The 56,476-nt window shown below is 71.7% G+C and carries 54 protein-coding genes and 1 pseudogene; 35 read left to right on the plus strand and 20 right to left on the minus strand.

Annotated features, from left to right (window positions below; all coding sequences use genetic code 11):
- Positions 1–244 precede the first annotated feature (244 nt).
- From ASG76_RS02320 to ASG76_RS02340, 5 genes are all read left to right on the plus strand, one after another.
- The gene (locus ASG76_RS02320; protein ID WP_056599525.1) at positions 245–1,468 is read left to right on the plus strand and encodes a histidine kinase; all 1,224 of its coding nucleotides are present in this window, start codon (positions 245–247) and stop codon (positions 1,466–1,468) included.
- Between the two features lie 102 nt (positions 1,469–1,570).
- Positions 1,571–2,053 carry a (2Fe-2S)-binding protein gene (locus ASG76_RS02325; RefSeq protein ID WP_056599528.1) on the plus strand — a complete coding sequence of 161 codons (483 nt, stop codon included), beginning with the start codon at positions 1,571–1,573 and terminating at the stop codon, positions 2,051–2,053.
- On the plus strand, positions 2,050–4,518 hold the full coding sequence (locus tag ASG76_RS02330) for a xanthine dehydrogenase family protein molybdopterin-binding subunit (protein WP_056599531.1): 2,469 nt from the start codon (positions 2,050–2,052) through the stop codon (positions 4,516–4,518). The genes ASG76_RS02325 and ASG76_RS02330 overlap by 4 nt, the downstream gene beginning before the upstream one ends.
- Complete coding sequence (locus ASG76_RS02335; RefSeq protein WP_056599534.1) at positions 4,515–5,360, plus strand: FAD binding domain-containing protein; 846 nt, start codon at positions 4,515–4,517, stop codon at positions 5,358–5,360. Before ASG76_RS02330 ends, ASG76_RS02335 begins: the two co-directional genes overlap by 4 nt.
- A gap of 4 nt (positions 5,361–5,364) precedes the next feature.
- Entirely contained in the window at positions 5,365–6,051 is a 687-nt protein-coding gene (locus ASG76_RS02340) for an SRPBCC family protein (RefSeq protein ID WP_056599536.1), read from the plus strand.
- Positions 6,052–6,055: 4 nt separating this feature from the next.
- On the opposite strand, the gene ASG76_RS02345 is transcribed toward ASG76_RS02340, so the two are convergent.
- Positions 6,056–6,664 carry an alpha-ketoglutarate-dependent dioxygenase AlkB gene (locus ASG76_RS02345; RefSeq protein ID WP_056599539.1) on the minus strand — a complete coding sequence of 203 codons (609 nt, stop codon included), beginning with the start codon at positions 6,662–6,664 and terminating at the stop codon, positions 6,056–6,058.
- Positions 6,665–6,795: 131 nt separating this feature from the next.
- Between ASG76_RS02345 and ASG76_RS02350 the strand changes: the two genes are divergently transcribed.
- The gene (locus ASG76_RS02350) at positions 6,796–7,518 is read left to right on the plus strand and encodes a GntR family transcriptional regulator (RefSeq protein WP_056599542.1); all 723 of its coding nucleotides are present in this window, start codon (positions 6,796–6,798) and stop codon (positions 7,516–7,518) included.
- A gap of 7 nt (positions 7,519–7,525) precedes the next feature.
- On the opposite strand, the gene ASG76_RS02355 is transcribed toward ASG76_RS02350, so the two are convergent.
- Both ASG76_RS02355 and ASG76_RS02360 read right to left on the minus strand, forming a co-directional pair.
- Entirely contained in the window at positions 7,526–8,110 is a 585-nt protein-coding gene (locus ASG76_RS02355) for a hypothetical protein (protein ID WP_056599546.1), read from the minus strand.
- Positions 8,107–8,985 (minus strand): oxygenase MpaB family protein, encoded by an 879-nt coding sequence (locus tag ASG76_RS02360; RefSeq protein ID WP_200948037.1) that lies wholly within the window; start codon positions 8,983–8,985, stop codon positions 8,107–8,109. Before ASG76_RS02360 ends, ASG76_RS02355 begins: the two co-directional genes overlap by 4 nt.
- Positions 8,986–9,064: 79 nt before the next feature.
- Between ASG76_RS02360 and ASG76_RS02365 the strand changes: the two genes are divergently transcribed.
- Positions 9,065–9,526, plus strand: coding sequence for a MerR family transcriptional regulator (locus ASG76_RS02365; RefSeq protein WP_056599553.1), 462 nt, complete (start codon positions 9,065–9,067; stop codon positions 9,524–9,526).
- Between the two features lie 61 nt (positions 9,527–9,587).
- Positions 9,588–10,628 carry an NAD(P)-dependent alcohol dehydrogenase gene (locus ASG76_RS02370; protein WP_056599558.1) on the plus strand — a complete coding sequence of 347 codons (1,041 nt, stop codon included), beginning with the start codon at positions 9,588–9,590 and terminating at the stop codon, positions 10,626–10,628.
- Between the two features lie 52 nt (positions 10,629–10,680).
- Here ASG76_RS02370 and ASG76_RS02375 read toward each other — a convergent pair whose 3' ends face one another.
- From ASG76_RS02375 to ASG76_RS02385, 3 genes are read right to left on the minus strand one after another with little or no spacing between them, the layout of a single operon-like run.
- Entirely contained in the window at positions 10,681–12,330 is a 1,650-nt protein-coding gene (locus ASG76_RS02375) for a DNA repair helicase XPB (protein ID WP_056599561.1), read from the minus strand.
- Positions 12,327–12,851, minus strand: coding sequence for a CGNR zinc finger domain-containing protein (locus ASG76_RS02380; protein WP_056599564.1), 525 nt, complete (start codon positions 12,849–12,851; stop codon positions 12,327–12,329). Before ASG76_RS02380 ends, ASG76_RS02375 begins: the two co-directional genes overlap by 4 nt.
- Positions 12,852–12,885: 34 nt before the next feature.
- On the minus strand, positions 12,886–15,153 hold the full coding sequence (locus ASG76_RS02385) for a helicase C-terminal domain-containing protein (RefSeq protein ID WP_056599567.1): 2,268 nt from the start codon (positions 15,151–15,153) through the stop codon (positions 12,886–12,888).
- A gap of 69 nt (positions 15,154–15,222) precedes the next feature.
- Here ASG76_RS02385 and ASG76_RS02390 point away from each other — a divergent pair, with 69 nt between their 5' ends.
- From ASG76_RS02390 to ASG76_RS02415, 6 genes are all read left to right on the plus strand, one after another.
- Complete coding sequence (locus ASG76_RS02390) at positions 15,223–16,038, plus strand: PP2C family protein-serine/threonine phosphatase (RefSeq protein WP_056599570.1); 816 nt, start codon at positions 15,223–15,225, stop codon at positions 16,036–16,038.
- Positions 16,035–17,141 carry an FHA domain-containing protein gene (locus ASG76_RS02395; protein WP_056599574.1) on the plus strand — a complete coding sequence of 369 codons (1,107 nt, stop codon included), beginning with the start codon at positions 16,035–16,037 and terminating at the stop codon, positions 17,139–17,141. Before ASG76_RS02390 ends, ASG76_RS02395 begins: the two co-directional genes overlap by 4 nt.
- Before the next feature lie 7 nt (positions 17,142–17,148).
- A complete protein-coding gene (locus ASG76_RS19715; protein ID WP_056599577.1) occupies positions 17,149–18,261 on the plus strand; it encodes an RDD family protein in 1,113 nt (370 codons plus the stop codon).
- 34 nt (positions 18,262–18,295) lie between these two features.
- Complete coding sequence (locus tag ASG76_RS02405; RefSeq protein WP_235529377.1) at positions 18,296–20,131, plus strand: helix-turn-helix domain-containing protein; 1,836 nt, start codon at positions 18,296–18,298, stop codon at positions 20,129–20,131.
- A 96-nt stretch (positions 20,132–20,227) separates the two neighbouring features.
- Positions 20,228–20,998, plus strand: a complete 771-nt coding sequence (locus ASG76_RS02410; protein ID WP_200948038.1) for a 3-hydroxybutyrate dehydrogenase — start codon at positions 20,228–20,230, stop codon at positions 20,996–20,998.
- Positions 20,999–21,063: 65 nt separating this feature from the next.
- Positions 21,064–22,434 carry an MFS transporter gene (locus ASG76_RS02415; RefSeq protein ID WP_056599586.1) on the plus strand — a complete coding sequence of 457 codons (1,371 nt, stop codon included), beginning with the start codon at positions 21,064–21,066 and terminating at the stop codon, positions 22,432–22,434.
- A 67-nt stretch (positions 22,435–22,501) separates the two neighbouring features.
- On the opposite strand, the gene ASG76_RS02420 is transcribed toward ASG76_RS02415, so the two are convergent.
- Positions 22,502–24,613, minus strand: a complete 2,112-nt coding sequence (locus tag ASG76_RS02420; protein WP_056599588.1) for a S8 family serine peptidase — start codon at positions 24,611–24,613, stop codon at positions 22,502–22,504.
- Between the two features lie 185 nt (positions 24,614–24,798).
- Here ASG76_RS02420 and ASG76_RS02425 point away from each other — a divergent pair, with 185 nt between their 5' ends.
- The gene (locus ASG76_RS02425; RefSeq protein WP_056599591.1) at positions 24,799–25,191 is read left to right on the plus strand and encodes a cold-shock protein; all 393 of its coding nucleotides are present in this window, start codon (positions 24,799–24,801) and stop codon (positions 25,189–25,191) included.
- A gap of 6 nt (positions 25,192–25,197) precedes the next feature.
- Here the strand turns inward: ASG76_RS02425 and ASG76_RS02430 are convergent, their stop codons facing one another.
- Positions 25,198–26,622, minus strand: a complete 1,425-nt coding sequence (locus ASG76_RS02430; RefSeq protein WP_235529378.1) for an MFS transporter — start codon at positions 26,620–26,622, stop codon at positions 25,198–25,200.
- Between the two features lie 98 nt (positions 26,623–26,720).
- Here ASG76_RS02430 and ASG76_RS02435 point away from each other — a divergent pair, with 98 nt between their 5' ends.
- Complete coding sequence (locus ASG76_RS02435; RefSeq protein ID WP_056599594.1) at positions 26,721–27,515, plus strand: DUF3027 domain-containing protein; 795 nt, start codon at positions 26,721–26,723, stop codon at positions 27,513–27,515.
- Between the two features lie 4 nt (positions 27,516–27,519).
- On the opposite strand, the gene ASG76_RS02440 is transcribed toward ASG76_RS02435, so the two are convergent.
- Together ASG76_RS02440 and ASG76_RS02445 are read right to left on the minus strand one after the other, a co-directional pair.
- Positions 27,520–28,167, minus strand: a complete 648-nt coding sequence (locus tag ASG76_RS02440; RefSeq protein ID WP_056599597.1) for a class I SAM-dependent methyltransferase — start codon at positions 28,165–28,167, stop codon at positions 27,520–27,522.
- Positions 28,164–28,451: a DUF2530 domain-containing protein gene (locus ASG76_RS02445; RefSeq protein WP_235529379.1), complete on the minus strand. Its 288-nt coding sequence runs from the start codon at positions 28,449–28,451 to the stop codon at positions 28,164–28,166. Before ASG76_RS02445 ends, ASG76_RS02440 begins: the two co-directional genes overlap by 4 nt.
- A gap of 69 nt (positions 28,452–28,520) precedes the next feature.
- On the opposite strand from ASG76_RS02445, the gene ASG76_RS02450 reads away from it, so the two are divergent.
- The 7 genes and pseudogenes from ASG76_RS02450 to tuf all read left to right on the plus strand — a co-directional run bounded on the left by ASG76_RS02450 (position 28,521) and on the right by tuf (position 36,434).
- On the plus strand, positions 28,521–29,999 hold the full coding sequence (locus tag ASG76_RS02450) for an NCS2 family permease (RefSeq protein ID WP_056599600.1): 1,479 nt from the start codon (positions 28,521–28,523) through the stop codon (positions 29,997–29,999).
- Between the two features lie 185 nt (positions 30,000–30,184).
- Complete coding sequence (locus tag ASG76_RS02455; RefSeq protein ID WP_056599604.1) at positions 30,185–30,628, plus strand: MarR family winged helix-turn-helix transcriptional regulator; 444 nt, start codon at positions 30,185–30,187, stop codon at positions 30,626–30,628.
- Positions 30,629–30,684: 56 nt separating this feature from the next.
- Positions 30,685–31,938 (plus strand): annotated as a pseudogene (locus tag ASG76_RS02460) (MFS transporter); the annotation flags it as partial.
- Positions 31,939–32,127: 189 nt separating this feature from the next.
- A complete protein-coding gene (rpsL, locus tag ASG76_RS02465) occupies positions 32,128–32,499 on the plus strand; it encodes a 30S ribosomal protein S12 (protein WP_056599611.1) in 372 nt (123 codons plus the stop codon).
- Complete coding sequence (gene rpsG / locus ASG76_RS02470) at positions 32,499–32,969, plus strand: 30S ribosomal protein S7 (protein ID WP_056599614.1); 471 nt, start codon at positions 32,499–32,501, stop codon at positions 32,967–32,969. The genes rpsL and rpsG overlap by 1 nt, the downstream gene beginning before the upstream one ends.
- Before the next feature lie 85 nt (positions 32,970–33,054).
- Positions 33,055–35,166 (plus strand): elongation factor G, encoded by a 2,112-nt coding sequence (fusA, locus tag ASG76_RS02475; RefSeq protein WP_082587208.1) that lies wholly within the window; start codon positions 33,055–33,057, stop codon positions 35,164–35,166.
- Between the two features lie 74 nt (positions 35,167–35,240).
- Positions 35,241–36,434: an elongation factor Tu gene (gene tuf, locus ASG76_RS02480; RefSeq protein WP_056599617.1), complete on the plus strand. Its 1,194-nt coding sequence runs from the start codon at positions 35,241–35,243 to the stop codon at positions 36,432–36,434.
- 79 nt (positions 36,435–36,513) lie between these two features.
- Here the strand turns inward: tuf and ASG76_RS02485 are convergent, their stop codons facing one another.
- Positions 36,514–36,942, minus strand: a complete 429-nt coding sequence (locus ASG76_RS02485; protein WP_056599620.1) for a hypothetical protein — start codon at positions 36,940–36,942, stop codon at positions 36,514–36,516.
- Between the two features lie 48 nt (positions 36,943–36,990).
- Between ASG76_RS02485 and ASG76_RS02490 the strand changes: the two genes are divergently transcribed.
- On the plus strand, positions 36,991–37,569 hold the full coding sequence (locus tag ASG76_RS02490; RefSeq protein WP_056599624.1) for a mismatch-specific DNA-glycosylase: 579 nt from the start codon (positions 36,991–36,993) through the stop codon (positions 37,567–37,569).
- A gap of 7 nt (positions 37,570–37,576) precedes the next feature.
- Here ASG76_RS02490 and ASG76_RS02495 read toward each other — a convergent pair whose 3' ends face one another.
- From ASG76_RS02495 to ASG76_RS02535, 9 genes are read right to left on the minus strand one after another with little or no spacing between them, the layout of a single operon-like run.
- Entirely contained in the window at positions 37,577–38,935 is a 1,359-nt protein-coding gene (locus tag ASG76_RS02495; protein ID WP_056599627.1) for a transaminase, read from the minus strand.
- A complete protein-coding gene (locus ASG76_RS02500; protein WP_056599630.1) occupies positions 38,932–40,392 on the minus strand; it encodes an NAD-dependent succinate-semialdehyde dehydrogenase in 1,461 nt (486 codons plus the stop codon). Before ASG76_RS02500 ends, ASG76_RS02495 begins: the two co-directional genes overlap by 4 nt.
- Positions 40,392–41,756 carry a 4-aminobutyrate--2-oxoglutarate transaminase gene (gene gabT, locus ASG76_RS02505; RefSeq protein ID WP_056599633.1) on the minus strand — a complete coding sequence of 455 codons (1,365 nt, stop codon included), beginning with the start codon at positions 41,754–41,756 and terminating at the stop codon, positions 40,392–40,394. The genes ASG76_RS02500 and gabT overlap by 1 nt, the downstream gene beginning before the upstream one ends.
- Positions 41,756–43,048 (minus strand): saccharopine dehydrogenase family protein, encoded by a 1,293-nt coding sequence (locus tag ASG76_RS02510; protein WP_235529380.1) that lies wholly within the window; start codon positions 43,046–43,048, stop codon positions 41,756–41,758. Before ASG76_RS02510 ends, gabT begins: the two co-directional genes overlap by 1 nt.
- Positions 43,049–43,054: 6 nt before the next feature.
- Positions 43,055–43,924, minus strand: a complete 870-nt coding sequence (locus ASG76_RS02515; protein WP_056599801.1) for an ABC transporter permease — start codon at positions 43,922–43,924, stop codon at positions 43,055–43,057.
- Between the two features lie 10 nt (positions 43,925–43,934).
- The gene (locus tag ASG76_RS02520) at positions 43,935–44,855 is read right to left on the minus strand and encodes an ABC transporter permease (RefSeq protein WP_082587209.1); all 921 of its coding nucleotides are present in this window, start codon (positions 44,853–44,855) and stop codon (positions 43,935–43,937) included.
- The gene (locus ASG76_RS02525; protein ID WP_056599636.1) at positions 44,852–45,952 is read right to left on the minus strand and encodes an ABC transporter ATP-binding protein; all 1,101 of its coding nucleotides are present in this window, start codon (positions 45,950–45,952) and stop codon (positions 44,852–44,854) included. The genes ASG76_RS02520 and ASG76_RS02525 overlap by 4 nt, the downstream gene beginning before the upstream one ends.
- 1 nt (position 45,953) lies before the next feature.
- Entirely contained in the window at positions 45,954–47,204 is a 1,251-nt protein-coding gene (locus tag ASG76_RS02530; RefSeq protein WP_056599639.1) for an ABC transporter substrate-binding protein, read from the minus strand.
- 56 nt (positions 47,205–47,260) lie between these two features.
- A complete protein-coding gene (locus ASG76_RS02535; RefSeq protein WP_056599642.1) occupies positions 47,261–48,706 on the minus strand; it encodes a gamma-aminobutyraldehyde dehydrogenase in 1,446 nt (481 codons plus the stop codon).
- A 182-nt stretch (positions 48,707–48,888) separates the two neighbouring features.
- On the opposite strand from ASG76_RS02535, the gene ASG76_RS02540 reads away from it, so the two are divergent.
- From ASG76_RS02540 to rpsC, 11 genes are all read left to right on the plus strand, one after another.
- The gene (locus ASG76_RS02540; RefSeq protein ID WP_056599645.1) at positions 48,889–49,347 is read left to right on the plus strand and encodes an Lrp/AsnC family transcriptional regulator; all 459 of its coding nucleotides are present in this window, start codon (positions 48,889–48,891) and stop codon (positions 49,345–49,347) included.
- Entirely contained in the window at positions 49,344–50,732 is a 1,389-nt protein-coding gene (locus ASG76_RS02545) for an aspartate aminotransferase family protein (protein ID WP_056599648.1), read from the plus strand. Before ASG76_RS02540 ends, ASG76_RS02545 begins: the two co-directional genes overlap by 4 nt.
- Before the next feature lie 63 nt (positions 50,733–50,795).
- Positions 50,796–51,521 carry a tRNA (guanine(46)-N(7))-methyltransferase TrmB gene (gene trmB / locus ASG76_RS02550; RefSeq protein WP_235529381.1) on the plus strand — a complete coding sequence of 242 codons (726 nt, stop codon included), beginning with the start codon at positions 50,796–50,798 and terminating at the stop codon, positions 51,519–51,521.
- A 376-nt stretch (positions 51,522–51,897) separates the two neighbouring features.
- Positions 51,898–52,206: a 30S ribosomal protein S10 gene (rpsJ, locus tag ASG76_RS02555; protein ID WP_008360994.1), complete on the plus strand. Its 309-nt coding sequence runs from the start codon at positions 51,898–51,900 to the stop codon at positions 52,204–52,206.
- A 7-nt stretch (positions 52,207–52,213) separates the two neighbouring features.
- Positions 52,214–52,879 (plus strand): 50S ribosomal protein L3, encoded by a 666-nt coding sequence (gene rplC, locus ASG76_RS02560; RefSeq protein WP_056599654.1) that lies wholly within the window; start codon positions 52,214–52,216, stop codon positions 52,877–52,879.
- Between the two features lie 2 nt (positions 52,880–52,881).
- Entirely contained in the window at positions 52,882–53,760 is an 879-nt protein-coding gene (rplD, locus tag ASG76_RS02565) for a 50S ribosomal protein L4 (protein WP_056599658.1), read from the plus strand.
- Entirely contained in the window at positions 53,757–54,062 is a 306-nt protein-coding gene (gene rplW, locus ASG76_RS02570; RefSeq protein WP_056599661.1) for a 50S ribosomal protein L23, read from the plus strand. The genes rplD and rplW overlap by 4 nt, the downstream gene beginning before the upstream one ends.
- Before the next feature lie 24 nt (positions 54,063–54,086).
- The gene (gene rplB / locus ASG76_RS02575) at positions 54,087–54,923 is read left to right on the plus strand and encodes a 50S ribosomal protein L2 (RefSeq protein ID WP_056599665.1); all 837 of its coding nucleotides are present in this window, start codon (positions 54,087–54,089) and stop codon (positions 54,921–54,923) included.
- 5 nt (positions 54,924–54,928) lie between these two features.
- Positions 54,929–55,210, plus strand: coding sequence for a 30S ribosomal protein S19 (gene rpsS, locus ASG76_RS02580; protein WP_056599671.1), 282 nt, complete (start codon positions 54,929–54,931; stop codon positions 55,208–55,210).
- A complete protein-coding gene (rplV, locus tag ASG76_RS02585) occupies positions 55,207–55,656 on the plus strand; it encodes a 50S ribosomal protein L22 (protein ID WP_056599674.1) in 450 nt (149 codons plus the stop codon). Before rpsS ends, rplV begins: the two co-directional genes overlap by 4 nt.
- Entirely contained in the window at positions 55,656–56,474 is an 819-nt protein-coding gene (gene rpsC / locus ASG76_RS02590; RefSeq protein WP_056599677.1) for a 30S ribosomal protein S3, read from the plus strand. The genes rplV and rpsC overlap by 1 nt, the downstream gene beginning before the upstream one ends.
- Positions 56,475–56,476 lie beyond the last annotated feature (2 nt).

The raw sequence follows: 56,476 nt of genomic DNA on the forward strand, positions 1-56,476 counted from the left end.
ATGCCGCCCAAGCCACCCCAAGAGTCACCGAAGTCCTGAGACACCAACTGTTACCGATGTCCTGATGCAGAACTGTCACCGATGTCCTGAGACATCACACAGTCGCCGCCCAGCGAGCCGGCAGGGAGACCGGAGACTCGGTCAAGGACCGCGCCGCACATCGAGCGCGTGACACTTTCCCTGTTGCGAGCGTCACACGCGGGCTAGGTTTGCCGCACCCCAGCAGACCTCCGTCGGAGCCGCCATGACCAGCGATGACCTGCACGCCCGTCGTGTGAGCGCGGTGCGCGCCTGGACGCGCTTCGTCTCCGCCGGCGAGGAGGAGGGGGAGGCCGTGCGCCCCGAGATCCTGCGCAGCTGGCAGCTCTCGGGCGTCGTCTCGCCGACGGTGACCGAGGCGCCCCTGGCCGACGAGGGCGACACGGCCGACTTCTGGAACACCTCGCCGCTGCACACCGCAGTGCAGCGCGTGCAGGACGAGCTGCGCCGCACCGCCGAGGACGGCGACCTCGTCATCGCGGTCACCGACGAGCAGACCCGCATCCTGTGGACCTACGGCGGCCGGGTGATGCGTCGCAAGGCCGAGACGGTCAACTTCGTGCCCGGCGGGCGCTGGGACGAGGCCAGTGTCGGCACCAACGCGCTCGCGATCGCCGGACGCACCGGTGCGCCGTCGATGGTCTTCAGTGCCGAGCACTACGCCGAGGTCGTGCACAACTGGGTCTGCTGGGCAGCCCCGGTCTTCGACCCGGTGACGGGCCGTCCGCTGGGCGTCATCGACCTGTCGACCACCTGGGACCGCACCCACCCCATCGGCCTGGCCACCGCGCGCGTGATGGCGCGGCTCATCGAGGGCGCGCTGCCGCGCGATCGTCGTACGACGCCCCAGGGAGCCGTCGGCCCGTCCGAGCCCGGGCTGACGCTGACGCTGCTCGGCACCGCGGAGGTGTGGCTGGACGGTCAGCGGCTGCTGCTCAACCGGCGCCAGACCGAGATCCTGGCGCTGCTCGCGCTGCACCCGGCGGGGTTGTCGGTCGAGCACCTCCACTCCCTGCTCTACGGCGACTCCGCCGTGACGACCTCGACCCTCAAGGCCGAGGTGTCGCACCTGCGGGCGGCGCTGTCCGGGCAGCTGTCCTCGCGCCCCTACCGCCTCACCATGCCGGTCGCCACCGACGTGGAGGAGGTGCAGCGGCTGCTGCGCCGCGGCGACGTGCGCGCGGCTGTGCGCGCCTACGGCGGTGACCTGCTCCCGGGCACCGAGTCGCCGGAGCTCGTGCAGATGGGCGACTACCTCGCCGTGAGCGTGCGCGAGGCCCTCCTCGCCCACCCCGATCCCGACGCGGTGCTGCGCTACAGCGAGCTGGCTCCCTACGACACCGCGGTCGTCGAGGCCTGCCTCGACGCCCTGCCCGTCCACCACCCGGTCGCGGCCCTGCTCAAGGGCAAGCTCGCCGCCGCACGCTGACCAGACCGCTCAGCCCGTCCCCAACCATCAGCCAACCAGCGCGACCTAGGTTCGGCCCCAGCGTGACCCGCCTCACACTGGACCTCACCTGGGAGTGGCTAGATGACCAAGATCGAACTCACCGTCGACGGGGCCGCGGTCTCCGACGACGTCGAGCCCCGCATGCTGCTCGTGCAGTACCTGCGCGAGAAGCTCGGCAAGACCGGCACGGTGATCGGGTGCGACACCTCCAACTGCGGGGCGTGCACCGTGCACCTCGACGGCACGAGCGTGAAGTCGTGCAACGTGCTGGCGGTGCAGGCCAACGGCCGGACCGTGACGACGATCGAGGGCCTGGCCGACACCGCCGAGGGTGACCTGCACCCGGTGCAGGAGGCCTTCCGCGAGTGCCACGGCCTCCAGTGCGGCTTCTGCACGCCCGGCATGATCATGCAGGCCGTCGACCTGCTGGGGGAGAACCCCCACCCCACCGAGGAGGAGGTGCGGCTCGGCATGGAGGGCAACCTCTGCCGCTGCACCGGCTACCACAACATCGTCCAGAGCGTCCTCCACGCCGCCGGCCAGACCGAGGGAGCGACCGCATGACCGCCACCCAGGACCGCCCGGCCGCCGAGATCGGCAAGGACCGGCGCCGCAAGGAGGACCAGCGCCTGATCACCGGCCGCACCCGCTGGACCGACAACATCACCCTCCCGGGGATGCTCCACCTCGCGATGGTGCGCAGCCCCTTCGCCCACGCCAACATCACCTCGGTCGACACCGAGGCGGCCAAGGCCTCGCCCAACGTCGTCGCGGTGCTGAGCGGCAAGGACTTCGGCGAGGAGCTCGGCGCGTGCATCAACGCATGGCCGATCACGCCCGACCAGAAGACCCCCGTGCACTCGCCGATGCCCGCCGGCCGGGTCGCCTTCGCCGGCGAGATCGTCGCCGTCGTCGTGGCGCGCAGCGCCGCCGAGGCACGTGACGCCGCCGAGCTCGTCGACGTGGAGTACGACGAGCTGCCGGCCGTCATCGGCATCAAGAAGGCCCTCGAGGACCAGGTGCTCGCGCACCCCGACCTCGGCACCAACAAGTCGGCGCTGTGGGTCTTCGACTCGGGCGAGGCCGGCACCGGCACCGATGCCGAGGCTGCCATCACCGAGGCCCGCGCCAACGGCATCGTCATCGAGCGTGAATACCGCCAGCAGCGGCTGATCCCCGCCTTCATGGAGCCGCGCAGCGTCGTGGTCGACCCGACCGGCGAGCAGATCACGATGTGGTCGGCCACCCAGATCCCGCACATCCTGCGGTTCGCCCTGGCGGCCACCACCGGCGTGCCCGAGTCGAAGATCCGCGTCATCGCACCCGACGTGGGTGGCGGCTTCGGCGGCAAGCTGCAGGTGACCCCGGAGGAGTGGGTCGCCTGGGCCGTCGCCCGCCGGCTCGCCAAGCCGGTGAAGTACACCGAGACCCGCAGCGAGAGCCTGATGGCGGCCCACCACGGCCGCGACCAGGTGCAGACCCTGACCCTCGCGGCCGACAAGGACGGCAAGGTCACCGGGCTCAAGGTGCACCTCGACGCCGACCTCGGGTCCTACGTCGCCATCGTCGGCGGGGGTGTCCCGGTGCTGGGCGCGTTCATGTTCAACGCGATCTACAAGTTCCCCGCCTACCGCTTCGAGTGCCAGACGGTGCTCACCAACACGACCTTCACCGACGCCTACCGCGGCGCCGGCCGGCCGGAGGCGACGTACGCCATCGAGCGGCTGATGGACGAGCTCGCCGCCGAGGTCGGGGTCGACCCGCTGGAGATCCGCGAGCGCAACTGGATCACCCACGAGGAGTTCCCGTTCACGACGGTGGCGGGCCTGGAGTACGACACCGGCAACTACGAGGCCGCGACCGCGAAGGCCAAGGAGTCCTTCGGCTACGACGCCCTGCGCGCGGAGCAGAAGGAGCGCCGCGAGCGCGGTGACCGGGTGCAGCTCGGCATCGGCGTGTCCACCTTCACCGAGATGTGCGGCCTCGCGCCCAGCCGGGTGCTCGGCAGCCTCGACTACGGCGCCGGCGGCTGGGAGCACGCGAGCGTGCGGATGACCCCGCTGGGCAAGGTGGAGGTCGTCACGGGCGCCAGCGCCCACGGCCAGGGCCACGAGACGGCGTTCAGCCAGATCGTCGCCGACCGCCTGGGCGTGCCGTTCGAGGACGTGGAGGTGCTGCACGGCGACACCCAGGTCGCACCCCGCGGCCTCGACACCTACGGCTCCCGCTCGCTGGTGGTCGGTGGTGAGGCGCTCGTCAAGGCCGTCGACAAGGTCATCGACAAGGCCAAGCACCTCGCCGCCCACCTGCTCGAGGCCAGCGAGGACGACCTCGAGTACAAGGGTGGCCGGTTCACGGTCGCCGGCACCGACCAGGGGGTCGCGATCCAGGAGCTGGCGACGGCTGCCTTCGCGGCGCACAACTACCCCGAGGACATGGAGCCGAGCCTCGACGCCGACGCGACCTACGACCCGGTGAACTTCAACTACCCCCACGGCACGCACCTGTGCGCCATGGAGGTCGACACCGAGACCGGCGCGGTCAAGATGCGCAAGTACACCTGCTGCGACGACATCGGCACGATCATCAACCCGCTCATCGTGGCCGGCCAGGTCCACGGCGGGCTGGTGCAGGGCATCGCGCAGGCGCTCTGGGAGGAGGCGGTCCACGACGAGGCCGGGACGCTGGTGAGCGGCTCGTTCGTCGACTACCTCCTGCCGACCGCGGCCGACACGATCTCCTTCGACGTCGTGCACACCGACGACCCGAGCATCTGCACCACCAACACGCTCGGCACCAAGGGTGTCGGCGAGGCCGGCACCATCGCGTCCACCCCGGCGGTCGTCAACGCCGTCGTCGACGCGGTCCGCCACCTGGGCATCAACGACATCCAGATGCCCTGCACCCCGGAGCGGGTCTGGCGGGCGATCCAGGGCTCGAGGGCGGGCGGTGCGACCGACACCCCGCCGGACGCCATGCCGCACTTCCAGGAGGGCGCACTCAACCAGGACGAAGGAGCAGGCCAGTGATCCCGGTCAAGTTCGACTACCTCGCACCCACGTCGGTCGAGGAGGCGCTCTCCGCGCTCGGCGAGCACGGTGACGACGCCAAGATCCTGGCCGGCGGGCAGAGCCTGCTGCCGGTCCTGCGGATGCGGCTCAACGCGCCCGAGGTCGTCATCGACCTCGGCGGCATCGCGTCCCTGCGCGGGATCCGAGACGACGGCGACGCCATCGTCATCGGCGCGATGACCACCCACCACGACGTGCGTGACCACGCGCTGGTCAAGGAGCACGCGCTCCTGATCTCCAAGGCGGCCGCCGAGGTGGCCGACTCGCAGATCCGCCACCGCGGCACCTTCGGCGGCGCGCTCGCGCACGCCGACCCGGCGGGTGACCTCGGCGCGCCTGCCCTGGCGCTCGGCGCGCAGTTCGTCATCGCCGGACCCGGCGGGACGCGCACGGTCGAGGCGTCCGACTTCTTCGTCGACCTCTTCGAGACCGCGATCGGTGAGGACGAGATCCTCACCGAGGTGCGCGTCCCCAAGCACACCGGCTGGGGTGCCCACTACGAGAAGTTCGTCCGCGTCGCCCACCAGTGGCCGATCGTCGCGGTCGCCGCGACCGTGAAGGGCTCGATCGACGAGGCCAGGGTGGGCCTGACCAACATGGGCTCCACGCCGCTGCGGGCCACGGCCACCGAGCAGGCGCTCGCCGGGGCGTCGGCGACCGAGGACGGCGTACGCGCTGCCGCGGAGCTTGCCGCCGAGGGCACCAACCCGCCCTCGGACCTCAACGGCGCCGCCGACTACCGCCAGCACCTCGCGCGGGTGCTGACCGGGCGAGCGGTCCTCAAGGCCGCGGGGGCCTGAGCGGATGGAGCTGAACCACCGCTTCACCGTCCCCATCGGCGTCGAGGAGACCTGGGCGCACTTCAACGACATCGCGTCGGTGGCCGAGTGCTTCCCCGGCGCCCAGGTCACCGAGGCCGACGAGAGCTCCTTCTCCGGCTCCGTGAAGGTCAAGCTGGGCCCGATCGCGTTGCAGTACAACGGGTCCGGCACCTTCGTGGAGAAGGACGCCGAGGCGCACCGCTTCGTGGTCGACGCCAAGGGCAAGGACAAGCGCGGCAACGGCACCGCCGGCGCCAAGGTCACCGTCAGCATGAGCGACGCCGGAGGCTCGACCGACGTGTCGGTCGAGACCGACCTCGCAATCACGGGCAAGCCCGCGCAGTTCGGGCGCGGGGTGATGCAGGACGTCTCCGACAAGCTGCTCGGGCAGTTCGTCGCGTGCCTCGAGCAGCGGCTCGCGGGGCCCGAGCCCGAGCCCGTCGCCGCCGCACCCGTGGCGGGCGAGGGGGAGGCCAGTACGCCGGAGACGGTCGCGCCGCCGGCGAGCCAGCCTCCGCCCCGGCCGACCCCGCTGCGCCCGCCGCCCCCGCCCGCCGAGACGCTCGACCTCGGCAGCGCGGTGCTGCCGGTGCTGCTCAAGTCGTACTGGAAGCAGGCCCTCGCCGCGGTGCTCGTGGTCGCAGTGCTGAGGCGGCTGCTCAGGCGCTGAGGCGTCAGAAGACGTGCAGGGGGCGGAACTGCACCGAGATGCGCGGACCGGCGTGGGCGACCTTCGGCACCGCGTGCTCCCAGGTGCGCTGGCAGGACCCGCCCATCACCACGAGGTCGCCGTGCCCCATCGTCACCCCGATCGACGCCCCGCCCCCACGCGGTCGCAGCACCAACCGCCTGGGGTCGCCGATGCTGACGATGGCGACCATCGTGTCGGCGGTGCGGCCGCGCCCGATGGTGTCGCCGTGCCAGGCCACCGAGTCGCGGCCGTCGCGGTAGTAGCAGCACCCGGCACTGACGAAGGGCTCGCCCAGCTCGGGCAGGTAGTGCCGGCTCAGGTCGTCGCGGGCACGCGCGAGCGTGGGGTGCGGGAGCGGCTCGTCGCGGTGGTAGGTGTGCACCAGGCGCGGCACGTCGACCACGGCGTCGTACATCTCGCGACGCTCCGAGCGCCACGGCACGCGCTCCACCAGCGCCGCGAAGACGTCGTCGGGGGAGTCGAGCCAGTCGCGCTGCACGTCGAGCCAGGCGCCGTGGGAGAGCACCCGTCGCTCGGGCGCGAGTGACGGGGTCACCGCGTCGTCGGCGAAGAGGGACGTCTGGAAGTCCACCACCGCATCGTAGCCGATCGATCGAACCTGTGTTCGATGCCTCGAGGCGAACCCGCAGGTTCCGTCAAGGCTTTACCACAGAGTCCGTCAATTCACGGACACCGGTACAGCCCGGTCCTATCTTGGCTGGTATGGACCAGGCGGACGTCGTCGTACCGAGGCAGCGTGCACTCAAGCACGTGCAGGTCCGCGAGCACGTCCGCAGCCTCATCGAGGCGCAGCCGCCGGGCTCGGCGGCGCCGTCCGAGCGCGAGCTCGTGGCCCGGTTCGGCGTGGCCCGGATGACGGTGCGCCAGGCCCTCGACGCCCTGGTCGGCGAGGGTCTGCTCGAGCGCATCCCCGGCCGCGGCACCTTCGTCGCCCAGCCGCCCAAGACCGCGGGCCGGCTGACCTCGTTCACCGAGGAGATCCGCCGTCGCGGGATGCTCCCGGAGTCGCAGACGCTGCTCGCGCGCGTGGAGCAGGCCGGCCCCGGCGTGGCCCGTGCGCTCGACATCTCGCCCGGCGACCCGGTGCTGCACTGGCGGCGGCTGCGTCGCGCCGACCAGGCCGTGGTCTGCGTCGAGGACGCCTACCTCAACGAGGTGCTGCTGCCGGGCTTCCTGCAGCACGGCACCCCCACCAGCCTCTACGAGGCGCTCGCGGCGCGCGGACTGCGCCCGAGCGAGGTCGAGGACTCCATCAGCGCCGACCGTGCCAGCGCGGAGGAGGCGGCGATCCTCGAGATCGCCGCGGGAGACCCGGTCCTGCGCCACGCGCGTCGCGCCGTCTCCGACGGTCGCATCGTCGAGGTCTCGCGCACCTGCTACCGCCACGACCGCTTCACGGTCTACCTCCAGCTCGCCGACCGCTAGGTCGTCGTCACGCGCCGGTGAGCTCGCCGAGCTCCCGCTCGAGGTTGGCCCGAGCCGCGGGCTCCCACAGTGCGCGACCCTGCGCGGTGTGGAACAGGTGCGGCTTCGCCGCGAGGTCGCGCAGCACCGCCGCGCGCCCGGCGCGGAAGTCGTCGTCGCCGACGTGGGCGAAGTCGGCACGCACGCCGGCGACGTAGGCGGCGTAGCGCTGCGGCGGCGCCGCGAGGATCGCGAGGTCGGCGTCGCTGAGGGCGCACCCCGCGAGGTCGTCGTCGGCCGGTCGGTGGTGGGCGGTCATCCGCACCAGCCGCGCCACCTCGTCGGCGTACGTCGCCGGCAGCGCCCGCTCCGCCCACCTGGCCGAGCGCTCCTCGTCGTCGGCCGCTCCGTCGTAGACCGCGTCGTGGAACCAGGCGGCGAGCCGCGTCGTGGTGTCGTCGAAGCGCGCGCCAGCGGCGGCGAGCTCGTCGAGGCGGTCGAGGACCTCGGTGAGGTGCAGCAGGTCGTGGTAGCCCGGACGGTCCCACGCGGCCAGCAGCTCGTCGCGCAGGGTGGTGGCTCCGTCGAGCGGCCACCGCGCGGCGAGGCTCATGCCGGCGCGGCGTCCTGCGTGGCCCGCTGGAGCTCGCGGGCCTGCTCGTGCCCCGAGGCCATCGCCCAGCGGATCGTGCGCGTGCCGGCGGCGCCCAGCAGCCGGCTGGTGACCGGCGGGACCGGCGGCAGCCGCAGCTCGCGCCGCGCCTCGGCGGGCAGCAGCGCGATGGCCGCGCTCGCCAGCGAGAGGTAGCCCGGGCGGGCCGCCCGCGGGAGGTCGGGGTGCAGCAGCAGGAAGCGGATCGCCTCGTGCGCGGCAGGGGTGCCGCGCAGCTCGGGACCGTAGGCGGTGAGGACCCTGCGCAGCTCGTCCTCCGACGTGGGCGGGTCGACGACCCCGAGGTGGCCGGCCGCGACGGCCGCCTGGGCGACGTACTCGTCACGCTCGGGGCCGACGAGCCGGCGCTGGCCGTAGCGGTCGTGGGCGGCGAGGAAGCTGTCGATCTCGGCTGCGTGCACCCAGCCGAGCAGGTGCGGGTCGTTGGCGGCGTACGGCGTGCCGTCGGGCATCGTCCCCGTGACCGACTCGTGGGCCCGCTGCACCGCCCGGATGACCTGGAGGGCGTCCTTCTCGGCGCCGAAGGTGGTCATCGCGATGTAGGTCGACACCTGGGCCAGACGGCCCCACATGTCGCCGCGGTAGCCGGAGTGGTCAGCCACGCCCTGCATCGCCGCGGGGTGCAACGACTGCAGCATGATCGCCCGGATGCCGCCGACGAACATCGACGCGTCGCCGTGCACGCGCGCGATCGGGGAGTCGGGGGCGAACCACCGGGGGCCGGGCGTGCCGTGCACGCGCTGGCGGGCCTGCTCGCCGTTGGGGCCGGCCACCTTGCGGAACAGCTCGGAGCCGAGTCGGTCGCGGAGGGTCACGCTGCGAATGTAGCCGGGTGGTGAAAGCCACTCCGCGCTCCTTTGACTTCGAGTACTCGAAGTTCCTACCGTCGATGGAGTGACGACCCACGCCCAGCCGCGCAGCTACAGCATCAAGGAGGCGGCAGCCCTCACCGGGCTGCCGGCCAGCACGCTGCGCTACTACGAGCAGATCGGTGTCATCGCACCGGTCGGCCGGGGTGCGAGGAGCGGTCACCGCGTCTACGACGACGGCGACCTCGACCAGCTCATGTGGGTCTCGTGCCTGGCCGCGACCGGCATGTCGATCGGTGACATGCGGCTCTACATGGCCAACAACCGGATCGGCGCAGACGCCGCCGCTGACCAGCAGCGGCTGCTCGAGGAGCAGCAGGCCCGACTCGAGGCCGAGGCGGCCGCGCTGGCCCTGCGCCAGCGCTACGTCGCGCTCAAGATCGCCTACTGGCAGGCCGTGCGCGCCGACGACACCGACGGAGCCGAGCGGCTCGCGTCGCAGGCGCGCGCGCTGGCCGACGAGCTGCGCCGGGCCGACCGGGCCTAATCACACCGGCGCACCTGCGCCGCACCGTCCCACGTCCGCCCCCACGAAGGAGCACTGCACCATGCGCGTCAACGCCTACGCAGCACCCGCCGCCGGCCAGCCCCTGGCCCCCACCACCATCGAGCGCCGCGAGGTCGGCGCCAACGACGTGCTCATCGACATCGAGTACGCCGGCATCTGCCACTCCGACATCCACACCGTCAACGGCGACTGGGGCCCGCAGCCCTTCCCGGTCGTGCCCGGCCACGAGATCGTCGGCACCGTCACCGAGGTCGGCGCGGACGTGTCCCGCCACCGGGTCGGCGACCGCGTCGGCGTCGGCTGCATGGTCGGCTCGTGCGGCGAGTGCGACAGCTGCCGCGCCGGCGACGAGCAGTACTGCCGCCAGGGCATGATCGGCACCTACGCCGCCACCGACCGCGACGGCACCACCACCCAGGGCGGCTACTCCACCCACGTCGTGGTCGACGCCGACTACGTCCTGTCGGTGCCCGAGACCCTCGACCCGGCCGCTGCCACGCCGCTGCTCTGCGCCGGCATCACGACGTACTCCCCGCTCAAGCACTGGCAGGCGGGCCCAGGCAAGAAGGTCGCGGTCGTAGGGCTCGGCGGGCTGGGCCACATGGCCGTCAAGATCGCCCACGCCATGGGCGCCGAGGTCACGGTGCTCTCGCAGTCGCTGAAGAAGCAGGAGGACGGCCTCCGCCTGGGCGCCGACCACTACTTCGCGACCAGCGACCCCGACACCTTCGAGGCGCTGGCCGACTCCTTCGACCTGATCATCAACACCGTCAGCGCGAAGATCGACGTCAGCGCCTACCTCGGCCTGCTCGCCGTCAACGGCGCGATGGTCAACGTCGGCGCCCCGGCCGAGCCGCTCAGCCTCAACGTGTTCTCGCTGCTCTCCAACCGCCGCACCTTCGCCGGCTCCATGATCGGCGGCATCGCCGAGACCCAGGAGATGCTCGACTTCTGCGCCGAGCACGGCATCGTGAGCGAGGTCGAGGTCATCCGCGCCGACCAGGTCAACGAGGCCTACGAGCGCGTGCTCGCCTCCGACGTGCGCTACCGCTTCGTGATCGACAGCAGCACGCTGGGCTGACGGCCGATCAGTGGAGCCCGGGGACCGACCTAGCGGCCCCGGGCTCCACTGTTCAGCTCGACTCGGCCGTGAGGTCGCCGGCGTCGATGATGCGGTAGGCGTAGCCCTGCTCGGCGAGGAACCGCTGGCGGTTCTGCGCGAAGTCGGCGTCGACGGTGTCGCGCGAGACGATCGTGTAGAAGTGCGCGCTGCGGCCCTCGGTCTTGGGTCGCAGCAGCCGGCCGAGGCGCTGCGCCTCCTCCTGGCGCGACCCGAAGGAGCCGCTCACCTGGATCGCCACCTCGGCCGAGGGCAGGTCGATGGAGAAGTTGGCGACCTTGCTGACCACCAGCAGCCCGATCTCGCCTGCGCGGAAGGCGTTGAAGAGCCTCTGGCGCTCCTTGACCGGTGTCTCGCCCTTGATGACGGGTGCGTCGAGCATCGCGGCGATCTCGTCGAGCTGGTCGATGTACTGCCCGATCACCAGCGTCGGCTGCCCGGCGTGCTGCCGCACCAGGTCGCGTACGACGTCGATCTTGGCGTGGGTGCACGACGCGAGGCGGTAGCGGGTGTCGGGGTCGCTCGTGGCGTACGCCAGCCGCTCGCCGTCGGGCAGGGTGACCCGCACCTCGACGCAGTCGGCAGGTGCGATGTAGCCCTGCGCCTCGATGTCCTTCCACGGCGCGTCGTAGCGCTTGGGGCCGATGAGGGAGAACACCTCGCCCTCGCGGCCGTCCTCGCGCACGAGCGTGGCGGTGAGCCCCAGGCGGCGGCGGGCCTGCAGGTCGGCGGTCATCCGGAAGATCGGGGCGGGCAGCAGGTGCACCTCGTCGTAGACGATGAGGCCCCAGTCGCGCGCGTCGAGCAGCTCGAGGTGGGGGTAGACGCCCTTCCGCTTCGTCGTCAGCACCTGGTAGGTCGCGATGGTGACCGGGCGGATCTCCTTGACTGCGCCGGAGTACTCCCCGATCTCGTCCGCGGTCAGCGACGTGCGCGCGACCAGCTCGTCCTTCCACTGCCGCGCGCTGACGGTGTTGGTGACCAGGATCAGCGTGGTGGCCTGCGCGTGCGCCATCGAGGCCGCGCCGACGAGGGTCTTGCCGGCGCCGCAGGGCAGCACGACCACGCCCGACCCGCCGTCCCAGAACGACTGCGCCGCCTCACGCTGGTAGGGGCGCAGCGTCCACTCGTCCTCGGCGAGGTCGATGGCGTGGGCCTCGCCGTCGACGTAGCCGGCGAAGTCCTCGGCCGGCCAGCCCAGCTTGAGCAGCGCCTGCTTGAGGTTGCCGCGCTCGCTGGGGTGCACGGCCACGCTGTCGTCGTCGAGCCGCGCGCCGACCATGCCCGCGATCTTCTTGGCCCGCAGCACCTCCTCGAGCACCGGGCGGTCGGTGCTCGACAGCACCAGGCCGTGCACCGGGTGCTTCTCCAGCCGGAGCCGGCCGTAGCGACCCATCGTCTCGGCGACGTCGACGAGCAGCGCGTGCGGGACGGCGTAGCGGCTCCAGGTCAGCAGCGCGTCGACGACCTGCTCGGCGTCGTGGCCGGCGGCGCGGGCGTTCCAGAGGCCCAGCGGGGTGAGGCGGTAGGTGTGGATGTGCTCGGGCGAGCGCTCGAGCTCGGCGAAGGGGGCGATCGCCTTGCGCGCGTCGGGCGCCGAGGGGTGGTCGACCTCGAGCAGCAGCGTCTTGTCGGACTGGACGATGAGGGGGCCGTCGTTCACGCGGAGGCTGCCTTCTGCCGGGCCCGGAAGGCCGCGACGTTGGCGCGCGAGGAGCAGCGGTCGGAGCAGTAGCGGCGCGACTGGTTGGGGGAGGTGTCGACGTAGACGTTGTCGCACCTGGCCTCCGAGCAGGTGCCGAGGCGGGTCGCGCCGAGGTCGCACACCAGGTTGGCCAGGCCCATCAGGGCTTCGGCGACCAGCAGCTCGGCGACCGACGAGGCCCGGTTGGTCACGTGCATGTGGAGGTTGGCCGGGTCGTGGTCGGAGATCATCGGGGTGACCGGGTGGTGGGCCAGGAGGTCGTTGAGCCGGCTCACCAGCAGCGGCACGTCATCGTCGTCGGACGCCTCGAAGACGGGGCGCAGCTCGGACTGGAAGGACTGCAGCGACGCCGCGTCGCCCGACACCACCGAGCGGTGCAGCCACGACCGGTCGGCGAGGTGCTCCTGGAGCGCCGCCTCGTCCGGCAGGTCGGCGTTCACGAGCGCGGCGGCGCGCTCGGCGTAGCGGATGAAGTCCACCGCTCCAGTCTACGGAGCGGCGCACGCCGGGGTCTCAGGCCGGTCGCACGCCTGTGATCCGGTGCACTGCGAAGTCGCGCACGTCGTCGGCGCGGTGGTCGTACGCCGAGAGCCGTCCGCCGTCGAGGCGACGTGGGTCGACGACCCGCTCGCCCGTCGCGCCGTGGTTGTCGACGTAGCCGATCACCACCGTGCTGCCGGCCTCGATCGCCTCGCGCAGCGCCGCCAGCGCGCCCGAGGGGGTGGTGGTCGCGAGCGTCGCGGGACGCGAGGACTCCGCACGGTCGCCGGCGCGGATGGCGGTGGCCACCGCCTGCACCTGGGCGACCTGGCGTGCGGCCACGGCGCCGGCCGGGCGGCGTCCGCGCCGGGTGCGGGCGCGCAGCAGGTCGGGCCGGCTGACCCGCACCGTGCCGTCGGCCGCCTCGACCACCGGCGCCGCGCCGAGCTCGCGCAGGCGGGGGAGCAGGACGTCGAGCGGTGACGTCGCGATGGCGACGGTCGGCGCGAGCAGCCGCAGCCCCAGCGTGCGGGCCCGTGGGTCGTGGACCAGCGCCGCGAGCGCGGCCTCGTCGTCGGCGCGCAGGAAGGCCTCCGCGTGCCCGACCCGCACGCTGCCGAAGGTGCGCGCGACGTCGTCGACGAGGAACTCCAGCGGCTGCGGCACCGGGGTCTGGGAGACCGAGGTGAGGAAGTCGCGCACCTCCAGCGCCGACCACCCGGCGTCGAAGCCGCGGCGCAGCGAGCCCGGGGTGAAGCGGTAGACCGTGGCGCCACCGCGCGACTCGACGTCGGCGAGCAGGTGCAGGCGGCGGGCGACCTCGGTCTCGAGCGGACCGGGGGCCACGGCCGTCAGGTCGGCCTGGAGCAGGACGTGGTCCACCGGTCGCGGCAGGTGCGGGTCGAGTGCCGCGGCCGCCGCTCCGAGGTCGCCCTCGGCCACCAGCCGGCCGCTCGGGGGCAGGCCGCCGGCACCGGTGACGCCGAGCACCGCGGCCTCTGTGAGCGCGGCGTCGACCAGCTCTCCGAAGATCGTGGGCCGGCGCGGTCGCAGCCACGCCACGCGCCCCACCAGCGAGGCGGTGCCGGTGCCGGCGGCGAGCACCTCGCCCTCGGGCACCTCGGAGAGCACGTGCAGGGCCAGGCGGCGGGCCTCCTCGGCCAGCCCGCTGGAGAGCTCGGGTGCCAGGGCGTTCCACGACTTCCCGGCGGCGTCGCGCGACCCCACCAGGGACGGCACCCGGCTGCTCGCGAGCCAGCCGGCGACCAGGCGCGCCCAGCGCCCGGAGGTCGGCAGCCCCGACCAGACGTCGAACTCGTCGGTGGGCAGCCACGACGGCGTCCCGTCGGCGACCGCGGCCTCCGCGATGAGGCCGGCCGACAGGGCCACCTCGACCACCAGCGCCGCCTCCGCCTCCTCGACGTGCAGCTCGCGCGCCACCGCCTTCAGGTCGCGCACCGCCAGCCCGCCGCTGCGCAGCACGCTCGGCGGCGCCACGCCCCAGTGGTCGAGCAGCAGCTCCACACGGCGTACGACGTCGAAGGCCGCGCCGGCCGCGCTGCGGGCCACCAGGGAGGCGTCGCGCGACGACGTGGCCAGCGCGGGCACGTCGTCGACCGGCTCGACCGTGGTGCGTCCGCCGCGCAGGGCGAGCCCGACCTCGCCGGGCAGCACGACCGAGCTGCCCTCGCGCGGGACCAGCAGCCGGCGGCTGAGCAGCTCCTCGGCGGGCGAGCGCGCGTCGCGAGGCGACACCGTGCGTCGCGCAGCCCCCGTCGTGCCCTCGCCGCCGTGCTCGTCGACGTGGCGCAGCAGGGCGGCCGCGGCGGGGCTCAGCTCGGCGAGCCGGGCCCGCACCTCGTCGTCGGTGAGGGGCTCGGGGCTGACCGGCCGGAGACCGCTCGCGACCCCGGGCACGCCGCGCATGGCATCGGCCACCCCGCTCAGCGCGCGCACGCCGCCGGGGGTCTCCCAGGCCAGGGCGAGGTCGAGCAGCCGCTGGAGCGCGGCCGCCGTACGGGTGGGGTCGGCGTGCACGATCGAGATCAGCTGCGCCGAAGTGGTTTGACCTGCAACCAGCAGGGCATCAAGCACGGAAAGTTCCAGACGGTCCAGGCCGTCGAGGGCGCGGTGGATCGACGAACGTGTGGCAGCCCGCGAGGCCAGCTGCGAGGAATCCTGAGGGGCTGGAGTGGCGAGGTCGGGACGGGCGGCGAGCAGTGCGACGAGTCGCTCGTCGGACCAGCCGCGGAGCTGGTCGGCGAGCGTGCGTGCGGGTGTCGTGCGCCCTGAGCTGGACATCCCTCTTACGCTACTCGCCGGGTCGGCGCCGCCGTCCCACATCTCGACACGGGGCGAAGAGGGCCGGGCATGAAGAACGTCGATCTCCACCACGGGGCGGCGACCGACGTCGGCCTGGTGCGCAAGGTCAACGAGGACTCCTACCTGGTGGCGCCGCCCATCTTCGTCGTCGCCGACGGCATGGGCGGGCACTCCGGCGGTGACGTGGCCAGCCAGATGGTGGTCGAGGAGTTCCAGCGACTCGTCGAGGTCTACGACCCCACTCGCGGTGCCGAGCACGTCGCGGACGCGTTCGCCCGCGCCCAGGCGCGCATCGTCGACTACGGCAACGCCCACCGCGCGCTGCAGCCCGGGTGGCACGCCGGCACCACGGCGGTGGTGGCGGTGCTCGTCGACGACCACGGGGTCGCGAAGTGGCTGCTGGCCAACCTCGGCGACTCCCGGATCTACCGGATCACCGAGGGGTGCCTCGAGCAGGTCAGCGTCGACCACTCGGTCGTGCAGGAGCTCATCGACGCGGGCCGGATCACCGAGCAGGAGGCCGCGGTCCACCCCGAGCGCCACGTGATCACCCGTGCCCTGGGCAGCCCGGAAGGCATCGAGCCCGACTTCTTCCTGCTGCCGCTCGGGTCGGTCGAGCGCCTCCTGCTCTGCAGCGACGGCATCACCGGGATGATCGACGACGCCGTCATCGAGGACATCCTCGAGACGGTCGCCGACCCGCGTGACGCAGCCGACCGACTGGTGCGCGCCGCGGTGGCGGCCGGCGGTCGCGACAACGCCACGGCCGTCGTGGTCGATGTGGTGGGATTGGTCAAGGACGCGACCTATGACTCCCAGCGCCAGCTGCAGAGTCTCGAATCGAAGCTGGGGGGACGACTGTGAGCACAGAGGCCAGGTTCGCGACGGGGGACTGGTACGCCGTCGTCGGCGACCACGCCACCGTCCTGCTGCCCGGGAGCCAGCGCGGCCGGGTCGCCCAGCTGTGGGACCTCGCCGACTCCGGTGCCGACCTCGACGCCGTGCTCGACGCGCTGCTCGCGGGCGGCCTGTCCTCCCTCGACCACTTCGCGCTCGTCGCCCACGGCGACGACACGACCCGGCTGATCGTGCGTGGCGCGCCGAGCGCCGCGGTCTCGTCGGGCTCCGGCGAGGAGATCGTCAGCGCGACCGCCGGCACGACCTGGGCGGAGCGGGTCGTCACCGGCGTGACCAGCGTCCGGGTCACGCTCACCGGCGACGGTGCGGTCGAGCACGTGCTGACCCCCGGGCTGGCGCGCGTGTCGGCCGTGGAGTTCGGCGCCCCCGCACATGCGACCGCCACGGAGGCGCAGGCCGAGCCCGAGGCCCGCCCCGAGCCCGAGCCGGTCGCCGCATCCGTGCCCGACCCCGAGCCGGAGCCGGAGCCGGAGCCCGAGGCCGTCGAGCCGGAGCCGCAGGCGGCGCCGGAGCCGGTCGCGGCCGCGCCGCTCCACTTCGGTGAGCCCGGCGACGACCCGACCCCGACCGGTGAGACCCCGGTAGTGCAGGACGACTGGTCCGACCGTGACGGCCAGACCCAGGTCGGCGTCCCGGTCCCCGACTTCGACCGGCCACCGATCCCCGGCCAGGAGATGGCGCCGTCGGTGGTGTCGCAGCCCGTGGCCTCGCTGGTCTTCTCGACCGGTGACGTGGTCGCGGTCGACCGCGCGGTGCTCGTCGGTCGTGCGCCCGAGGCCCGTCGCTTCGCCTCCCACGACCAGCCGCACGTCGTCACCGTGGCCAGCCCGCAGCAGGAGATCTCCTCGACGCACCTCGAGATCCGTCCCGGTGCCGGCGCCGACCACGGCTCGGCGATCGTCACCGACCTCGGCTCGACCAACGGCACCGTGCTCGCCCAGCCCGGCCTCGACCCCGAGGAGCTCACCCCCGGCATCGCGGTGAGCCTGATCCCGGGTGCCGTCCTCGACCTCGGCGACGGCGTCACCATCCAGGTCACCAACGCCTGACACCGCCGTGACCCAGCACCCCCACTCCCCGACCTATCCGATCGCCCAGCTCGAGCGGCGGTTCACCGCCTTCGCCGTCGACCGGCTGCTGGCCTGGGGCCTCCTCGGCCTCGTCGGTGCCGGCACCGCGCTCCTCGTCTCCGACGATCCCTGGACCGTCGCCGGCGCCGTCGCCGGTGCGATGGTCGTGCTCTGGCTCGTCCTCGCGGTCGTGCTGGGCGTCACGGGCACCTCGCCCGGCAAGGCGATGACCGGCCTGCGCGTCGTGCACCACGGCACCGGCACCCCGATCGGCGTGGGACCGGCCCTGCTGCGCTCGCTCGTCCTCGGTGTCGCCGGCCTGCCCACCTTCGGCATCGGTGTGGCCACCCTTGCCTGGACGGCCGTCGAGGACCGCGGCCGCCAGCGACGCGGGTGGCACGACCACCTGGCCCACACCGTCGTGGTCGACGTACGCCCCGCGGTGGAGGCGGCCGACACAGGGGACGACGAGGGTCCGCGCCACATCGTCAACCTCACCGCCATGCGGCTCATCCCCGCACCCCCGGTGGAGGCCGTGCCCACCCCGGAGCGCTCCGAGCAGTCCATGCGGCGCCAGCCGCTGCCGGCCGACGTGGTGGCCGCCCCGCCCGCGCCGCCGGTCGCCGCACCTCCCGTCCCGGCACCGCCCGCCCCCCATGCCGCCCCCGTGCAGCAGCGCCCACCGGCCGCGCCGCACCATCCCGTGACGCCGCCGCAGCGGATGCCGCCCCCGGCACCGCGCCACGCTCCGCCCCCGGCAGCACTGCCCCGCTGGCGGGTGCACTTCGACAACGGGGAGAGCTTCGTGGTCGCCGGCCTCGCGCTGGTCGGCCGGCGCCCCGAGGCGCGCAGCGGCGAGCAGGTGGCGCACCTCATCCCGCTGACGTCCGCCGACATGTCGGTGTCGAAGACCCACGCCCAGTTCGGCCCCGCCCCCGACGGCACCCTGGTGGTGATGGACCGTGGGTCCACCAACGGCACCGTGCTGGTCCGTCAGGGCGTGTCGCGCCAGCTCGCCCCGGGCAAGCCGGCGGCACTCCTCGACGGCGACAAGGTCGTCTACGGCGACCGCGAGATGGTCATCTCCCGCGAGCGCTGACGCGGTCGGGCCGAGCGCGGGGCAGGATGTGCGCGTGGCGACCTTCCTCGACCTGCTCTACGACGAGGCTCCCCTCGCTGCCTTCGACGAGCACCTGGCCCAGGCCTCGCGAGGCCTCGACGAGGCCGGTGCGGCACGTGTGCGCGCGGACTACGACGTCGCGCTGCGCCTGCGCGACCTGATGTCCCGGATGCGCTCGCGCGAGGCGGAGCTCTCGGCGCTCTACGAGACGGCCTCCGACCTCACCGCGATCCGCGACGTCGACACGATCCTCGCCGCCATCGTGCGGCGCGCGCGCCAGCTCCTGCACTGCGACATGACCTACCTCTCGCTCAACGACGAGGACGACGGGGCCTCGTTCATGAAGGTGACCGACGGCGCGCTCACCCGCGAGTTCCAGAACCTGCGCCTGCCTCTGGGCACCGGGCTGCTCGGCCTGGTCGCCCAGACGGGTGCGGCCTACTTCACCGAGGACTACTCCACCGACGAGCGGTTCGTGCGCCGCGGGTTCATCGACGAGGCGGTGGCGGGGGAGCAGATCCGCGCCATCCTCGGGGTGCCGCTGGTGCTCGACGGGGTCGTGATCGGTGCCCTGCTGGCCGTGCACCGGTCCGTGCGCCGCTTCCCGCAGTCCGAGATCAGCCTGCTGACGTCGTTCGCCGCCCACGCGGTCGTGGCGCTGGAGAACGCGCGTCTCTTCGCCGAGCTCGACGAGGCCAACCGCTCGCTGACCCGCCACACCGAGGCGGTCGACGCGGCAGCGCTGGCGCACGACCGGCTCACCGACCTGCTGCTCCACGGCGGGGGAGTCGCCGAGGTGGCAGAGGTGCTCTCCGGGGTCCTCGACGGCGACGCGGCGATCTTCTCGGCCGCCGGCGAGCTGCTGGCCGGTGACGACCCCGGGCTGGCCTGGACCGACGCCGTGGCGGGCGCGGTGGTGTCCGGTCGCTCGGTGGCCGTCGACGGGGGTGTCGTCGCGGCCGCGCTCGCCGGCACCGAGCACGTCGCCACCCTGGTGCTGCGCCGCGACGACCGGCTCGACCTCGCCGGGCGTCGTACGCTCGAGCGCGGCGCGCTGGTCACCGCGCTGGTCCTGCTCTTCGCCCGCTCCGTCATCGATGCCGAGGAGCGTCTCGGTGGCCAGCTGCTGGTGGACCTCCTCGACGCCGACGAGGGGGCGCGCGGACGCCTGCGCGAGCGCGTACGCCGACACGGCGCGAGCCTCGACGGCCCGGTCGTGGTGGCGGCAGCCGTGGTCGACGACGCCGACCGGCACCGGGCCAGCCGCGCCGCCGTGGCGACGGCGCGACGGATGTCGGGCCTGGCCGGGGAGCACCGGGGCGCGGTGGTGCTGGTCGTGCCGGGGCAGGACCCGTTGCGCGTCGGAGCCGAGCTGCAGGCCGTGGTGACGGCCGAGGGAGGCACGGCGACGGTGGGTGTCGCGGGCACGCACGACGCGCTGCACGGGGACCGGCTGGTCGCCGCCCACGCCGAGGCCCGGCGTTGCCTCGACACGCTGCTGCGCCTCGGGCGCCGGGGCGAGGTCAGCGACCCGGCGGGGCTGGGGGTGGCCCGGCTGCTGCTCGGCGACAACGACCCCGAGCACGTGACGGCGTTCGTGGAGGCGATGGTCGGACCCGTCCGCGCGTGGGACGCGCGACGGGGGACCGCCCTGGTGGGCACCCTGGAAGCGTGGTTCGCCACCGGGGGCCGGCTGCGCGAGACGGCCTCCGCGCTGCACGTCCACCCCAACACGGTGACCCAGCGGCTCGAGCGGGTCGCCGAGCTCCTGGGACCGGGGTGGCGCGACCCGGCGCGCGCCCTCGACCTCCAGCTCGCGCTCCGCCTGGCGCGGCTGCAGGAGGGCTGAGCCGCCCAGGCATGGGTTGGATACACACGGTCAGGCCCCAAGTGTGGGCGTCTAGACCATGTGCCGTGCGTCACTCCGCTCCCTACGGTGATGCCCATGACCACCCCGAGCCACTCGAGTGCCCTCACCCTCCGCGGCCGTCGTGCCCTGGTGACGGGGGCCGCCAGCGGCATCGGCGCTGCCGTCGCGGCCCGGCTCGCCGAGAGCGGCGCCGAGGTGCACCTCCTCGACCGCGACGCCGAGGGGGTCGCCGAGGTCGCCGAGCAGGTGCACGGCACCGCGCACGTCGTGGACCTCACCGATCCCGCCGCCATCGAGGGCCTCGACCTCGAGGTCGACGTCCTGGTCAACAACGCCGGCATCCAGCACGTCGCCCCGATCGAGGACTTCGACCCGGAGCGGTTCCGCACGATCCACGCGCTGATGCTGCACGCCCCCTTCCTCCTGGCCCGTCACGTCCTGCCGGGCATGTACGCCCGGGGCTGGGGCCGGCTCGTCCACGTGTCCAGCGTCCACGGCCACCGCGCGTCGGCATACAAGTCGGCCTACGTCAGCGCCAAGCACGGTCTCGAGGGGCTGTCGAAGGTCATCGCGCTGGAGGCCGCCGACAAGGGCGTCACCAGCAACACCGTGTGCCCCGGCTACGTCCGTACGCCGCTGGTCGAGGGCCAGCTCGCCGACCAGGCCCGCAGCCACGGCATCGCCGAGGACGAGGTGCTCGACACGGTCCTGCTGGCCCGCACCCCCCTCAAGCGGCTCGTCGAGCCCGAGGAGGTCGCCGACGCTGTCGCCTTCCTGTGCAGCCCCGCGGCGACCTCGATGACCGGCTCGTCCCTGAGCCTCGACGGCGGCTGGACCGCCGCCTGACCCCGTACTCCCTCCACGTACTCCCTCCACGCACTCCGCTCCGCACCCCCTAGGAAAGGCACGTCATGTCCACCGACACCTCCACCACGACCGCGACGGGAGCCTCGGGCACGCCGCCCCAGCGCACCAGCATCGTCAAGGTCGTCTTCGCGTCCCTGGTCGGCACCGCCGTCGAGTGGTATGACTTCTTCCTCTACGGCTCGGCCGCCGCGCTCGTCTTCGGCACGCTGTTCTTCCCCGAGAGCGAGCCCGCCACCGCCACGCTGCTGGCGTTCGGCACCTACGCGCTCGGCTTCGTCGCGCGCCCCCTGGGCGGCGTGGTCTTCGGCCACTTCGGCGACCGGGTCGGGCGCAAGAAGATGCTGGTGTTCTCGCTCTTCCTGATGGGCGTGGCCACCTTCGCGATCGGCCTGCTGCCGACCTTCGAGGCGATCGGTGTGGCGGCACCGCTGCTCCTGCTGCTCTGCCGACTCCTCCAGGGCTTCGCCGTCGGTGGCGAGTGGGGCGGCGCGGTGCTGATGGCCGCCGAGCACGGCGACGACTCGCAGCGCGGCTTCTGGTCCTCGTGGCCCCAGGCCGGCGTCGCGCTGGGCAACCTGCTCGCCACCGGCGTGCTCTGGATCCTCGCCGCCGTGCAGTCCGACGACGCGTTCAACGCGTGGGGCTGGCGCATCCCGTTCCTGCTGAGCGCGGTGCTGGTCGCCGTGGGCCTGTGGGTGCGGCTCTCCATCGAGGAGTCGCCGGTGTTCGCCGACGCGAAGGCCGAGCTGGCGACCAAGGAGAAGGCGCACCTGCCGCTGGTCGAGGTCTTCCGCAAGTATCCCAAGGAGGTCTTCGTGGCCATGGGCATGCGGATGGCGGAAAACATCTCCTACTACCTCTTCACGATCATCTCGATCTCGTTCCTCACCCTCTACGCCGGCACCGCCGACGACAAGCCGCTCATCCTCAAGGCCCTGCTCATCGGCGCGGTGGTGCACTTCATCACCATCCCGCTCGTCGGCGCGCTCAGCGACCGGGTCGGGCGCCGCCCGCTCTACCTCGTCGGCGCCGTCGGTGTCGCGGCGTGGTCGTGGATCTTCTTCGACCTCATCGCCTCGCGCTCGGAGGGCAAGATCATCCTCGCCATCTGCGTCGGCCTGGTCCTGCACGCCCTGATGTACTCCCCGCAGGCGGCGTTCTTCTCCGAGCTCTTCGGCACCTCGGTGCGCTACACCGGTGCCTCGGTCGGCTACCAGCTGGCCTCGATCTTCGCCGGCGCGCTCGCCCCGATCATCGCGATCGACCTGCTCGGCAGTGCGAGCGAAGGCACGGCCAACGTCCACAAGGTGGCGATCTACATGACGATCGCGTCGGTGATCACCATCGTCGCGGTGCTGTTCGCCAAGGAGACCAGGGCGACCTCGTTGCGCCACGACCGGGTGCTCGAGCACTGACCTCGACCTGGGTCCAGCGCGTGCGCACGGGCCGTCGTCCCTCCGGGGGCGGCGGCCCGTCGTCGTCTCAGCGCGTCAGCGCGACCGGGAGCCGGGTGACGCCGCCGCGGGCGCCGAGCCACACGACCATGCCGTCGTCGAGCCGCCCGGGCGTCGTGGGACCGGTGACGGTGACGGTGAAGTCGGCCGACTGCCCCGGCGCGAGGCGTACGGCGAGGGGGCGCACGCTGACGCGGTGCGTGGTGAAGCCACGGGCGGTGACCGAGAAGTACTCCGGCCGGCGGCCCACGTTGGTCACCGTGCGCACCGCGGTCGAGCGGCCGGTGGGGAGCAGCAGCGAGCTGGTGTTGAGCCGGGCGAGCGTGTTGCGGCGCAGCGCGCGACGCCACTGGGCCGCATCGACGTCGAGGGAGAGGTGGCTCGTGGGGACCCGCCCCAGGAGCGCGCCCGACCCCTGGGTGAGCACGCTCGAGCCCGGCACGGGTCGCGCGGAGGTGACGAGCAGGGAGCGCACCCGCGACGCCGACCAGGCCGGGTGCTCGGCGCGCACCAGCGCGGCCAGGCCGCTCGCCGCGGCGGTGGCGGCGGAGCTGCCGTTGAAGACGCCCCAGCCGCGGCCGGTCGCCTCGGGGAGGGCGCCCAGCACGCCGTCGCCGTCGGCCACGGCGTCGGGCTTCAGTGCGACTCCGCGCGGGTCGCCCGGGGAGCTCCACGGGGCCGTACGCCGGTTGCCGGGGTCGCCGGTGACGCGCGAGAGGCGCACCCGCGCATCGGGGTGACGGGCCACCCAGCGACCGAAGGCGCGGCCGGCGGGGGCCGCGAGGTGCACCGTGGGGACGGAGTGGAAGTCGGCGGTGACCGAGCCCGGTCGCTCGTTGACGAGCACCATCGCGCGTCCGCCGGCCAGCGCGACCGACTCGGACTTGTCGATGCGGCCGATGCCGCCGCGCCGGCACACCACGATGCGGTCGGCCACGAGGCGGGAGTCGAGCGCACCCTGGCGGCACTGCGACGCCGCGAGCAGCGAGGCACCGGCGGCGGGGGCGTCCTGGGCGCGCACCGCGCGACCGGTGACGTCGGTGGGACGACCGCCGCCGGTCCAGGACCGCCCGCCCGGCAGCGTGATCCGCGCGCGGGAGAGCCGCCCGACCGCGGACCCGACCGTGGTGACCCACGGTCCGGCGTGGGCGGCGTAGGCGGAGCCGGCGGTGTTGCCCGCGGCGCCCAGCACCACGACGTCGGCCTCGGCCGCACCGAGCAGGGCGAGCTGGAGGGTGTCGATGCCCTCGCCGCCGGCGAGCGCGAGGCTCAGCACGTCGACGCCGTCGCCGACCGCCGCGTCGACCGCGCTCACGACGTCGGCGGTCGAGCAGCCGTCGTCGGCCGGGTCGGGAGCACCCCAGCAGGCCTTGTAGGCCGCGATGCGGGCCTGCGGTGCGACGCCCCCGAAGGTGCCGGCGTCGCGGTTGTCCACGCGCACGCTCACGCCGGCGTTGCCGGCAGCGACGGAGGCGACCTGGGTGCCGTGCCCCAGGTCGTCGAGCGCCGAGAGGGACTCCGAGGTGCGGATGCGGTCGGGGCCGAACCCCTCGACGAACCAGCGCGCACCGACGACCTTGCGGGTGCAGTCGTCGCTCGTCCAGCCGTCGCCGGTGGCGCACTCGCCGGCGAACCGCCGCGGGTCGGGGCCGAGGCCCGGGACGTCGGCGAAGGCAGGTGTCTGGGGGGAGAGCCCGGAGTCGACGACGCCGACGACGACGCCCGCCCCGCCGCGCAGGCGCGGGCTGGAGGTGGCGCCGCGCACGGCCGCGGTCGACGTACGACCCGCGAGCGGGCGGACGGTGTCGCGCTCGATGGCGGCGATCCCTCGCAGGTCGTCGAGCACGTCGAGCTGGCCCCGGGTGAGCTCGACGGCGAAGCCGTTGAGGGCGGTCGTCCAGCGGTAGACGGGTGCGCCGGCGCCGACCGCTGCGAGCACGGAGTCCTGGCGCGCGAGCAGGGTCGCGGCGTCGGCCCGGCCGGCAGCCGTGCCCGGTCCGGTCAGCGTGACGAGCGTCAGCGTCCGGCGCTGTGCGCCGTCCGGTGCGTCGTGCGCGCTCGCCGACCAAGCGGCCGGGAGGCCGAGCGACAGCGCGAGGAGCCCGCAGCCGAGCAGGCGCGCTGCCCGTGGTGTCCGCATGGTCGTCCTGCTCCCGTCCCGTCGTCGTGCCGCCTGCCCCCAGGCGGTCATTGTCCCAGCACGACGTGAGCAGGTCACACTACGCGTCGGTGCAACCCCTTGGTCGCGCATCACGGCGTCCGCCTATCCTGTGCCCGCGCCCGTGAACCCACGGTGCCGGCGGTTGAGGTGAGCGGAGTGGACCCGTGCCCAGTGGCAAGGTGAAGTGGTACGACGCGGAGAAGGGCTTCGGCTTCCTGTCCCAGGACGACGGCCCGGACGTCTACGTCCACTCCGACGCGCTGCCCGAGGGCACCGCGCTCAAGGCGGGCACCAAGGTGGAGTTCGGCATCGCACAGGGCCGCCGCGGCGACCAGGCGCTGCAGGTGCGCGTGATCGACGCGCCCGCGTCGGTGGCTCGCAACCAGCGCAACGCGCAGCGCAAGCAGCCCGAGGTCATGGTCACCATCGTCGAGGACCTCATCAAGATGCTCGAGGGCGTCGAGGAGACCTACCGGCGCGGCCGGCACCCCGAGCGTGCCGCGGCCCGCGGCACCGCCAAGGTGCTGCGCGCGCTCGCCGACGAGCTCGAGGTCTGAGCCCGCTCAGGCCGTGGCCGCCCGCGCGTGCGGGCGGCTCACGAGCACGAACGTCGCCCACGCGGCCAGCACGCCGGCGGCGATGCCGAGCCCCAGGCGCGGCATCAGCGGCATCACGATGCCCACGAAGCCACCGATCACCCACGCCAGCTGCAGTGTCGTGTCGGAGCGGGCGAAGGCGCTGGCCTGGATGCGTCCGGGCACGTCGCGCTGGATCGTGGAGTCGAGCGACAGCTTGGCCAGCGACTGCGCCAGGCCCGCGGTGAGCCCGAGCAGCACGAGCGGGAGCAGGCCGTAGAAGAGCGCTGCCACGACCGCCACCACGGCGTCGGCGAGCAGCGCCAGCACCACCGTCACGGCCGGGTTGAGCTTGCGCAGCATCGACCCGATCGCGATGCCGACGGTGTTGCCGAGCCCGGCGGCGCCGATGACCAGGCCGAGCAGCACCTCCGGCTTCCAGTCGCCGATCGGGTTGTCGCGCAGCAGGAACGCCATGAACATCGTGAGGAAGCCCGACAGCCACCGCGGCCCGCAGTTGGCGCGCAGGGCGAAGGCGACCTCGCTCGGGATACGCGTGCGGGGGCGCCGCCCCGTGCCTGCGGCGGCCGCGCTGATCGGGCCGGTGAGCACCAGCTCGCCCTCGCCCTGGCTCGCGTCGACCTTCTCCGGCAGGCGGATCGCCCAGATCGTGGCGAGCACGAAGATCACGAAGCCGTAGCGCAGCGACCACTCCGGGCCGAACGTCGAGGCGAGCACGGCGAGCGGTGCCGAGATGCCGGCGCCCACCACCCCGGCGAGCGAGACCCGCGCGTTGGCCTTGACGAGGGTGAGGTCGGGCGGCAGCAGGCGCGGCACCGCGGCGGCGCGGGTGACGCCGTAGGCCTTGGACGCCACCAGGCACCCCAGGGCCGCGGGGAAGAGCCAGCCCGACTCGGTGACCACCGCGGTGGCCAGCACCCAGCACAGGAAGCAGCGGATGGCCATGGTCGCCCCGACCGCCCAGCGCCGGCCGTGGCTGAACCGGTCGAGGAACGGGCCGATGAGCGGGGCCACGACGGCGAACGGCAGCATCGTCAGGCCCAGGAAGAGCGCGACCTGCCCCCGCGCCTCGCCCGTGGGCACCTGGAAGAACAGCGTGCCGGCCAGGGAGATCGCGACGGCCGCGTCGCCGGCGGCGTTGAAGGCGTGCAGCTCGATCAGGCGCGAGAGGCCGGAGTCACCGGCCCCCTCGGCCCGTGCGGCCCGGCGCGCCTGGGAGACGGCGTAGTGCCCGGCGGTCCCGGCCCCGCGACCGGCCACGCGCGCGCCACGCCCGGCGGCTCGGGCCCCGCGCGCGGCGCCCGAGAGCGAGCGGCGTACGGCACCGGGCCGGGGCGTTGCGGCCCGCTGCGACCGCGGCCCCGTGTGCGGGTCGGGGCGCTCGGAGGTCACGGCACCATCTTGGCCTACGGGCCCGACAGGACCGACGCGGACGCACCAGACGACGTCCCGACGGGACACGGTGGACGTGGGTTTGCCACAATGCGCAGGTGATCTCTCTCCCCACCCGTGCCGGCAAGCCCGACGCGACCCTCGCCAAGGCCGTCGACCTGGCGCGCGACGTGGTCCTCGAGCTCGCCGATCCCGGCGAGGTGGGTGACCACCTGGGCGCCAGGGCCGAGGGGGAGCGTGTCGTCACCCACCAGTTCGCGTGCCAGCGGGCCGGCTACCCGGGGTGGTACTGGTCGGTGACCCTGACCCGCGCCAAGCGTGGCAAGGACCTCACGGTCAACGAGGTCGTCCTCCTGCCCGGTGACGACGCGATCGTCGCGCCCGCCTGGGTCCCCTACAAGGAGCGGCTCCAGCCCGGCGACATGTCGCCCGGTGACCTGCTGCCGGTCGAGGACGACGACGCCCGCCTGGTCCCGACCTACCTCGTCGGCGACGACCCGCTCGAGGAGCCCCTCGACGCCGACGCCCGCGCGCAGGTGCGCCGCGTGGCCGAGGACCTCGGCCTGGGTCGCGTGCGCACCCTGTCGCGCGAGGGCATCGACATGGCTGCCGAGCGGTGGTGGGCCGGCGCCGGCGGGCCCGACGCGCCGTTGGCCAAGGGCGCGCCCGACAGCTGCTGGTCCTGCGGCTTCCTGGTCCGTCTCAGCGGCTCGCTCTCGACCACCTTCGGCGTCTGCGCCAACGGCAACGCCAACGACGACGGCCGCGTGGTGACGTTCAACCACGGCTGCGGCGCCCACTCCGAGGTCAAGCTCGCCCGCAAGCAGCAGCCGCTGCCCATGCCCGAGCACGCCTTCGACACCCTGACCGACGACGAGATCGACTCGCTCTGAGGCCTCAGCCCGCTGCCACGGGGTGGCCGAACGACGTGACCGCGCGCGGCGCGTCGTCGCGCGACAGCACCCAGACGGCGTAGTCGTCGGCCGGGGGGTGCAGCTGGTAGGACCCGGCCCGCAGGTCCACCCGCAGGCCGGCCGCCTCCGCGTCGGCGACGAACTCGTCCGCCGGGTAGGTGCGGCTCCCGGTCTTCACGCCCACGAGGTGGAAGCCGAGCAGCACCCGGCCGTCCGGAGCGAGGAGGTCGCGCACCCTCGCCAGCACGCGACGCTCGGTGCCCTCGCCGAGGTAGATCATCACGTTGCCCACGACGACCACCAGGTCGAAGCTGCCGAGCTCCGCGGGGTCCAGCGCGAGCGCCTCGTGCGGCAGCACCTCGAGGTCGGGGTACGTCCTGGCCGACTGGGCGCGCAGCGCCGGGTCGGGCTCGGTCGCCACGACGTCGTGGCCACGCGCGCGGAGGGCCGCCGAGACCCGCCCCATGCCGGACCCGACGTCGAGGATGCGGGCGCCTCGACGGGCGAGGGCGTCGGCGAACCTGGCTTCGCCCTCGACGTCGTCGCCCGCGGCCACCATCTCCGCGAACTTCTCGCCGTAGCCGTGCTTGCCGGGGCCCGCGAGCTCCCAACGGGTTGGGGGGAGGGTCACAGCCCGGCCTGCTGCGCGGCGCGCTCCTTGCGGCGGCGCCGGCAGTACTCCAGGCCGCAGAGGCCCAGGCCGAAGCCGGCCAGGCAGGTCCACAGCCACCACGTGCGTCCGTTGTCCTGGAGCGTGCCCCAGAAGGGGAGCAGGCCGAGGAAGCCCAGCAGCCACAGCGCCGTGCCGACCTCGGTGGTCCGTACGCCGTCGACGTCCAGCGGCTCGACCTGCGCCACGATGTAGGTGCGGCTGCCGATCTCGTGCTGCGTCGGCTGCTCGTCGCCCAGGTCCACGGCTCCACGCTACACAAGGACCGGACGGCGAAACACGCCCGTCATCCGGGTCTGCCACACTGACGTTCCGTGAGCGACCAGACGCAGACCGCCCCGCAGCCAGCGAAGGCCTCCGGCCTCGACGGATTCTTCGACATCACCGCCCGCGGCTCGACGATCGGACGTGAGGTCCGCGGCGGCATCGTGACCTTCCTGACGATGGCCTACATCATCGTGCTGAACCCGCTGATCCTCGGGTTCGTGCCCGACTCCACCGGCGCCTACCTCGGCGGCGGGTCCGGCGACGGGTCCAACCTGGCCGTGATCGCGGCGGGCACCGCGCTCGTCGCGGGCGTGCTGACGATCCTGATGGGAGCGGTGGCCAACTTCCCGCTGGCCCTCGCGACGGGACTCGGGCTCAACGCGTTCGTCGCCAACGCCATCGCGACCCGCTCGACGTGGGAGGACGCGATGGGGCTGATCGTGCTCGAGGGCATCATCATCCTGCTGCTCGTGCTCACCGGCTTCCGCAAGGCCGTCTTCCACGCCGTGCCCCAACAGCTCAAGATCGCGATCTCGGTCGGCATCGGCCTGTTCATCGCCCTCATCGGCTTCGTCGACGCCGGCTTCGTGACGCGCATCCCCGACGCCTTCCAGACCACGGTGCCCGTGCAGCTCGGCAACGGCGGCACCCTCAGCGGCTGGCCCGTGCTCGTGTTCGCCGTCGGCGTGGTGCTCATCGTCGCGCTCTGGGTGCGCCAGGTGCGCGGTGCGATCCTGATCTCGATCGTGGCCACGGCGCTGCTCGCCTTCGTGCTGCAGGCCGTCCTCGACCTCGGCTCCGTCGCCGTCGACGGCCCGGGCAACTGGTCGCTCAACGTGCCCGAGCTCAACGGCGTCGTCGACGTGCCCGACTTCGGCACGCTCGGGCAGTTCTCGCTCTTCGGCGCCTTCTCCTCGGTCGGCGTCCTCGCCGCGCTGCTGCTCACCTTCACGCTCCTGCTCGCCGACTTCTTCGACACGATGGGCACGATGACCGCCATCGGCGCCGAGGCCGGGCTCAACGACGACGAGGGCATCCCGCCGCACTCCCAGCGCATCCTGGTCGTCGACTCGATCGCCGCGATGGCGGGCGGCGCGGCCGGGGTCTCGTCCAACACCTCCTACATCGAGTCGGCATCCGGCGTCGGGGAGGGCGCCCGCACCGGCCTCGCCTCGGTCGTCACCGGCCTGCTGTTCCTGCTCAGCACGTTCTTCGCCCCCATCGTCGAGGCGATCCCCTCGGAGGCAGCCGTCCCCGCCCTCGTGCTCGTCGGCTTCCTGATGATGCAGCAGGTCAAGGGCATCGCCTGGGACGACCTCGAGATCGCCATCCCGGCGTTCCTCACCATCGTGCTGATGCCCTTCACCTACTCGATCTCGGTCGGCATCGGCGCGGGCTTCCTCGCCTACGTCCTGATCAAGGTCGTCGTGGGCAAGGTCCGCGAGGTGCACCCGCTGATGTGGGTCGTCGCCGTCCTCTTCGTCGTCTACTTCGCGATCGACCCGATCACCTCCTGGCTCACCTGAGCCGTCCCTGCCGGGTGTGTCGGAAAGGCCTGACAACGTCAGCGATCCCCGGTCAGCCGGGGATCCCTGACGTTGTCGGCCGTTGCAACCCCTGACAACGTCAGTGATCCCCGGTCGGGCGGGGATCCCGCGGGGAGAGGCCGCGGCCGGAATAGTTAGCACAGGTAATGAGTTACGCTAACGACATGCCGACCACAGACCTCACCACCGACGCCGGGCTCGCCTCCGAGCTCCGGGCCGGTGTGATGCGCCTGCGCCGCCGCCTGGCCTCCGAGCGTCACCCCGACAACGACCTCAGCATCCCGCAGATGGTCGTCCTGGGGCTGCTCGTGCGCCTCGGCGACCAGACCGTCGGCGACCTCGCCCGCGCCGAGCGCGTGCAGCCGCCGTCGATGACCCGCACGGTCAACTGCCTCGAGTCCGAGGGCCACGTCGTACGCCGCCCGCACGAGACCGACGGCCGCCAGGTCGTGGTCTCGATCACCGACGCGGGCCGCGCCGCGGTCCTGGCCGACCGGCAGCGCCGCGACGCCTGGCTGTCTCGGCGACTGGCCGAGCTGACGCCCGCCGAGCGCGCCACGCTGCGTGCCGCCGCCCCGGTGCTGGCCCGGCTCGCCGTCGCCGACTGACCACTGATCCGATGACCGACTGAGGAGTCACCACGAGTCCCACGTTCCGCTCCCTCGCCAATCCCAACTACCGCCGCTACGCCGCCGGTGGGGTGGTGTCCAACACGGGCACCTGGATGCAGCGCGTCGCCCAGGACTGGCTCGTGCTCGAGCTCGCCGCGGGCTCCGGAGCCACGGCGCTCGGGATCACGACCGGCCTGCAGTTCCTGCCGTTCCTGCTGCTCACGCCCTTCGCCGGGCTGGTCGCCGACCGGATGCCGAAGCAGCGGCTGCTGCAGCTGACCAACCTCGGCATGGCGCTGCCCGCGGCCGCGCTCGGCGTGCTCGCGGTCACCGGCACCGCCGAGGTCTGGCACGTCTACGTCCTCGCCCTGGTCCTGGGCGCGGCGTCGGCCTTCGACGCCCCCGCGCGCCAGTCGTTCGTCTCCGAGCTCGTCGACCCGGTCGACCTGACCAACGCGGTCGGCCTCAACTCCGCCAGCTTCAACGCCGCCCGGCTCGTCGGCCCCGGTCTGGCCGGCCTGCTGATCGCCGCCTTCGGCGGGGGAGCGGTGGCCACCGGCTGGGTCATCCTGCTCAACGCGGTGTCGTACGCCGCCCCCATCTGGTCGTTGCGCCACCTCGACCTCGCCCGCATCGACGCCGCGGCACCCGCCGACCGCGGTCCCGGTGCGATCCGGGAGGGCGTGGCCTACGTCCGCGCCCGTCCTGACCTGCTGCTCGTGCTGAGCATGGTGTTCTTCGCCGGGACCTTCGGCCTCAACTTCCAGATCACGTCCGCGCTCATGGCGACCGAGGTGTTCGGCAAGGGCCCGGAGGAGTTCGGCCTGCTGGGCACGTTCCTGGCCGTCGGCTCGCTCACCGGCTCGCTCCTGGCCGCGCGTCGGGCGCACGTGCGGCACCGGCTGGTCGTCGGCTCGGCCATCGCCTTCGGCATCACGGTGATGCTGGCCGGGGTCATGCCGTCCTACCTGGCCTTCGCGCTGCTGGCCCCGGTCACCGGGCTGACCGCCCTCACCTTCATCACCAGCGCCAACACCTACATGCAGCTGCACACCGACGCCGGCGTGCGCGGGCGCGTGATGGCGCTCTACCTGATGATCTTCATGGGCGGCACCCCGGTCGGCGCGCCGATCATCGGCTGGATCGGCCACGAGTACGGCGCCCGGTGGACGCTGCTCGGCGGGGGCCTGATGACCATCCTCGGCGTGGGGGTGTCTGCCATGCTCTACCTGCGGCTCGAGCGCACCCGGCGCGAGCGGATCACCGGTGTCGCTGCGTCCCCGGAGCCGGCGTCCGCGGCATTTTGACCCTGCCGTAGCGCCCGAGTAGCCTCATTCCTTGTGTCTGGTCCGTCCAGACGCTTGCCCATGCTCTCAGCAGCGGCCGTTCCAGAGCCGCTCCCAGCAGGTCGCACAGGCACGCAGCAGCAACGCAGCACATCCGAGTCCGGCACCGCGCCGGGCCGTGACGAGAAGACAGAGAGAGGGAACCACCCGGTGCCCACCATCAACCAGCTGGTCCGCAAGGGCCGCCAGGACAAGGTGTCGAAGTCCAAGACGCCTGCCCTGAAGGGATCCCCGCAGCGCCGTGGCGTCTGCACCCGCGTCTACACCACCACCCCGAAGAAGCCGAACTCCGCCCTCCGCAAGGTCGCCCGCGTGCGCCTGAGCAGCGGCGTCGAGGTCACTGCCTACATCCCGGGTGTCGGTCACAACCTGCAGGAGCACTCGATCGTGCTCGTGCGCGGCGGCCGTGTGAAGGACCTTCCCGGTGTCCGCTACAAGATCATCCGCGGCACGCTCGACACCCAGGGTGTCAAGAACCGCAAGCAGGCCCGCAGCCGCTACGGCGCGAAGAAGGAGAAGTAATGCCTCGCAAGGGTCCCGCTCCCAAGCGCCCCCTCGTCTCCGACCCGGTCTACGGCTCGCAGCTGGTCACCCAGCTCGTCAGCAAGGTCCTCCAGGACGGCAAGAAGGCCGTGGCGCAGCGCATCGTCTACACCGCCCTCGAGGGCTGCCGCGAGAAGACCGGCACCGACCCGGTCGTCACGCTCAAGCGCGCGATGGACAACGTCAAGCCGGCCATCGAGGTCAAGTCCCGCCGCGTCGGCGGCGCGACCTACCAGGTCCCCGTCGAGGTCAAGGCCAACCGCTCCACCACGCTGGCGCTCCGCTGGCTCGTGGGCTACGCCGCCGACCGTCGCGAGAAGACCATGGCCGAGCGCCTGATGAACGAGATCCTCGACGCGAGCAACGGCCTCGGTGCCGCTGTGAAGAAGCGCGAGGACACCCACAAGATGGCCGAGTCCAACAAGGCCTTCGCCCACTACCGCTGGTGAGGACGGGAGGCCGTACGCCCCGCACCGCGCGACGTACGGCCTCCTCCTCCCACCACCCCACTACTTCGAGGACTGAGACACAACAGTGGCTGTCGACATCACCACCGACCTCAACAAGGTCCGCAACATCGGCATCATGGCGCACATCGACGCCGGCAAGACCACCACGACCGAGCGCATCCTCTTCTACACCGGCATCACCTACAAGATCGGTGAGGTCCACGAGGGTGGCGCCACGATGGACTGGATGGAGCAGGAGCAGGAGCGCGGCATCACCATCACGTCCGCCGCGACGACCTGCTGGTGGAAGGACCACCAGATCAACATCATCGACACCCCCGGTCACGTGGACTTCACCGCCGAGGTCGAGCGCTCGCTGCGCGTCCTCGACGGCGCCGTCGCGGTGTTCGACGGTGTCGCCGGTGTCGAGCCCCAGACCATGACCGTGTGGCGCCAGGCCAACAAGTACTCGGTCCCCCGCATGTGCTTCGTCAACAAGCTGGACCGCACCGGCGCGGACTTCTTCCGCTGCGTCGACATGATGGTCGAGCGCCTCAACTCCACCCCGCTCGTGCTCCAGCTGCCCATCGGCGCGGAGTCCGACTTCCTCGGTGTGGTCGACCTCGTCGGCATGCGTGCCCTGACCTGGCGTGGCGAGACCACGATGGGTGAGGACTACGAGGTCGAGGAGATCCCGGCCGAGCTCGCCGAGCAGGCCGCGGAGTACCGCGAGAAGCTGCTCGAGACGCTGGCCGAGGCCGACGACGCGATCATGGAGAAGTTCCTCGAGGAGGGCGAGTTCACCGTCCCCGAGCTTGAGGCCGCGATCCGTCGCGCCACGCTCGCCGACAAGCTCAACCCGGTCCTGTGCGGCACCGCGTTCAAGAACAAGGGCGTGCAGCCCCTCCTCGACGCCGTCGTGAAGTACCTGCCCTCCCCGCTCGACATCGACGGCATCCAGGGCCACTCGGTCAAGGACGAGAACGAGGTCATCGTTCGCCAGCCGTCCGACAGCGAGCCGTTCTCCGGCCTCGCCTACAAGATCGCCTCCGACCCGCACCTCGGCAAGCTGATCTACGTCCGCGTCTACTCGGGCAAGCTCGAGGCCGGCTCGACCGTGGTCAACTCGGTCAACGGCCGCAAGGAGCGGATCGGCAAGGTCTACCAGATGCACGCCAACAAGCGTGAGGAGATCGCGTCGGTCGGCGCCGGCCAGATCGTGGCCGTGATGGGTCTGAAGGACACCAAGACCGGTCACACCCTGTGCGACCCCAACAACCCGGTCGTGCTCGAGTCGATGACGTTCCCGGCCCCGGTGATCGAGGTCGCGATCGAGCCCAAGACCAAGGGCGACCAGGAGAAGCTCGGCACCGCGATCCAGCGCCTCTCCGACGAGGACCCGACCTTCACGGTCAAGGCCGACGAAGAGACCGGCCAGACGATCATCGCCGGCATGGGCGAGCTCCACCTCGAGATCCTCGTCGACCGGATGAAGCGCGAGTTCCGCGTCGAGGCCACCGTCGGCAAGCCGCAGGTGGCCTACCGCGAGACCGTCCGCAACACGGTCGAGAAGCACTCCTACACCCACAAGAAGCAGACCGGTGGCTCGGGCCAGTTCGCCAAGGTGGTCGTCAACCTCGGGCCGAACATCGACCCCGAGACCGGCCAGGGCGCGGGCTACGAGTTCGTCAACAACGTCTCCGGTGGCCGCGTGCCGAAGGAGTACATCCCTTCGGTCGACCAGGGTGGCCAGGAGGCCATGGAGTTCGGCGTGCTCGCCGGTTACCCCATGGTCGACGTGAAGTTCTCGCTCGAGGACGGCGCCTACCACGACGTCGACTCGTCCGAGCTCGCGTTCAAGATCGCCGGCAACCAGGCCTTCAAGGAGGCCGCACGCAAGGCCAAGCCGGTGCTGCTCGAGCCGATGTTCGCCGTTGAGGTCACGACGCCCGACACGTTCCTGGGCACCGTGATCGGTGACATCAACTCGCGCCGCGGCCAGATCCAGGCGCAGGAGGAGCGTCACGGCGACATGGTCGTGAACGCCCTTGTGCCCCTGTCCGAGATGTTCGGGTACGTTGGCGACCTGAGGTCCAAGACCTCCGGTCAGGCGTCGTACTCGATGGAGTTCGACTCGTACGCCGAGGTTCCCACGAACATCGCCGACGAGATCATCAAGAAGGTCCGCGGCGAGTAATCGCGCCTCGGATCCTCGGCACCAGCACCACCCCACACCCACGAGTCAAGTAACAACAACCAGGAGGAGCCCCAGTGGCTAAGGCGAAGTTCGAGCGGACCAAGCCGCACGTCAACATCGGCACCATCGGTCACATCGACCACGGTAAGACGACGCTGACCGCAGCGATCACCAAGGTGCTGCACGACAAGTACCCGGACCTCAACGAGGCGTCGGCGTTCGACCAGATCGACAAGGCTCCCGAGGAGCGTCAGCGCGGCATCACGATCTCGATCGCGCACGTCGAGTACCAGACCGAGGTGCGTCACTACGCGCACGTCGACTGCCCCGGTCACGCCGACTACATCAAGAACATGATCACCGGTGCTGCGCAGATGGACGGCGCGATCCTGGTCGTGGCGGCCACCGACGGCCCGATGCCGCAGACCCGCGAGCACGTGCTGCTCGCCCGCCAGGTCGGCGTCCCCGCCCTGGTCGTGGCGCTCAACAAGTGCGACATGGTCGACGACGAGGAGCTCATCGAGCTCGTCGAGATGGAGGTGCGCGAGCTCCTCTCCGAGTACGAGTTCCCGGGCGACGACATCCCCGTGGTCCGCGTTGCCGCCTTCCCGGCGCTGCAGGGCGACGCCAAGTGGGGCGACTCGATCGCCGAGCTCATGCAGGCCGTGGACGACTACATCCCGACCCCCGAGCGTGAGACCGACAAGCCGTTCCTCATGCCCGTCGAGGACGTCTTCACGATCACCGGTCGCGGCACCGTCATCACCGGTCGCATCGAGCGTGGCATCGTCAAGGTCAACGAGGAGGTCGAGATCATCGGCATCCGCGAGGGCTCGCAGAAGAGCACCGTCACCGGTGTCGAGATGTTCCGCAAGCTCCTCGACGAGGGCCAGGCCGGCGAGAACGTCGGTCTGCTCCTCCGTGGCACGAAGCGCGAGGACGTGGAGCGCGGCATGGTCGTGATCAAGCCGGGCACGACCACCCCGCACACCAACTTCGAGGCCTCGGTCTACATCCTCAGCAAGGACGAGGGCGGCCGTCACACGCCGTTCTTCAACAACTACCGCCCGCAGTTCTACTTCCGTACGACTGACGTGACCGGTGTTGTGACCCTGCCCGAGGGCACCGAGATGGTCATGCCGGGTGACAACACCGAGATGTCGGTCGAGCTCATCCAGCCCATCGCGATGGACGAGGGCCTGCGCTTCGCCATCCGCGAGGGTGGCCGCACGGTCGGCGCCGGCCGCGTCGTCAAGATCACCAAGTGATCACCGCCGGTCACTGACCGGCACCGCAGCACCCGAGACCCCGTCTCCCGCAAGGGAGGCGGGGTCTCGTGCGTCCGACTCAGGCGGCCCACGGCGGCGGCAGCAGGCCGTGGTCGCACAGCAGCAGCTCGACCCGCTCGCGCTCGTGGTCGAGCTCGCTGCCCGGTGGCAGCAGCTGCAGGAGGTGGGCGACGCCCGCCATGTCGGCGGCCTCGCCCAGCACGCGGTCGTAGGCCTGGCGGCAGCCCTCGTACTTCGCGAAGCGCATGCCCCCGCGGTGGAAGGCGGCGTTCAGCCGGCGCAGGTCGGCACCCACTTGCTCGATGGGGCGGTGCATCGGTAGCACGTCGGCGTCGTGCCCGCGACGCCGCCGGACCCGTCGCACCAACCGGGCGGCCGCGCGGTAGCCACGCCACTCGTCGATCTCGCCGACGAGGGTGGCCACCACCACCCGCGCGAGCATGGCGACGAGCAGCATCGCACCGAAGGTGGCGAGCCAGCCGGTCATCGCTCCACCGTACGCCGGTCGCGACCACCCGGACGGCACGATGGTGGGATGGGATTCACCAGGGCCGAGCTCGAGTCGTTCCGCGACGTGGAGGTGCCCGACCTGCTCCCGGCGCCCGGTGAGCCGCTGCGCCTGCTGTTCGTCGGCATCAACCCCGGGCTGTGGACCGCCGCCACGCAGTTGCACTTCGCGCGTCCGGGCAACCGGTTCTACCCCGCGCTGCTGCGCGCAGGGATCGTGCCGCGGCCCATCGACCCGTCCGCCGGCATGACCGACGACGACCGTGACGCCCTGCGAGCGCGGGGGATCGGCATCACCAACGTCGTCGCGCGTGCCACGGCGCGTGCCGACGAGCTCGGGGTCGAGGAGCTCAGGGAGGGCGGACGGCGGCTGCGCGCCCTGGTGGCCGACCGGCGGCCGGCCGTCGTGGCGGTCGCCGGCATCACGGCCTACCGCACGGCCTTCGGTGAGCGCACGGCCCAGGTCGGCGAGCAGGAGTCGGGCTGGGGTGCCTCACGCGTCTTCGTCGTCCCCAACCCGTCGGGGCTCAACGCGCACGAGACGGTCGACTCGCTGGCGACGGCGTACGCCGCGGCCGCGCGTGCCGCGGGCGTGCTCGGGGGCTGAGGAGGCCTCAGCCGACCAGCGCCTCCACCGCGCCCCGGAAGACCGAGGTGTGGGCGTCGACGTCGGCCTGCGTGTGGAACGGCGAGAAGAGCGACATGTTGTGGAAGGGGGCCAGCAGCACGCCCCGGTTCACCGTCCAGAGGTGGAAGAACGCGTCGAGGTCCTCGTCGACCGCCGCCGCGGCCTCGGCGCCGGCGCGCGGGGGCGGGCAGAACCAGTACTCCGCGCGGCAGCCGAGCCGCTGCACGTGCCACGGCAGGTCGTGCTCGTCGATGATGCCCTGGATGCCGTCGGTGAACGACTCCGCCAGCGGGACGGCGACGTCGAAGTCCTCCTGCCGCAGCGCGGTGGACAGCGTCGCGCGCACGGCGGCCATCGCGAGCGCGGAGCCCGACAGCGTGCCGCCGACGCCGGCCACGTCGATGTCGTGGCCCAGCATCGGCCCCTCGAGGCGCTCGGCGACCTCGGCGGTCATGCCGTAGGCCGCGACGGCGATGCCGCCGCCGATGGGCTTGCCGATCACCACGAAGTCGGGCTCGAGGCCCCAGGCAGCGGTGGCGCCACCGGGCCCCGCGCAGATGGTGTGGGTCTCGTCGTTCACGAGCAGCACGCCGTGCCTGCGGGTGACCTCCCGCACCCCCTCGAGGTAGCCCTCGTCGGGGAGCACGATGCCGATGTTGGTGAGGGCGGGCTCCATCAGCAGGCACGCGACGTCGCCCGCTGCGAGCCGGGAGTCGAGCGCGTCGAGGTCGTTGAACGGCACCACGGCCGTCGTCTGCGCCACGTCCACCTGCGGGCCGAGGGCCCCCGGTCGCGCCACGACGCGGTCGCCGGCCCGACCGTGCTCGAGCACGCCGAGCGTCTCGTCGACGGTGCCGTGGTAGCACCAGTCCATGACCGCGATCCGGGGCCGGCCCGTGAGGTGCCGGGCGAAGCGGAGCACGAAGCGGTTGGCGTCCGTGGCCGTCATCGCCATCTGCCAGCGGGGGAGTCCGAAGCGCCGGCTCAGCTCCCCGGCCACCCAGGCTGCGTCGGTGGAGGGCAGCATCGTGGTGATGCCGAGCTCGGTGCGCTCGCGCACCGCCTCCGCCACCGCGGGCAGGCAGTGGCCGGTCATCGACCCGGTGTCACCCAGGCACAGGTCGACGTGGTCGATCCCGTCGACGTCGGTGAAGTGCCCGCCGCCGGCGGACTGCACGAAGAGCGGGAACGAGCCCGGCCACCGGGTCATCCACGGCATCGGCACGCCGGCCAGCAGGTGCTCGCCGGCCTCGCGCGCCAGCCTCGCCGAGGTCGGGTGCAGGTCGACGAACCGCTGCTCCTCCTCGGCCTGGAGGGCCTTGAGCCGGTCGCGGTCGACGCTCACAGCGCGCTGCCGACGTACTTGGTCTCGAGGTACTCCTCGATCCCCTCGAAGCCGCCCTCGCGGCCGAAGCCGGAGTGCTTCACGCCGCCGAAGGGCGCCGCGGGGTTGGACACGATGCCGGTGTTGACGCCGACCATGCCGAACTCGAGCGCCTCGCTGACGCGCAGCACCCGCGCGTGGTCGCGGGTGAAGACGTAGGCGACCAGGCCGTACTCGGTGTCGTTGGCGCGCCGCACCGCCTCGTCCTCGTCGCGGAACGTCGAGACCGGGGCCACCGGCCCGAAGATCTCCTCGCGGAACACCCGCGCGGAGGCAGGTACGTCGACGAGCACCGTGGGCGGGTAGAAGTGGCCGGGGCCCTCGGGGACCTGCCCGCCGACCAGCGCGCGGGCGCCACCCGACACGGCGTCCTGCACCAGCTCGTGGACCCCGGTGCGGGCCTTCTCGGTGATGAGGGGGCCGACGTCGACGCCGTCGGCGGTGCCGTCGCCGACCTGCAGCGCGCCCATCCGCTCGGCCAGCCGGGACGAGAACTCCTCGGCGACCGACTCGTGGATGAGGAAGCGGTTGGCCGAGGTGCAGGCCTCGCCAATGTTGCGCATCTTGGCGAGCATCGCCCCGTCGACCGCGGCGTCGAGGTCGGCGTCGTCGAAGACCACGAAGGGAGCGTTGCCGCCGAGCTCCATCGAGACCCGGAGCAGCTGGTCGGAGGCCTGGGCGACGAGGACCTTGCCGACCGCTGTGGAGCCGGTGAAGGTGAGCTTGCGCAGCCGGCTGTCGCGGATGAGCGGCTCGCACACCCCGCCGGAGTCGGTGGTGGTGACGACGTTGAGGACCCCGGCGGGCAGGCCCACCTCCTCGAGCAGGCCGGCGAGGGCCAGCATGGTCAACGGGGTCTCGGCGGCGGGCTTGACGACCATGGTGCAGCCGGCGGCGATCGCGGGCCCGATCTTGCGGGTGCCCATGGCCAGCGGGAAGTTCCAGGGAGTGATCATCAGCGTGGGGCCGACCGGGCCCTTCATCGTGATGAGGCGGGTGTTGCCGGCCGGTGCGGGGGAGTAGCGCCCGTGGACGCGGACGGCCTCCTCGGAGAACCAGCGGAAGAACTCGGCGCCGTAGGTCACCTCCCCGCGGGCCTCGGCGAGCGTCTTGCCCATCTCCAGCGTCATCAGGCGCGCGAAGTCGTCGGCCCTTTCGGTCAGCAGCTCGAAGGCGCTGCGCAGGATCTCGCCGCGCAGGCGCGGCTCGGTCGTGCGCCACTCGCGCTGGGCCTCGGCCGCCGCGGCAAGGGCGCGCTCGCCGTCGGCGGGCGAGGCGTCCGCGACGGTGGTGAGCACGCGGTCGTCGGCGGGGTTGCGCACCTCGAAGGTGGCGCCGCCGGTGGCGTCGACCCACTCGCCGCCGACGAGGAGCTGGCGGGGCACGGTCCGGATCACGGTGTCGTCGATGTCTGCCATCACTCCACCTTGCCACTCGGTGCTGCAGCGACGGCCGCGTCGAAGGCCGCCTCGAAGATGTCGAGCCCCTCGCCGAGGAGGTCGTCGCCGATCGCGAGCGGCGGCAGGAAGCGGAACACGTTGCCGAAGGTGCCGCAGGTCAGGGTGACCAGGCCCTGCGCGGAGCAGGCGCGGTGGATCGCGCCGGCGAGCGCCGGGTCGGGCGTGCGCCCCGGGCCGTCGCTGACGAGCTCCACCGCGAGCATGGCGCCCCGTCCGCGGATGTCGCCGACGCGCTCGGGGTGCCGCACCGCCAGCGCCTCGAGCCGCGGGACGAACGCCTTCTCGATCTCGCGCGCGCGGGCCGGGAGGTCCTCGGCCTGCATCGTCTCGATGGCCGCGAGCGCGGCGGCGCAGGCCACGGGGTTGCCGCCGTAGGTGCCGCCCAGGCCACCCACGTGCACCGAGTCCATCACCTCGGCGCGGCCGGTGACGGCGGCGAGCGGCAGGCCGCCGGCCATGCCCTTCGCGGTCGTGACGAGGTCGGGCACGACGCCCTCGTGGTCGCAGGCGAACCAGTCGCCCGTGCGGGCGAACCCGGTCTGGATCTCGTCGGCGATCAGCAGGATGCCGTTGTCGCGGCACCACTCGGCGACCCGCGGCAGCCAGCCCGGCGGGGGCACGATGAAGCCGCCCTCGCCCTGGATCGGCTCGATGAGCACCGCGGCGCAGCTGTCCTCGCCGACCTGGGTGTGCACCGTCGTGACGAACGCGTCGAACGCCTCGTCCGCGCACGCCTCGGCCCCGCCCGGCCAGCGGTAGGGGTAGGCCATCGGCGCGCGGTAGATCTCGCCGGCGAAGGGCCCGAAGCCGTGCTTGTAGGGCATCGTCTTCGCGGTCAGCGCCATCGTGAGGTTCGTGCGCCCGTGGTAGGCGTGGTCGAAGACCACGATCGCGTCGCGGCCCGTGTGGTGGCGTGCGACCTTGACGGCGTTCTCCACCGCCTCGGCGCCGGAGTTGAAGAGCGCGGAGCGCTTCTCATGGCTCCCCGGCGTCAGCTCGGCGAGCTTCTCGCAGACCGCGACGTACTCCTCGTAGGGGGTCACCATGAAGCAGGTGTGCGTGAAGTCGGCGACCTGGCGCTGCACCGCCTCCACGACGCGCGGTGCGGCGTTGCCGACGGTCGTCACCGCGATCCCGGAGCCGAAGTCGATGAGCTGGTTGCCGTCGACGTCGCGCAGGATGCCGCCGCCCGCCTGCTCGACGTAGACCGGCAGCGTGGTGCCGACGCCGGCCGACACGGCCGCCTGCTTGCGCGCCTGCAGCTCCTGCGAGCGCGGCCCGGGGATCTCGGTGGCCAGGATGCGTTGCTGGGAGAGGGTCATCAGTCGTCCTTGGTCCGGTCCTCGAGGCCCCACGGGGATCCGTAGCCCTCGGGCTTGGGTGCGGCGAGCAGGTCGAGGAACGGCCGCGGTGGCAGCGCCTCGGGGCCGAGCACGCCGGTGCCCGACCACGTGCCGGTGGCGAGCAGCTCGAGCGCCACCACCGGGTTGATCGCGGTCTGCCACACCACGCACTGCGCGCCGTAGTCGCGCATCGAGTCGGCGTTGTCGACCACGTGGTAGAGGTACGTCGAGCGCGGCGCGCCGTCCTTGCCGGTGCCGGTGACGAAGACGCCCGCGCACGTCCTGCCCTCCATGCGGGGCCCGATCGTCGCGGGGTCGGGCAGGCACGCGGCCACCACGTCACGCGGCGAGACCTGCACGCCCTTCACCGTGACCGGGTCGGTCGAGTCGAGACCGAGCGTGTGCAGGGTGCGCAGGATGGAGATCATCTCCTCTCCCAGGCCGTACTTGAAGGTGACCCGGTCCGCCTCGAGCCAGCGCGGCATGAGCAGCACCTCCTCGTGCTCCACGTGCACGCACTCCACCGGGCCGATCCCCTCGGGGAAGTCGAAGACCTCGGGCTCGGAGAAGGGCGGCAGCGTGAAGAACCCCTGCTCCAGGTCGCCACCGCCCCTCTCGCGCTCCCACACCACCGGGGGGTTGAGGCACTCCTCGATGATCGTCCACATCGAGAAGCCGGGCGCGAAGACCTCGTTGCCGTCGTCGTCGCGGATGACGAGGTTGGCGCCGTCGCGGGTGCCGAGCTCGTCGATGTGGTCGAAGAGCTCGTCGGCGGCGTAGCGGGCGAAGACGTCGGAGAGCCCAGGCTCGACGCCGATGCCGAGCAGGGCGAGCCTGCCCGCCGCCTCCCACTCGCCGGCCCGCGCGAACTGCTCGTCGCCCAGCTTCACGCCGACCTTCTCGTGCGGGGCGTCGGGGTGCGGCGCCGACAGGCTCATCGCCATGTCGAGGTAGTCGGCTCCGGCAGCGAGCGCGCCGGTGAAGATCGGCATCACGAACCGCGGGTCGACGGCGTTGAAGACGTGGGTCGCACGCACCTCCCGGGCGAGCGCCGCCACGGCGTCGGCGTCGGAGGCGTCCACCTGCGCGGCGCTGAAGCGCCCCTCGCCCGTACGCCGTCCGCCTGCCGCGGCGACGGTGTGCTCGGCTCGCGCCAGGTCGTAGTCGGCGACCACCCAGGCCTCGAAGAAGTCGCGCTCGACCGCGATCCGGGCCGCGGCGTCGCCGACGCCTCCGGCCCCGACCATCAGCACGCGCATCGGCTCAGGCATCGATCCTCATTCCTTGTAGCGGGACGCCCGCAGCGAGCTCACGACCTGCGCGCCGACGACGAGCAGGACGGCGAGCACGAACATCGAGAAGCCGATGACGTTGGCCTCGGCGGGGATGCCGCGACGCGAGGCGACGTAGACGAACTTGGGGAAGGTGGACTCGTTGCCCGAGACGAAGTTGGTGATGATGAAGTCGTCGAAGGACAGCGAGAAGGCGAGCATCGCCGCGCCCAGGATGCCCGGCAGGATCAGCGGGAAGGTGACCTTCCAGAAGGTCTGCGCCGGGCTGGCGTAGAGGTCCTGCGCGGCCTCCTCGATCCGGGGGTCGAGCGACTGGATCCGGGCCTTGACCGTGACCACCACGAAGCTCAGGCAGAACATGATGTGGGCGAACACGATCGTGGTGAAGCCCAGGCTGATGCCGACGTTGGCGAAGCCCTGCACGAAGATCGTCAGCAGGGCGGCGCCCATCACGATCTCGGGCGTGGCCATCGGCACGAAGATCAGCACGTTGCTCGCGGCCTTGCCGCGGAAGCGGTAGCGGACCATGGCCAGCGCCATCAGGGTGCCCAGCACGGTCGCCACCACCGTGGAGATCGCGCCCACCTGCAGCGAGGTCACGAGCGACTCGCACGCCCCGGCGACGCGGCACGGGTCCTGCCAGTGCTTCCAGGTGAAGCCCTGCCACACGATGTTGGTCTTGCCGTGGTCGTTGAAGGAGAACGCGAACGTGTAGGCGACCGGCAGGAACAGGTAGAGCAGCACCAGGATCGCCGACAGGATCGCGAAGTGGTTGGCCAGCCACAGCTGGACCCGCTTCGCGCCCGAGGGCCGGTAGGCCGGGGAGGCCACGGGGGTCTGGTCGGTCGTCGTCATCGCAGCCACCTCACACCAGCTCGTCGGTGCCGAAGCGGCGGACGTAGAGGAACACCATCGCCAGGATCGCGGCCATCAGCGTGAACGACAGCGCGGCCGCCACGGGGTAGCCGCCGGGCACGGCGAGGAACTGGTCGTTGATGACGTTGCCGACCATCTTGCCGCGCTGCGGGCCGAGGAGCTCCATGTTGACGAAGTCGCCGGCGGCAGGGATGAAGGTCAGCAGCGTCCCGGCGAGCACGCCGGGCATCGACATCGGCAAGGTCACCGTCCGGAAGGTCGTGAAGCCGTTGGCGTAGAGGTCGCCGCCGGCCTCGATCACGCGCGGGTCGGCCCGCTCGAGGGAGGCGTAGATCGGCAGCACCATGAAGGGCAGGAAGTTGTAGGTCAGGCCCGCGACGACCGCGACCGGGGTGTTGATGATGTGCCCGCCCGGCAGCAGGTGCAGGAAGTTCAGCACCGCGGCGACCGGCCCCTCGTCGGCCAGGATCTGCGACCAGGCGAAGGTGCGCAGGATGAAGGAGGTGAAGAAGGGCGCGACGACGCAGATCATCATCAGGTTGCGCCACCGCCCGGCCTTGAACGCCATGGCGTAGGCCAGCGGGTAGGCCACGACGAAGGCGAGGAAGGTCGCGAGGCCGGCGTAGAGGAAGGACCGCGCGAAGTGCGGGGCGTAGTCGGTCAGCGCGCTGAGGTAGTTCTCGAAGTTGAGGTCGCGGTAGTAGTAGCCGGGGAAGCCCGGGAACCGGCTCTGCAGGCTCACCGCCGCCAGCTGCACCAGCGGCAGGATGAAGAACACCCCGAGCCACAACACCCCCGGCAGCAGCAGGAGGTACGCCGTCCAGCTGCGCTTCTCCGTCTCCGGTGCAGGTGCCGTCGGGTGGACCGCGGGGTCGCCGGCCACCTGCGAGACCTGCGCGAGCGAGCTCACGCCTCCTCCACGGGCACGCCGAACGCGTGGCCGGGGTTCCAGGTCAGCCAGACCTCGTCACCGGGACGCAGGTCGATCGGCTCGACGTCGAGGTTCTGCTCGTAGCAGCTCCACGTGGCGCCGCTCGGCATGTCGACGAGGTAGCTGGTCGCCACGCCGAGGAAGGACACGTCGCGGACCACGCCCTTGACGTCGTTGCCGACGCCCTGCGGCTGCTGGCGCGACACCGTCACCTTCTCGGGGCGTACGCCGAAGAGCACCTCGCCGTCGTGCACCTGCGAGCGGGCCCGGGAGATCTTCACCTTGGTGCCGAAGACGTCGGCGACCAGGTGCTCGCCGTCGGTGCCCTCGATGGCACCCACGCCGGTGTTGGCCTGGCCGAGGAAGTTCGCGACGAAGCGCGTGCGCGGGAGGTCGTAGAGGTGCGCGGGCGGCCCGAGCTGCTCGATGTGGCCCTTGTTCATCACCGCGACGGTGTCGGCCATGGTCATGGCCTCCTCCTGGTCGTGGGTGACGTGGATGAAGGTCAGGCCGACCTCGGTCTGGATCCGTTTGAGCTCGACCTGCATCTCGCGGCGCAGCTTGAGGTCGAGCGCGCCGAGGGGCTCGTCGAGCAGCAGCACCTCGGGGTGGTTCACCAGGGCTCGCGCCAGCGCCACGCGCTGCTGCTGCCCGCCCGAGAGCTGGTGCGGCTTGCGACCGGCGAACTGCGTCATCTGCACGAGCTCGAGCGCGTCGTCGGTGCGCGTCGAGGCGTCCTTGTCCTTGCGGCGCTTGGGCCCGAAGGCCACGTTGTCGCGGATGGTGAGGTGCGGGAACAGTGCGTAGGACTGGAACACCGTGTTGACCGGGCGCTCGTAGGGACGCGAGCCGGTGAGGTCGGTGTCGCCGATCATCACGCGACCGGCGGTGGGCTGCTCGAGCCCGGCCACCATGCGCAACGTCGTGGTCTTGCCGCAGCCCGACGGGCCGAGCAGGGCGAAGAACGACCCGCGGGGGACCGTCAGGTCGATGCCGTCGACGGCGGTGAAGTCGCCGAAGGTCTTGGTCACGCTCTCGAGCTGGAGGTCGCCGCGCGCCTCCTTGAATCCGGCCATGTCAGTTCCCCATCACCTTCGTGGACCACAGGTCGGCGAACTCGATGTCCTCGTCGGCGTCGAGCACGCGGAACGACTGGATGTTGTTGTCGGCGATGAACTCCGCGGTCGGGAAGATCCACGGGCTCTCGGCGAGGTCGGGGTCGAGCTTCTCCATCTCCGCCTGGGCGCCGTCGACCGGGCAGACGTAGTTGACCCAGGCGGCGACCTGGGCGGCGACCGCCGGGTCGTAGTAGTAGTCCATGAGCCGCTGGGCGTTGCTGCGGTGGGTCGAGGTGATCGGCACCATCATGTTGTCCGACCACAGGGTGCCGCCGGACTCGGGGATGGTGAAGGTCCAGTTGGGGTCCTCGGTGTCGTAGGCGAGGACGAAGATGTCGCCGCTCCACGTGATGCCCGCGACCGCGTTGCCGCTGGTGAGGTCCTCCATGTAGGAGTTGCCCTTCACCTTGCGGATGTAGCCGTCCTCGATCTTGCCCTCGATGAAGTCCAGCGCCTTCTCGAACTCCGCCTTGCCCCAGCCGCTCTCGATGTCGACGCCCTGCGCCTGCATCACGAGCCCGGCGGTGTCGCGGAACTCCGAGAGCACCACGATGCGGCCCTTCAGGTCGTCGGCCCACAGGTCGTCGAGCGTCTTCAGCTCACGCCCGACCTTCTCCTTGTTGTAGCCGATCCCGGCGAAGCCGCTCTGCCAGGTGATCGAGTGCGTCCGGCCCGGGTCGAAGGAGACGTCCTTGAGCGGCTGCAGCAGGTTGCTGACCACGTTGGGCATCTGGATCAGCTCGAGCGGCTGGCACAGCTGGTCGCGGATCACGCGCGAGGCCATCCAGTCGGTGAGCGTGAAGATGTCACGGTCGATGCTCTGCCCGGCGCGCAGCTGCGGGGCGACCTTGGCGTAGTAGGAATCGTTGTCGTCGACGTCCTCGCTGTAGGTGACCTTGATCCCGGTCTTCTGCATGAAGGCCTCGAGCGTGGGGGACTTCGTCTCCTTGCCGTTCATGTCGAGGTAGGCCGTCCAGTTGGCCCACTTGAGGATCTTCTCCTTGTCCGACAGGTCCGTCGGCAGGTCCAGGCTGGCCGCCCCTCCCGACGGTGGCTCCGGCGGGGCGCAGCCGGTGAGGGCGAGCCCGGTGCCGGCGGCGAGCCCGGTGCCCAGCAGCGCGCGGCGGCTGAGACCGCCGGACGCCGCCTGGGTGAGGGCGGCCGCCGGTGGCGACAGGGGGCGCCGTGCCCGGCGCGGGATCGGTGTCATCAGTGCAGTCCTCCGGTCGGCCCCGAATGGGTGGTGTGGTGGGGGAGCTGGGTCGCTCAGCCCTCGATGTTGGCCATGACGTGCTTGATGCGGGTGTAGTCCTCGAAGCCGTACATCGAGAGGTCCTTGCCGTAGCCCGACTTCTTGTAGCCCCCGTGCGGCATCTCCGCGACGAGCGGGATGTGGGTGTTGATCCACACGCAGCCGAAGTCGAGCGCCTTCGACATCCGCATCGCCCGACCGAAGTCCTTGGTCCACACCGACGACGCCAGGCCGTAGTCGACGCCGTTGGCCCAGCGCACGGCCTCGGCCTCGTCGGTGAAGCGCTGCACGGTGATGACGGGGCCGAAGATCTCGTTCTGGATCGCGTCGTCGTCCTGCTGCAGTCCGGAGAGCACGGTGGGCTCGAGGTAGAAGCCGTCGCCGAGGTCCGTACGCCGGTTCCCGCCGGCTGCGACGCTCGCGTGCGAGGGCAGGCGATCGATGAAACCGCTCACGTGGGCGAGCTGGCGCGCGTTGTTGACCGGCCCGAAGAGCGCGTCGGCGTCGTCGGGCAGCCCGACCGGCGCCGAGCTGCGGGCGTAGTCGGACAGGGCGGCGACGAAGTCGTCGTGGATCCCCGGCGCGGCGAGCACCCGGGTGGCGGCCGTGCAGTCCTGGCCGGCGTTGAAGTAGCCGGCGATCGCGATGCCCTCGACCGCGGCCTCGATGTCGGCGTCGTCGAACACCACGACGGGTGCCTTGCCGCCGAGCTCGAGGTGCACCCGCTTCACCTGCGGCGCGGCGCTGGCCGCGACCTCGGCGCCGGCGCGGACCGAGCCGGTGATCGCGACGAGGCCCGGCGTGCGGTGCTCGACGAGCAGCCGGCCGGTCTCGCGGTCGCCGGTCACCACGTTGAGCGTGCCCGGCGGCAGGTGCGCCGCCGCCAGCTCCGCGAGGCGCAGCGTGCTCTCGGGCGTGGTGTCGCTGGGCTTGAGCACCACGGTGTTGCCGGCCGCGAGCGCGGGGCCGATCTTCCACACGGCCATCAGCAGGGGGTAGTTCCACGGCGTCACCTGGCCCACCACGCCGATGGGCTCGCGGCGGATCCACGAGGTGTGGCCGGCCATGTACTCGCCGGCCGCCTTGCCCTCCAGCACCCGTGCCGCGCCGGCGAAGAACCGCAGCTGGTCGACCATCGGCGGGATCTCCTCGCTCGCGGTGAGCGCCTTGACCTTCCCGGTGTTCTCCGACTCGAGCGCGATGAGCTCCTCGGCGTGCTCCTCGATCGAGTCGGCGATCTTCAGCAGCGCCTGCTGGCGCTCGCTCGGCGTCGTGCTGCCCCACTCCCCGAAGGCACGGTCGGCGGCCTCGTAGGCGGCGTCGACCTCCTCGGCGCCGGAGATGGGCGCGTGGGCCACGACCTGTCCCGTGGCGGGGTTGACGACCTCGCTCGTGGCTCCGGAACCGCCGTCGACGTAGGCGCCTCCGATGAAGTTGCGCAGCGTGCGTGGGCTGGTCACGTGGATCCCTCCGGTCGGGTGCGGTGAGGCGAGACTAGGACGGCAGGCGGGCAGATCGCCATAGTCCAGACCAAAGAAACTGTCGGAATCGCAGATTTAACAGCTGCGAAATGCGGAATCCACGTGTCGCGGCTTGCAAACCGGGCCTCCGGCACAGCACGATGTGCCCATGAGTGGTGCCCATGAGTGAGCCATCCGTGAAGCTCGACGCGACCGCGAAGCGCATCATCGAGCTCCTCCAGGAGGACGGCCGCATCTCCTACGCCGCGATCGCCAAGGCGGTGGGCCTCTCGGAGGCAGCCGCCCGTGCGCGGGTGCAGAAGCTGCTCGACTCCGACGTCATGCAGGTCGTCGCGGTGACCGACCCCACCCAGGTCGGGTTCACCCGCCAGGCGATGATCGGCGTGCGCACCGAGGGCGACCCCATGAAGGTGGGGGACCGGCTCGCGGAGGTGGCCGAGGTCGACTACGTCGTCACCACCGCCGGCAGCTTCGACCTCCTCGTCGAGGTGGTGTGCGAGGACGACCCGCACCTGCTCGACGTGATCCGCCAAGTCCGTGAGCTCGACGGCGTGGTCTCCTCCGAGACCTTCGTCTACCTCAAGCTCAACAAGCAGCACTACAACTGGGGAACACGATGACCCATCACCTCGACCACGAATCCTTCGACTACCAGGCGGCCGGTCGCGACCACCTGTGGCTGCACTTCACCCGGCACTCGACCTACGAGAACGGCGGCGAGATGCCGCTCATCGTCAAGGGCGAGGGGCACAAGATCTGGGACAGCCACGGACGCGAGTACATCGACGGGCTCGCCGGCCTGTTCGTCGTCCAGGTGGGCCACGGCCGCGAGGAGCTCGCGGAGGCCGCGGCGAAGCAGGCCAAGGAGCTGGCGTTCTTCCCGCTCTGGTCCTTCGCCCACCCGCGCGCCGTGGAGCTCGCCGACCGGATCGCCGCGATGGCGCCCGGCGACCTCAACCGTGTCTTCTTCACCACCGGCGGCGGCGAGGCCGTCGAGTCGGCCTGGAAGCTGGCCAAGCAGTACTACAAGCTCACCGGCAAGCCCGGCAAGCACAAGGTGATCTCGCGCGCCGTGGCCTACCACGGCACCCCGCAGGGCGCGCTCTCCATCACCGGCATCCCGCCGCTGAAGGAGATGTTCGAGCCGCTCGTGCCGGGCGCGCACAAGGTGCCCAACACCAACTTCTACCGCCGCCCGGACTACGTCGGCGACGACGAGAAGGCCTTCGGCCGCTGGGCTGCCGACCGGATCGCGGAGGCCATCGAGTTCGAGGGCCCCGACACGGTGGCCGCGGTGTTCCTCGAGCCGGTGCAGAACGCCGGCGGGTGCTTCCCGCCGCCTCCCGGCTACTTCGAGCGGGTGCGAGAGATCTGTGACGAGTACGACGTCCTGCTGGTCTCCGACGAGGTGATCTGCGCCTTCGGCCGGGTGGGGGAGATGTTCGGCGCGACCGAGTTCGGCTACCAGCCCGACATCATCACCTGCGCCAAGGGCATGACCTCGGGCTACTCGCCGATCGGCGCGATGATCGCCAGCGACCGGCTCTTCGAGCCGTTCAAGTCGGGCACCACGGCGTACGCCCACGGCTACACCTTCGGCGGGCACCCCGTGTCGTCCGCCGTGGCGCTGGCCAACCTCGACATCTTCGAGCGCGAGGGCCTCACCGACCACGTCCAGCAGAACGCCCCGGCGTTCCGCTCGACGCTGGAGAAGCTGCTCGACATCCCGATCGTCGGCGACGTGCGCGGCCACGGCTACTTCTACGGCATCGAGCTGGTCAAGGACCGCGAGACCAAGGAGACCTTCGACGACGCCGAGTCCGAGCGGCTGCTGCGCGGCTACCTCTCCGGCGCGCTGTGGGAGGCCGGCCTCTACTGCCGCGCCGACGACCGCGGCGACCCGGTCATCCAGCTCGCGCCGCCGCTGATCATCGGCCAGACGGAGTTCGACGACATCGAGCAGCGGCTGCGCTCGGTGCTCACCGGAGCCCTGGCGCACCTCTGAGGCCCGGCTCCGTGAGGCCTCGGTGATGTGCGTGGGGCCGGGTGTTCGGTGAGGATGTGCGGCGTGAACGACGTCGTACGCCCTGCCCGCCCGCACCACAAGCTCACCGAGGACGGGCGTCGCATGCGCGAGGTCCTCACCTACTCCCGGCGCGGCAGCAGGTTCACCCCGCGGCAGGCCGAGTCGTGGGCGGCCCACCAGGCCGAGTGGGTCATCCCCGAGGAGGCCGTCGACCGGCCCGGCTTCTCGCTGGTTGAGCGGTTCGGGCGCGAGGCCCCGCTCGTCGTCGAGATCGGGTCGGGCATCGGTGAGGCGACGGCCGTCCTGGCGGCCGCGCGCCCAGAGGTCAACGTGCTCGCCCTCGAGGTGTGGCTCCCCGGCGTGGCCGACTCGCTGTGGCGGGTGGCCGAGGCGGGCGCCGACAACGTGCGCTTCTGCTCCGTCGACGCGGTGTGGTCGCTCGAGCACCTGCTCGCCCCGGGAAGCCTGACCGAGCTCTGGACCTTCTTCCCCGACCCCTGGCGCAAGACCAAGCACCACAAGCGCCGCCTGGTGAACCCGGCCAACGCCGCCCTCGCCTCGTCGCGACTCGTGCCGGGCGGCGCCTGGCGCCTGGCGACCGACTGGGCCGACTACGCCGAGCAGATGCGCGAGGTCCTCGACGCCGAGCCCACGCTCCAGGGCGGCCCCGTCGAGCGCTGGGACGAGCGACCGGTCACGCGCTTCGAGCGCAAGGGCCGCGACGTCGGCCGCGACATCAGCGACTTCCTCTACCGCCGCACGGGCTGAGCCGGCTGCGATTTGGCGTGGGCGTGGGGAGTCTGCCAAGATGTTCCGGTTGCTCCGGCGGGTCGCCGGGGTGCGGCACACCTTGACTTCTGAATCGCGTCTCCTTTGATCGAGCCAGTCGTCACGCGTGCACCGCACCGGATCGAGAAGCCCTCGATCGGAGACCCGACCAGATCCGACAACCGTCGGGTGCCACCCAGAGCAGTACGACGTCCCCCCGGGGTCGTGTCACGAGCCAGCCCGTTTTTCCAGTTGGCAGCGCGACACGCCCGACCGCGGGGGTCGGAGGGTGGAGGAGAGACAGGCGGTGCCCGCCCACCAGGGGTCGGGAACCGAAACCAGACCAGGCGTACGAGATCGAAGAGGACAGGGACCTATGGCGGGACAGAAGATCCGCATCAGGCTCAAGGCCTATGACCACGAGGTGATCGACACCTCGGCGCGGAAGATCGTGGACACCGTCACCCGTACGGGTGCGAAGGTCGCCGGCCCTGTGCCGCTGCCGACCGAGAAGAACGTGTACTGCGTCATCCGTTCGCCCCACAAGTACAAGGACTCCCGCGAGCACTTCGAGATGCGCACCCACAAGCGCCTCATCGACATCATCGACCCGACGCCGAAGACCGTCGACTCGCTGATGCGTCTCGACCTGCCCGCCGGTGTCGACATCGAGATCAAGCTCTGAGGCTGACATGACGAACACTTTTGAGCGCAACGCGAAGGGACTGCTGGGCACCAAGCTCGGCATGACCCAGCTGTGGGACGAGAACAACAAGGTCGTCCCCGTCACCGTGATCGCGGCCGCGACCAACGTCGTGACCCAGGTCCGCCGGCCCGAGGTGGACGGCTACAACGCCATCCAGGTCGGCTTCGGCGAGATCGAGGCCCGCAAGGTCAACTCGCCCGAGGCCGGTCACTTCTCCAAGGCCGGTGTCACCCCGCGCCGTCACGTCGCGGAGATCCGCACCGCTGACGCCGCGAGCTACACCGTGGGCCAGGAGATCGGCGTCGACACCTTCGCCGCCGGCGAGGAGATCGACGTCACCGGCACCAGCAAGGGCAAGGGCTTCGCCGGTGTCATGAAGCGTCACGGCTTCCACGGTGTCTCCGCCTCGCACGGTGCCCACCGCAACCACCGCAAGCCGGGCTCGATCGGCGCCTGCGCCACCCCGGGTCGCGTGTTCAAGGGCACCCGCATGGCGGGCCGCATGGGCAACGACACGGTGACCACCCAGAACCTGACGGTGCACGCCGTCGACGCCGACAAGGGCCTGATCCTGCTCAAGGGTGCCGTTCCCGGCCCCCGCGGCGGGCTCGTCATGCTCCGCTCGGCTGCCAAGAAGACGCAGGAGGCCTGAGCATGGCTGTCAAGACCGTCAAGGTCGACCTCCCCGCCGAGATCTTCGACGTCGAGGTCAACATCCCCCTGATCCACCAGGTCGTGGTCGCCCAGCAGGCTGCTGCGCGCCAGGGCACGCACGCCACCAAGACCCGCGCCGACGTGCGCGGTGGTGGCCGCAAGCCCTACAAGCAGAAGGGCACCGGCCGCGCCCGCCAGGGCTCGACCCGCGCTCCGCAGTTCGCCGGTGGTGGCGTCGTCCACGGCCCGCAGCCGCGCAGCTACGACCAGCGCACCCCCAAGAAGATGAAGGCCGCCGCCCTGCGCGGTGCCCTCTCCGACCGGGCCCGCAACGGTCGCGTCCACGTGGTCGACGCCCTGGTGACGGGTGACAAGCCCTCCACCAAGGGTGCGCTGGCCTCGCTGCTGTCGCTCACCGACCGCGTGGGCTACCTCGTGGTGCTCGAGCGCACCGACGCGATCACCTGGCTCTCGCTGCGCAACGCGCCCGAGGTCCACATCGTCGCCGTCGACCAGCTCAACACCTACGACGTGCTCAACTCCGACGACGTGGTGTTCACCAAGGGCGCCTACGACGTGTTCGTCGGTGGTGCCTCGGCCTCGGCCCCGGCCGCGAAGACCGTCGAGGTCGAGAAGACCGAGAAGCCCGCCGCGACCGAGCAGTCCTCCGACGAGCCGGCCCTGCCGGCCGGCGCGAAGGCCCCGCTCAAGAGCGGCAAGAACCCCAAGGGCTACGAGGTCCAGGGCCTGGAGTCCGGCACCTACCTCGTCGAGGGCGACGCCGACTACGACGCCGCCGCCGGTGACTTCTGGTTCAAGTCCGTCGAGGACGCCGAGGCCGCTGGTCTGACCCGTGCCGCCAAGGAGGACGACAAGTGAGCACCCTGCACAAGGACCACCGCGACGTGCTGATCGCGCCGGTCGTCTCCGAGAAGAGCTACGGCCTGCTCGACGCCAACAAGTACACCTTCATCGTCCACCCGGACGCCAACAAGACCGAGATCAAGATCGCGGTCGAGAAGGTCTTCGACGTCAAGGTCACCTCGGTCAACACGATCAACCGTCAGGGCAAGACCCGTCGCACCCGCTACGGCATGGGCAAGCGCCCCAACACCAAGCGCGCGATCGTCAGCCTCGCCGAGGGTCACCGCATCGACATCTTCGGAGGTCCGGTCTCCTGACCGGGCTCCTGACTAGGAACTGATATGGCTATCCGCAAGTACAAGCCGACCACCCCGGGCCGTCGTGGCTCGTCGGTGGCCGACTTCGTCGAGATCACCCGGACCACGCCCGAGAAGTCGCTGACGCGTCCGCTGCCCAAGAACGGTGGCCGCAACAACCAGGGCCGCATCACCACCCGTCACAAGGGTGGCGGGCACAAGCGCGCCTACCGCATCATCGACTTCCGTCGCTACGACAAGGACGGCGTGCCGGCCAAGGTCGCTCACATCGAGTACGACCCCAACCGCACCGCCCGCATCGCGCTGCTGCACTACGCCGACGGCGAGAAGCGCTACATCGTGGCGCCCAAGGGCCTGACGCAGGGCACCCCGGTCGAGTCCGGCCCCAACGCCGACATCAAGCCCGGCAACAACCTGCCGCTGCGCAACATCCCGGTCGGTACGACCATCCACTGCGTGGAGCTGCGTCCGGGCGGCGGCGCCAAGATCGCCCGCTCGGCCGGCAACTCCGCCCAGCTGGTGGCCCGTGAGGGCAGCCGCGCCACGCTGCGCATGCCCTCGGGCGAGATGCGCTTCGTCGACGTGCGCTGCCGCGCGACGATCGGCGAGGTCGGCAACGCCGAGCAGTCCAACATCAACTGGGGCAAGGCCGGCCGCATGCGGTGGAAGGGCGTCCGCCCGACCGTCCGCGGTGTCGTCATGAACCCGGTCGACCACCCGCACGGTGGTGGTGAGGGCAAGACGTCCGGTGGTCGCCACCCCGTCTCCCCCTGGGGCAAGCCCGAGGGCCGCACGCGCAAGCGCAAGGCCAGCGACTCCCAGATCATCCGTCGTCGCAAGTCCGGCAAGGGTAGGAAGTAACCGACATGCCTCGCAGCCTGAAGAAGGGCCCCTTCATCGACGACCACCTTCAGAAGAAGGTGGACGCCGAGAACGAGAAGGGCAGCCACAACGTCATCAAGACCTGGTCGCGCCGGTCGATGATCGTGCCCGACATGATCGGTCACACCATCGCTGTGCACGACGGTCGCAAGCACGTCCCCGTCTTCGTGACCGACTCCATGGTCGGCCACAAGCTCGGGGAGTTCGCCCCGACCCGCACCTACCGCGGGCACGTCAAGGAAGACCGGAAGGGACGCCGCCGATGAGCACCACCGAGCGCAGCCGCACCAGTGCGCGCCGCGAGTCGCTGCTCGGCGACCAGCCGGGCGCGTTCGCCAGCGCACGCTACGTGCGGATCACCCCGATGAAGGCCCGCCGTGTCGTCGACATGGTCCGCGGCCTCCAGGTCGACGAGGCCCTGACCCTGCTGCAGTTCGCGCCGCAGGCCGCCTCCGAGACCGTCTACAAGGTGCTGGAGAGCGCGATCGCCAACGCCGAGACGACCGAGGGGCTCACCCGGGCCGACCTCCTCGTCTCGGTCGCCATGGTCGACGAGGGCCCGACGATGAAGCGTTGGCGTCCGCGTGCCCAGGGCCGTGCCACCCGCATCAACAAGCGCACCAGCCACATCACCCTCGCGGTGCAGCCGGCCGACGCGCTCACCGCGCCGGGCAAGAAGGCCCGCGCCTCGAAGAACGGAAAGGGTGCCTGATGGGCCAGAAGATCAACCCGAACGGGTTCCGCCTGGGCATCTCCACCGACCACAAGAGCCGTTGGTACGCCGACAAGCTCTACAAGTCGTACGTCGGTGAGGACGTCGCCATCCGCAAGCTGCTCTCCAAGGGCATGGAGCGGGCCGGCATCTCCAAGGTCGAGATCGAGCGCACCCGCGACCGCGTCCGGGTGGACATCCACACCGCGCGTCCCGGCATCGTCATCGGTCGCCGTGGCGCCGAGGCCGACCGCATCCGCGGCGAGCTCGAGAAGCTCACCGGCAAGCAGGTGCAGCTCAACATCCTCGAGGTCAAGAACCCCGAGGTCGACGCGCAGCTGGTCGCCCAGGGCGTCGCCGAGCAGCTCTCGGGCCGTGTGCAGTTCCGCCGTGCCATGCGCAAGGCGATGCAGACCTCGATGCGCTCGGGTGCCAAGGGCATCCGGATCCAGTGCTCGGGCCGCCTCAACGGCGCCGAGATGTCGCGTACGGAGTTCTACCGCGAGGGCCGCGTGCCCCTGCACACGCTCCGCGCCGACATCGACTACGGCTTCTACGAGGCGCGCACCACCTTCGGCCGCATCGGCGTGAAGGTCTGGATCTACAAGGGCGAGGTCGCCGGCACCCGTGCCGAGCGCCAGGCCCAGCAGGCCGCGCGTGCCGGTGCCCCCGGTCGCGGTGGCCGTCCCAACACCCGTGGCGGCGACCGTCCGAGCCGTGGCTCGCGCGGCGACCGCGCTCCTCGCACCGAGGGCACTGCTGAGGCTTCAGCGGCCCCCGCCGCCGAGGCTGCACCGAGCACCGGACAGGAGGCCTGACC

This window comes from Nocardioides sp. Soil774, assembly GCF_001428125.1.
GTDB lineage: Bacteria > Actinomycetota > Actinomycetes > Propionibacteriales > Nocardioidaceae > Nocardioides.

Coding starts and splice junctions, on each gene's coding strand:
- ASG76_RS02320 (WP_056599525.1), top strand. CDS start 245: ATGACCAGCGATGACCTGCACGCCCGTCGTGTGAGCGCGGTGCGCGCC.
- ASG76_RS02325 (WP_056599528.1), top strand. CDS start 1,571: ATGACCAAGATCGAACTCACCGTCGACGGGGCCGCGGTCTCCGACGAC.
- ASG76_RS02330 (WP_056599531.1), top strand. CDS start 2,050: ATGACCGCCACCCAGGACCGCCCGGCCGCCGAGATCGGCAAGGACCGG.
- ASG76_RS02340 (WP_056599536.1), top strand. CDS start 5,365: ATGGAGCTGAACCACCGCTTCACCGTCCCCATCGGCGTCGAGGAGACC.
- ASG76_RS02350 (WP_056599542.1), top strand. CDS start 6,796: ATGGACCAGGCGGACGTCGTCGTACCGAGGCAGCGTGCACTCAAGCAC.
- ASG76_RS02355 (WP_056599546.1), bottom strand. CDS start 8,110: ATGAGCCTCGCCGCGCGGTGGCCGCTCGACGGAGCCACCACCCTGCGC.
- ASG76_RS02370 (WP_056599558.1), top strand. CDS start 9,588: ATGCGCGTCAACGCCTACGCAGCACCCGCCGCCGGCCAGCCCCTGGCC.
- ASG76_RS02385 (WP_056599567.1), bottom strand. CDS start 15,153: ATGTCCAGCTCAGGGCGCACGACACCCGCACGCACGCTCGCCGACCAG.
- ASG76_RS02390 (WP_056599570.1), top strand. CDS start 15,223: ATGAAGAACGTCGATCTCCACCACGGGGCGGCGACCGACGTCGGCCTG.
- ASG76_RS02410 (WP_200948038.1), top strand. CDS start 20,228: ATGACCACCCCGAGCCACTCGAGTGCCCTCACCCTCCGCGGCCGTCGT.
- ASG76_RS02415 (WP_056599586.1), top strand. CDS start 21,064: ATGTCCACCGACACCTCCACCACGACCGCGACGGGAGCCTCGGGCACG.
- ASG76_RS02420 (WP_056599588.1), bottom strand. CDS start 24,613: ATGCGGACACCACGGGCAGCGCGCCTGCTCGGCTGCGGGCTCCTCGCG.
- ASG76_RS02455 (WP_056599604.1), top strand. CDS start 30,185: ATGCCGACCACAGACCTCACCACCGACGCCGGGCTCGCCTCCGAGCTC.
- rpsG (WP_056599614.1), top strand. CDS start 32,499: ATGCCTCGCAAGGGTCCCGCTCCCAAGCGCCCCCTCGTCTCCGACCCG.
- ASG76_RS02485 (WP_056599620.1), bottom strand. CDS start 36,942: ATGACCGGCTGGCTCGCCACCTTCGGTGCGATGCTGCTCGTCGCCATG.
- ASG76_RS02490 (WP_056599624.1), top strand. CDS start 36,991: ATGGGATTCACCAGGGCCGAGCTCGAGTCGTTCCGCGACGTGGAGGTG.
- ASG76_RS02500 (WP_056599630.1), bottom strand. CDS start 40,392: ATGGCAGACATCGACGACACCGTGATCCGGACCGTGCCCCGCCAGCTC.
- gabT (WP_056599633.1), bottom strand. CDS start 41,756: ATGACCCTCTCCCAGCAACGCATCCTGGCCACCGAGATCCCCGGGCCG.
- ASG76_RS02510 (WP_235529380.1), bottom strand. CDS start 43,048: ATGCCTGAGCCGATGCGCGTGCTGATGGTCGGGGCCGGAGGCGTCGGC.
- ASG76_RS02515 (WP_056599801.1), bottom strand. CDS start 43,924: ATGACGACGACCGACCAGACCCCCGTGGCCTCCCCGGCCTACCGGCCC.
- ASG76_RS02525 (WP_056599636.1), bottom strand. CDS start 45,952: ATGGCCGGATTCAAGGAGGCGCGCGGCGACCTCCAGCTCGAGAGCGTG.
- ASG76_RS02530 (WP_056599639.1), bottom strand. CDS start 47,204: ATGACACCGATCCCGCGCCGGGCACGGCGCCCCCTGTCGCCACCGGCG.
- ASG76_RS02540 (WP_056599645.1), top strand. CDS start 48,889: ATGAGTGAGCCATCCGTGAAGCTCGACGCGACCGCGAAGCGCATCATC.
- ASG76_RS02545 (WP_056599648.1), top strand. CDS start 49,344: ATGACCCATCACCTCGACCACGAATCCTTCGACTACCAGGCGGCCGGT.
- rpsJ (WP_008360994.1), top strand. CDS start 51,898: ATGGCGGGACAGAAGATCCGCATCAGGCTCAAGGCCTATGACCACGAG.
- rplC (WP_056599654.1), top strand. CDS start 52,214: ATGACGAACACTTTTGAGCGCAACGCGAAGGGACTGCTGGGCACCAAG.
- rplD (WP_056599658.1), top strand. CDS start 52,882: ATGGCTGTCAAGACCGTCAAGGTCGACCTCCCCGCCGAGATCTTCGAC.
- rplB (WP_056599665.1), top strand. CDS start 54,087: ATGGCTATCCGCAAGTACAAGCCGACCACCCCGGGCCGTCGTGGCTCG.
- rpsS (WP_056599671.1), top strand. CDS start 54,929: ATGCCTCGCAGCCTGAAGAAGGGCCCCTTCATCGACGACCACCTTCAG.
- rplV (WP_056599674.1), top strand. CDS start 55,207: ATGAGCACCACCGAGCGCAGCCGCACCAGTGCGCGCCGCGAGTCGCTG.
- rpsC (WP_056599677.1), top strand. CDS start 55,656: ATGGGCCAGAAGATCAACCCGAACGGGTTCCGCCTGGGCATCTCCACC.